This is a genomic window from Streptococcus sp. P25B114 (assembly GCF_053010325.1).
Map to the genome: position 1 here is coordinate 1 of NZ_JBRKNW010000008.1, position 56386 is coordinate 56386.

Genomic DNA, 56386 nt, shown 5'->3' on the forward strand with positions numbered 1-56386 from the left:
ATAGCGAAGATTTTGTGGTATACTAGTCATGAGAAGATTTCCTTTTTGATGAGTAGGTGGTACTCTTATCATATCAGGGAATCTTCTTTTTGACTTCTAGAAGTCTCACATCTATTGTAACGCTACACTCCCCTCTACTTATTTATTGGTCTAAATTTGACAGTTTAGGGTGCTTATGGTAATATTTTAATGATACAGTCAGTAGAAAAATCAAGTATTTGAGGATAATATGGGAATTGAAAAAACAGTCAGCGAATTGGCTGAGATTTTAGGTGTCAGCCGTCAGGCTATGAATAACCGGGTAAAATCACTTCCAGATGAGTTTGTTGAGAAGAATGATAAGGGCGTGACGGTGGTCAATCGTCAGGGTCTGGTCAAGCTGGAAGAGATTTACAAGACCACGATTTTTGAAGATGAGCCAGTCAGCGACGAGGTTCTTCACCGTGAAATGATTGAGATTGTCATCGATGGAAAAAATGAAGAAATCGAGCGCTTGTATGCCCAACTCAAGGTTAAGGACCAACAATTGGCTGAGAAAGATGAGCAGTTGCGGGTCAAGGATATCCAGATTGCGGAGAAGGATAAGCAGCTGGACCAACAGCAGCAGTTGACAGCCAAGGCTATGGCGGACAAGGAAGTTCTCAAGTTAGAATTAGACGAGGTTAAGGCCCAGGCGGAAGAGGTAAAACCGAAAGGTTTCTTTGCTAGATTATTTGGCAAATAGAGGGATCCTATTTTAGGAAATGTTCGGGAGTGACAAGTTGTCGCTCTCTTTTTTGCGACATAAAGGAGTGATTGTGGTAAGCTAGAAACAGATAATTTTCTGAAAATTTCGGAAACTATTCTAGAGGAGGTTGCTTTATGTCCTATTTTCAAAATTTTATGAAGGCCAATAAGGCCTATGTTGACTTGCATGGAACCCAGCATTTGCCCTTGCGTCCTAAGACCAAGGTGGCCATTGTGACCTGTATGGATTCGCGCCTGCACGTTGCCCAGGCCTTGGGGCTGGCTCTAGGGGATGCCCATATCTTGCGGAATGCTGGCGGACGTGTCACTGAGGACATGATTCGGTCTTTAGTCATTTCCCAGCAACAAATGGGAACGCGGGAGATTGTGGTTCTCCACCACACGGACTGCGGTGCGCAGACCTTTACCAATGAGGCTTTTGCGGAGCATATCCACAGGGATCTGGGTGTGGACGTTGCTGGACAGGATTTCTTGCCATTTACAGATGTGGAAGAGAGTGTTCGCGAGGATATGGAACTACTGCGGAAATCACCGCTCATTCCTGAGGATGTGGTCATTTCAGGTGCGGTCTATGATGTGGATACGGGTCGGATGACAGAGGTCAGCTAAGAACCTGTATTCACAGCTCGCCATCTTTAGCTAAAGCTAGTTTTCTGCTACTAAGCGTTCGTTTTTCTCGAAATACAGTCAGTATTCCAGCTCAAACGGCCTTGATTAGCAAAAAACTATCTCTTATCTACATGCACCTTACTTGTGAATATAGGTTCTAAGAGCAGAGTTGTGAAGTCGGATTATTTCCGGCTTTTTTTGTAAAAATACTTGACAGTCATTCGGAGTTGATGTAGAATTGTTTTATAAAAATAATACAAAGAAACAAAGGAGTCCTCTCATGTCTGATAATCGTATGAAATACACAATTGATAGCAATATGCAATTTCCTTTGGTGGAAATTGCCTTAGAGGCTGGAGAGTCGGCTTATATTCAACAGGGGAGCATGGTTTACCATACACCCAGTGTGACCTTAAATACTAAGCTCAATGCCCGCGGTGGTTCAGGATTCGGTAAGTTGCTGGGAGCTATCGGTCGCTCCATGGTGTCGGGTGAGTCTATGTTTATCACCCAGGCTGTATCTAATAGCTATGACGGGAAAATCGCCCTGGCGCCGTCCACACCTGGTCAAGTTATTGCCCTTGAGTTAGGTTCCAAGCAGTACCGCCTTAATGATGGAGCCTTTCTGGCTTTGGATGGTTCTGCTCAATATAAGATGGAACGCCAAAGTGTGGGCCGTGCCTTCTTTGGTGGCCAAGGCGGACTCTTTGTCATGACTACAGAAGGCGAGGGTACACTTTTGGCAAATGCCTTTGGTTCTATCAAGAAGATCGAGCTAACAGGTGGCAGCATCACCATCGATAATGCTCACGTGGTAGCCTGGAGTCGTGACCTCAACTATGATATTCACCTAGAAAACGGCTTCCTTCAGTCTATTGGTACTGGTGAAGGGATTGTCAATACATTCTCAGGTTATGGGGAAATCTATGTACAAAGCCTTAATATCGAGACCTTTGCCAATGTCATCGGTAGTCATTTGACTGTTTCGGGTGGCGACGGAGGTGGCGGTTCCACAACACTTTTAGATGCGATATTTTAACCAGTCGACCAGCTTTGGCTGGTTTTTATCTGCACATTTTTACCACTTACTTGTAAAATCTAACCACTTACTGAAAAGCCCTTGCCTTCACACCATAGCCTGATATAATAGGTATATCAAATGAAAGGGAGGTCTTATGAAAGTTCGGATTGAATTAGATGATAGCTTAGAGCAAGTCGAAGTGATTATCAGAAGTAGCCAACTAGGACCGGAGTTGGAACGCATCCAGCAGGCTTTGCAACAGGTTAGCCGTCCCTCGCTTGTCTTTTACAAAGGAACCAGTGAGTATTTCTTGAAACTAGAAGACCTACTCTTTTTTGAAACCGATGGGACCAAGCTGATGGGACATACTAGAGATGACGCCTATGAAGTCAAGATGAAACTCTATGAACTGGAAGATTGTCTCCCTGCTCATTTTTGCCGGGTTTCCAAGTCAACCATTGCCAATAGCAAGGCCATCTACTCGCTGGACAAGTCCTTTTCAGGAACTAGTCGGATTTCCTTCTATCAGACCCACAAGGAAGTACACGTGTCGCGGCATTATTATCATTTATTAAAAGAAAAGTTACGAGAAGTGAGGTAGAGAGATGAAAAAATATGGTTTAGGGATTGCCCTGCTGGTCCTAGCAGTCTTGGTCCTAGTTAGGGATTCACTGGTTTTGCATTTGGCTCTGCCATTTTGGACAACGGTCTGGTTTGTTTTAACCTTTGTGACTGGTTTTCACCGCTTGGTGAAGCTGGATTGGCTTGCCAGTATCTTTTGTTTTGGTCTAGCTTTTATAGCGGTGAACTCAGTTTATGATTGGGTGGAATTTGGGACCTGGAACATGGTTCTGTCACTTGTCCTGCTCTGCCTTGGCTTGAAACTGATTTTTAAACCCAAGAAGCGCAGACTGGCTCATGGAGTTGGTACAGGAGTGATTGGCGATAAGGGGCGGGAAATAGCTTTTGGCTCCTCTACTCGCTACATTCATGAGGAAAATTTTACCTATGATAGTGTGGAAGTGGCCTTTGGCTCCAGTATGGTTTATTTTGATCAGGCGGTTATTCTGGGAGATAAGGCTGAATTTCATATAGATGCAGCTTTCTCATCAGTTAATCTTTATCTGCCGGCAAATTGGCAGGCGGTCGTGGAGCTAGACAGTTCTATGTCTGCTGTCAATAACTATGCAACTGGTATAGGAGAAAAGATGCTACATATCACAGGAGATATGGCCTTCTCCACTTTGAATATCTATTACACCTAGAGTGAACAGAGAGCAGTCTATTCAGGCTCCTCTGCAGGACAAAGAGTCAGAATATTCCGAAAATTAACCAAAAGAAAGGGATTATCATGAAAAAGATTTTGAAAAATGCTACTTACCTATGGGTACTGACTGCGGATATGTTGTCCAATTTTGGCGATGTGGTTTATTACCTGGCCTTGATGAACTATGTTTTGCTGGTGCCCAACAGTCGTCTGGCTCTGGCAATCGTGACCTTCTCGGAAATCTTCCCTAGCTTTATGGGGCTCTTTACAGGCTATCTGGCAGACAAGACGGTCAACAAAATCGGTACTATCAAGCTGACCCTTCTCTTTCGTGTTCTTCTTTACCTCATCCTCGGATTCTGCATGGGCTTTGAGCCAGCCCTCTGGATTGTCGTGGTGGCTGCAACTTTCAATGTCTTTGCAGACTTCGCTGGCTTCTATGAAAACGGCCTCTATACACCTCTGGGATTACGCGTAGCACCCAAAGAAGAGCGGGAGCAGTACTCGGCCTTTCGCCAGACCGTGACCAGCCTCCTCAACATCGCCTTTCAGGCCCTCTCTGCCCTCTTGGTCGGCCTCCTCTCCTACCAAAACCTGGCCTTTCTCAACGCTGGCACCTTTTTAGCCGCCCTCCTCATCATGCAGCTGCTGACGCCAGTCTTTCGCAAACTCCTGACGGAGCAGCCTTTGAAAATAGTAGAGCAGCCGAGCCAGACTGAGCAAAAAACCAAGAGACCAGGCATTCTAGCTTCCTTCAAGCAAGCCATCGTGGAGCTGCGCAAGATTCCCGAGTTCCGTCTGGTCCTGATTACCAGCCCTCTTATCAATGCCTGCGGAGCTATCCTTTATCCTATTCTGGTCCTCTTGATTAGCGAAGACCCAGGCCTTGTCTTCCTCAATGTTGAAACAACCCTTGCCCTGACCATTTTGATCTTCTTTGTTGGCAATATCTTGGGATCGACCTTGGTCTTTACTCTCTTCAAAAAGACCAGCATGGTGACGCTTGAAGTGGCAGCCACCTTCTCTCTACTTGGTGTGTTTGTCGGAATGCTACTACATCAGTTACCTATCATTTTCTTCTTCCTTACTACAATGGGAATTAGCTTTGGTGCCAGCGGTCCTAAGTTTAATGCCAAGTTTGTCAACTCCATGCCAGAGGAGCAACTGGCAACTATCGGCGGTGCAGTATCGACCTACTTTATGCTGGGTCAGGCCTTTGTCCGACTACTTGTTTCAGGTTTGGTCTTGGTATTGGCTGTCGATCAGATTAGCGGTCTTTTCCTAACAGCTACTGGTTTGTTAGTCCTCTATGTCCTCTACTGGCTGGCACGCAACCAAAAAACACCTCAAAATCAGTCTGCTTAGGCTGATTTTTCTGTTATCTGCGGGGCATCTATGCTATAATGTTCTTGATTGAAATTTTACAGGAGAGAAACATGACTAAACCAATTCGCGTGCGTTACGCACCAAGTCCAACGGGACTTTTGCATATCGGAAATGCTCGTACAGCATTGTTTAACTATCTTTTTGCCCGTCATCATGGCGGTACTTTCCTTATTCGTATCGAGGACACAGACCGCAAACGCCATGTGGAAGACGGAGAGCGTTCTCAGCTGGAAAACCTGCGTTGGTTGGGTATTGACTGGGATGAGAGTCCAGAAACCCATGAGCAATACCGCCAGTCTGAGCGTTTGGATATTTACCAGAAGTATGTCGATGAGCTCTTGGCTTCAGGAAAGGCCTACAAGTCTTACGTGACCGAAGAAGAGTTGGCGGCGGAGCGTGAGCGTCAGGAAGCTGCAGGTGAAACACCTCGCTATATCAATGAATACCTGGGCATGTCTGAGGATGAAAAAACTGCCTATATCGCAGAGCGTGAGGCGGCTGGCATTGTCCCAACTGTACGCTTGGCTGTCAATGAAGCTGGTATCTACAAGTGGAATGACATGGTTAAGGGTCAAATCGAGTTCGAAGGTGGCAACATTGGTGGTGACTGGGTTATCCAGAAACGTGACGGTTACCCAACCTATAACTTTGCGGTGGTGATCGATGATCATCTGATGGAAATCTCGCACGTTATCCGCGGAGATGACCATATCGCCAACACACCTAAGCAACTCATGGTCTATGAAGCACTAGGCTGGGAAGCTCCAGAATTTGCCCACATGACCTTGATTATCAACTCTGCAACGGGTAAAAAGTTGTCCAAACGTGACACCAATACTCTTGCCTTTATCGAAGATTACCGCAAAAAAGGCTATCTGCCAGAAGCTGTTTTCAACTTTATCACGCTTTTGGGTTGGACTCCTGGTGGTGAGGAAGAAATCTTCTCCAAAGAGGAGATTATCCAACTCTTTGACGAAAAACGCCTCAGCAAGTCTCCTGCTTCCTTTGATCCGAAAAAGTTGGCTTGGATGGGCAATGAATACATCAAAAAAGCTGATTTGGAGACCATTTTCAACCTTGCTAAACCATTCTTGGAAGAGGCTGGTCGCTTGACAGACAAGGCAGAAAAATTGGTGGAACTTTACAAGCCACAAATGTCATCTGCGGATGAAATTGTTGGTTTGACAGACCTTTTCTTCTCTGATTTCCCAGAATTGACAGACGAGGAAAAAGAAGTCATGGCAGGCGAAACGGTACCGACGGTTCTCAATGCCCTCAAGGAAAAATTGGAAGCCATGACGGACGAAGATTTCCAACCAGATAATATCTTCCCGCAAATCAAGGCTGTTCAAAAAGAAACAGGTATCAAGGGCAAAAACCTCTTCATGCCAATCCGTATCGCTGTCTCAGGCGAAATGCACGGACCAGAGTTGCCAAACACCATTTACCTGCTCGGCCGTGAAAAATCTATCCAACATATCGATAATATGTTGAAGAGTTTGTAAGATAAATAATCCCCACTGTCATATGGCGGTGGGGATTTATCTGTTAGGGGAATTTAGCTTTCTAAAAACAATCTCTCCACATAGTCTTTATGCCTTGGAATGACTAGCTCTGTTTCCAGGAAATTTTTCAAATTTTCTTGTGAGACCCAGATGTAGTTGCTGGTTTCATCCGTTTGGAGTTGGATGGTCGATTTGTCCCAATTGGTTTCGGCCCAGTAGCAGTGGAAAATGCACTGGTCATCATGGGCGATAAAGTGTGTATGGTGGCGGAGTTGGTCAGCTGTCAGCTCAATGCCTGTCTCCTCGCGGACTTCGCGTAATATGGCCTGCTCTGCTATTTCCCCAAACAAGGCCGAGCCTCCTGCTGTTGCTTCATAATAGTCAGGGTAGGAGGGCTTGGTGCTGTCGCGTTTCATGAAGAGAGTGCTGCCGTCGTGGTGGCGGATGATACATTCGACGACCAGGTGGTAGAGGCCGTGGGGAATGGATTCTCCGCGAGTGAGGGTGTGGTCGGTCAAGTAACCGTCGGCTGTGTAGGCGTTCCAGATTTCCATAGCTTGCTCCTTTTCTATCCTTCTATTATAGCATAGGAAGTTTTTCTGTGAGCTTGTACGGACAAGTGTGTGGTATAATGGGCTGACGAAAGTAAAGGAGAAATTTATGCAGCCTATTATTCCTCATCTCTGGTATGACACAGAGGCAAAAGAAGCGGTGGCTTTTTATGTGGACCTCTTCGGTGGCAATGTTGACTGGACCTACACCATTACGGATACGCCTTCGGGTGATTCTGATTTGATTCAGTTTCAACTGGGCGATATGACCTTGGCGGCTATTAGTGCGGGTCCATACTTTAAGCTCAATGAGTCCATGTCCCTCATGGTCAATGTAGCCAACAAGGATGAAGTGGCACGTTTGTACCAAGCCTTGTCAGAAGGTGGTCGTATTCTCATGCCTTTGGGAGGATATCCCTTCAGCCCTTACTATGTCTGGTTGGAAGACCGCTTTGGTCTGTCTTGGCAACTGTCTTATGCACCGGACTTGGACAAGCCTTATCAGTTTGACATCTGCCTGCTCTTCTCTCAGGATCAGGTTGGTTTGGCCCAGCCTATGTTGGACTACTACAAGGACAAGCTCCCTCAGGCTAGTGTCGGTCAACTTTCCTACTACGGTGAAGGGGAGGCTGCTGTTGAGGCTGCCAAACTGAACTATGCAGAACTTCTCGTCGGTGGGCAAAAAATCATCGTCATGGACCACGGCTACGGTGGCGAAGCTTCATTCAACGAAGCCTTCTCGCTCATGGTCTATGTGGATAGTCAGGACGAACTCAATTTCTATTATGACCTCCTGTCAGCAGTGCCAGAGGCGGAAATGTGCGGTTGGGTCAAGGACCAGTTCGGTATTTCTTGGCAGATTGTACCGCGGATTTTGATGGAAGCATACGATACGGCTAGCCCAGAAACTGTCAAGGCTGTTAATGATGCAGTGTTGACCATGAAACGTCTAGATTTCGCAACTATTCAAACGATATTAAATTAGTCAAGATTGGCAGGAACTGGATAGCAGTTTCTGTTTTTTCTATTAGACAAGAATGAATGAATTGGCTCGGTTTTTGGTATAATGAAAGAAAGTAGAGGGGAGACCACATGAAAGCAATAGAAAGACGAAAGCACATTTTATCACTTTTACAGGAAACATCTCAACCACTTTCAGCGAATTACCTAGCAAAAGAATTTGGAGTGAGCCGTCAGGTGATTGTGGGAGATATAGCCTTGCTTCGAGCAGAGGGGGATCTGGTTTTGGCGACTCCGAGAGGCTACCTACTGCAGTCTTCTCTGGCGCCTCTTGAAGGTGCTTATATTCGTAAAATAGCTTGTCAACATGGACCAGAAGATGTTGAAAAAGAGTTGACTATCCTATTAGAGGGAGGAGCTCAAATCCTTGATGTCGAAATTGAACATCCTATTTACGGTCTATTATCTGGCAAACTAAATATTACCAGTTTTGAAGATCGGGACCGTTTTTTAGATGATTTGAGTCATTATAAAGGAGTACTATTGAGTAATTTAACAGAAGGAGTTCATACTCATACTGTCTCATTTCCCTCGGTTCAAGCCTACCAAGAACTTTCTTTGGTATTAAAGGCTGCAGGAATTTTGCTAGAAAATCAATAAAACATTACAGGTGTCTTGACACCTGTAATGTTTTGGTTTATAATCGAACCTATAGAAAGAGAGGTTCCTTATGTCCCAATTAACACTATCATCTAAAAGTTCCGTCAAGCAGCTTTCCATTAGTGCGATTCTTACTGCATTTGCTATTTTGATTCCATTGATAATGCCGATTAAAATTGTTATTGGACCAGCATCTTATACACTTGCTAGTCATATTCCGTTGTTTATTGCAATGTTTATTTCACCAGCAACGGCCATATTGGTAGCATTGGGCTCCAGTCTAGGCTTCTTTTTAGCAGGATTTCCTATTGTCATCGTATTTCGTGCATTAACCCACTTGATTTTTCTTACTCTGGGAGCTTTTATAATAAAACGATTTCCAAGTTTTATAGACACTAAGCGTTTCTTCCTATTAGGGATTGGTCTCAATCTACTTCATGGCTTAGGGGAGTATATTGTGGTCATGGCCCTGACTTCGGGCGGGCAGACTTCAGATACTTATTGGATGACTATGCTTGGCTTAGTTGGTCTAGGTTCTGCACTTCATGGATTACTCGATTTTAGTTTGGCATATTATTTTTGGAAAATCTTGAAAGAACGGAAAATTTATCAACCTTAATGTGAGTTGAGATAAAATATAGTCTAGAAGTCGGAGAAAAGTCTCTGGCTTTTTCTTGTTTTTTCTGTAAATGTACGAGATTTATTCAATTTTTTTAAAAAATGTGTATAAATATGTTGCAAAAAGTATAAATATACACTATAATAGTCACTAAGTTTTATTTGCTAATTTAAATAGAAATGAGAATGATTATGACGAAAGAAAAATTAATCCTAGCCTATTCAGGTGGTTTGGATACTTCGGTTGCTATTGCATGGTTGAAGAAGGATTATGATGTTGTCGCTGTCTGCATGGACGTGGGTGAGGGTAAGGATTTGGAATTTATCCATGACAAGGCCTTGTCGATCGGTGCGGTTGAGTCCCATGTTATCGATGTTAAGGAAGAGTTTGCCTATGACTACGTGCTTCCTGCCCTCCAAGCTCAAGCCTACTATGAGCAAAAATACCCATTGGTATCCGCTCTCAGCCGTCCTTTGATTTCTAAAAAACTGGTTGAAATTGCCCACCAGACTGGCGCGACGACTATTGCCCACGGTTGTACCGGTAAGGGAAATGACCAGGTTCGTTTTGAGGTGGCAATCGCTGCCCTGGATCCAAACTTGAAGGTTGTGGCTCCGGTTCGTGAATGGCACTGGTCTCGTGAGGAAGAGATTATCTTTGCCAAGGAAAATGGTGTGCCGGTTCCAGCTAATTTGGACAGCCCTTACTCAATCGACCAAAACCTTTGGGGTCGTGCCAATGAGTGTGGTGTCTTGGAAAATCCATGGAACGAGGCGCCAGAAGATGCATTCGGTATCACGACTGCTCCAGAAAAGGCACCAGATACGCCTGAATATGTCGAAATCGAATTTAAGTCTGGTGTACCTGTTGCCGTCAATGGAGAAGAGCTGAGCCTGGCTAATTTGATTCAGAAACTCAATGTGATTGCGGGTGCCCATGGTGTTGGTCGTATCGACCACGTTGAGAACCGTTTGGTGGGTATCAAGTCGCGTGAAATCTACGAGTGCCCAGGTGCCATTACCCTCTTGACAGCTCATAAGGAAATTGAAGATTTGACCCTGGTTCGTGAAGTAGCTCACTTCAAACCAATCATTTCCAATGAATTGTCAAACTTGATTTATAACGGTTTGTGGTTCAATCCAGCGACAGATGCTTTGAAGGCTTACTTGAAACAAACCCAGTCAGTGGTAAACGGTACTGCCAAGGTAAAATTGTTCAAGGGTACAGCTCAAGTCGTTGCTAGAAAATCACCAAACTCACTCTATGATGAAAATCTTGCAACCTACACAAGTGCAGATACCTTTGACCAGGCAGCAGCAGTCGGCTTTATCAAGCTCTGGGGCTTGCCAACCAAGGTAAATGCGGAAGTACATCACCAAAACCAATAGGAGATTTTGATGGAAAAGAAATTATGGGGCGGTCGTTTTGAGGCCAGCTTGGAGGCCTGGGTGGAGGAATTTGGTGCCTCTATCCGCTTCGACCAGAAACTAGCCAAGTTTGATATTCAAGGATCCATTGCCCATGTGACCATGCTGGGTCAGACAGGTATCATTGAGCAGTCTGAAGCAGACACTATCAAGGCTGGTCTGGAAGAGCTCTTGGCTGAGTATGAGACTGGTCAGCTGGAATTCGACGTGACCAACGAAGACATCCACATGAACATGGAATCGCTCTTGACGGAAAAAATCGGTCCAGTGGCTGGCAAGCTCCACACGGCTCGTTCACGGAATGACCAGGTCGCGACAGACATGCACCTCTATCTCAAGGACAAGCTCCATGAGGTGATTGAGAAATTGGCCAATCTACGTCAGGTCTTGGTCCATTTGGCTGAGGAACATGTGGAGACCATTATGCCGGGCTATACGCACTTGCAGCATGCCCAACCCATTTCTTTTGGTCACCATCTCATGGCCTACTATCAAATGTTCACCCGTGACAGCGAGCGCTTTACTTTCAATATCCAGCATGCGGACATGTCACCGCTGGGCGCAGCGGCCCTTGCAGGAACTACTTTCCCCATTGACCGTCAACTGACTTCTGATTTGATGGGCTTTGCCAAACCTTACAGCAATTCATTAGATGCGGTGTCTGACCGTGATTTCATCTTGGAATTTTTGTCTAATAGCTCTATTCTCATGATGCATGCTTCTCGTCTATGCGAGGAAATCATCAACTGGTGTTCCCACGAGTACCAATTTGTCACCCTATCGGACACCTTCTCAACAGGTTCCTCTATCATGCCGCAGAAGAAAAATCCTGATATGGCAGAGTTGATCAGAGGAAAATCGGGTCGGGTAGTGGGCAATTTGGTTGGTTTACTGACCGTCATGAAGGCTCTGCCATTGGCCTACAACAAAGACCTCCAGGAAGATAAAGAGGGCATGTTTGACACGGCGGAGACCATTACAGTTGCCATTGACATACTGGCCGGTATGCTGGAATCTATGACCGTTCACAAGGATAGAATGGCTGTTTCAACCGAGAAAGACTTCTCCAATGCGACTGAGTTGGCAGACTACTTGGCCAGCAAGGGAATGCCTTTCCGCCAGGCCCATGAAGTGGTCGGCAAGCTAGTCTTGGAATGCACCAAGGCTGGTCACTACTTGCAGGATATTCCGCTGGAACGTTACCAAGAAGTGACGGACTTGATTGAGGAGGACATCTACCAGGCCCTGCAATCTCGTACAGCGGTGGAACGCAGAACCTCACTGGGTGGGACAGGATTTGAGTCAGTTCAACACCAAATTCAGCAAGCGACAGTGGAATTAAACCCAGATAAATAATGAAAAATGCCTCTAAACGTGATGTTTATTGGCTTTTTTGAATTTTATGGTATAATAGAGGTAATTTTGAAAGATGGAGTGACAGTTTGAGAAAAAGCTACCGTGTCAAGCGCGAACGAGATTTCAATGATATTTTTTCCAAGGGACACAATGTTGCCAATCGACGCTTTGTGGTCTACCGTTTGGCCAATCAAAAAGAGCATTTCCGTGTAGGTTTATCTGTCAGCAAGAAGTTAGGAAATGCCGTCACACGCAATAAAATCAAGCGTCGCCTGCGGCATGTTCTGCTTGAATTGAAAGAGGATATACAGGCAGAGGATTTTGTCATCATTGCCCGTAAGGGTGTGGAGGAATTGACCTACCAAGAAATCAGGAAGAATCTGCTCCATGTTTTGAAACTTGCGAAACTCTACCAGGAAGGTGTTGAGATTGAAAAAGAAAATTAAATGGGCGGGCCTCTTGACCCTGTCCCTTGTCGTATTAGCGGCCTGTGGAAATCAAGCCAGCAACCAATCTTCGGGTGTCTGGGATTCACTCATTGAGTGGTTTGCCAGCATCATCCAATTCTTGTCTATCAATGGTCATATCGGTATTGGGATTATCCTTTTCACTATCTTGATTCGGACCTTATTGTTGCCACTCTTTCAGATTCAGGCAAAATCCTCTCGCAAGATGCAGGAAATTCAGCCGCAGCTGAGAGAGTTGCAGGAACGCTATCCAGGCAAAGATATGGAAAGCCGCCAATTATTGGCTGAAGCGACCCAGCGTCTTTACAAAGAAAACGGCGTCAGCATGGGGTCATCCTTTATACCGCTTTTGATCCAGATGCCCATTCTTTTGGCTCTTTTCCAAGCCCTGACTAAGGTGGATGCTCTCAAGGTTGGCCAGTTTCTCTGGATGAACTTGGGTCAGCCGGACCCGTACTTTATTTTGCCGATTCTGGCTGCGGTCTTCACCTTCCTTAGTACCTGGTTGACCAATAAGGCTGCGCCAGAGAAAAATGGTGCTCTGACCGTGATGATGTACGTCATGCCGTTTCTCATTTTCTTCTTTGCGGTGACGTCAGCTAGCGGGGTTGCCCTTTATTGGACCGTGTCCAACGCCTACCAAGTCGTTCAAACCTTGATTTTCAATAATCCTTTTAAAATCATAGCAGAGCGTCAAGCTAAGATTGATGCAGAGAAAGCGCGCCAGGCTAAAATCAGGAAAGCTCAGAAAAAAGCCCAGAAAAAGAAATAGGATAGTAGGAGAGAAAAGATGAAATTTACAGGTGCAAATGTTGAAGAAGCCATCCAAAATGGTTTGGCAGAATTAAATATCCCTCGTAAGAAGGCACATATTACTGTCGTTGCTCGTGAGAAAAAAGGTTTCCTTGGTTTTGGTAAGAAACCAGCGGTCGTCGATATTGATGTTATCAATGAAACAACGGTTGTCAAGGCTAACCAGAAGGCTGTTCGTGGCGTTCCAGATGAAATCAACGAGCAAAACGAGCCAGTGAAAAGCGTATCAGAAGCGACGATTGACCTTGGTAAGGTTGTTGCCGCTGTTAAGGAATACGAAAAGTCTGGTGAGGTCTTAGAGGATGATATCAAGGCTCAGATTCTGAAAAATGAAAAAGAAGCGACTACGATTTTAGAAGAAACAGGTCGTATCGAAATTTTGCCAGAAGAACTCCTGCAACCGGCCACTGCAGAAGAGACAATTGAAGAAGTTGTTGAAACTCCTGAGGCTACTGAGGAGACAGAGCCTGTTTCAAAATCGGAAGAGTTTTCCGACTTAGACATTAAAATCGAGTACCAGCATGACATTGAGCAGGTGGTGGCAGAAGTATCAGCTTACGTGCAGGAAATCTTGGATGACATGGACGTTGAGGCACGGATCGAGACCAGCCATAACCGCCGTACCATCAACATTCAGGTTGATACAAATGAGCCTGGTCGCGTAATCGGCTACCACGGCAAGGTCTTGAAGGCGTTGCAATTGTTGGCGCAGAACTTCCTCTACAACCGCTATGAGCGCAATTTCTACATCAATATCAACGTTAATGACTATGTGGAACATCGTGCAGAAGTCTTGCAAGGCTACGCTCAAAAATTGGCGGAGCGGGTCCTGGCAGAACAAGAGGCCTATCACACAGATCCGATGTCTAGCAGTGAGCGCAAGATTATCCACCGGATTATTTCCAAAATGGACGGCTTGACCAGCTATTCTGAAGGTAGCGAGCCTAACCGCTATGTGGTCGTGGACATTGAAGGACACAACGATTAAAAGAGGTTTAGCCTCTTTTTTTCACACTCCTTACTGAAAATAGGTCAAAATGCCTTGACAAACAGTCAGAATTCTTATAAAATAGTTTGGTATGTTTAGTAACTGATCAAAACTAGCCGGCTAAACGAATACAAGAATCTAAGAGGAGGTATTCATCGTGAAACGTACTTTTCAACCAAGTAAAATCCGTCGTGCTCGTAAACACGGATTCCGTAACCGTATGTCAACCAAAAACGGCCGTCGTGTCTTAGCAGCTCGTCGTCGTAAAGGACGCAAAGTGCTTGCAGTGGCATAAGAAGACGAATGTAAAACCAGCAGAAACTCGAGTCTGCTGGTTTTTTCTTTTTTAATAATAAACAGATAGGTGAGATGGAAGGACCGAGATACGAATAGGAAGACTATCTCCCTCGTCTCCATCAATGTTGATTTGTAGGTCCCCATCGAGAAGTTTGATTTCCCCTTCCTTGAAGGTTTCATAACCCAGGCTATTACTTTCTTCTGTGACGCCGCCCATCAGCTGAGGAATGGCAGATACCGTATTTAAGAAGTGGCTATCTTTCAGATAGAGCAGGTGTAAAAGGCCGTCATCTACCTTGGCATCTGGAAGAAGGGTTTCAAACCCACCAATGGAATTAGTTAGCCCAATCAGGATGGTTGTCGAGGCAATTTCCTTAGTCTCGCCGTCTAATTGAATCTGAAACTCATAGAGTTGGTTGTTTATCAATTCCTTGAAGCCATTGATGAAATAGGCCATCTTCCCATAGCGGGTTTTCTCATCTGGATCAACATTATTGATAGCTTGTGGAATAGCGCCGATTGCCACGACATTCATAAAGTAGCTATCGTTGACCTGGCCAATATCAAGAGGGCGCTTACGGTTTGGATCAAATTGTTTAATAGCTTGCGCTGGATCAAGGGGAATTCCCAAGGCTCGCGCTAAGTCGTTGACCGTACCTAGTGGGAAAAATCCAAAATTCGGTCGATATTCTTCCTTAGCCAGACCACTGATGCCCTCGTTAACTGTCCCATCTCCGCCCATGACAAAGACACTGTCAAAACCTTCTTGTGCAGCCTCCTTGACGAATTGGCAAGCATCTCCGCCTTTTTGAGTTTCTTTTATAAGGACTTGGTTAAAATATTCCTCCAATTTGACCTGGGCCAAGTCTCTAAACTCCAGGGCACGTTCCCCACCAGAACTAGGATTCACTACTAATAAAGCTTTTTTCATGCGAATCTCCTTTCAAAATACAACTTACCTCTATATTATAAGGTATTTAGGCTGTGATTGCAAAAGGAAGCTCCTTGTCACGTGAATTCAATATATCAAAAAACAATTAAAAGTGATATACTAGGATATTATAAGGAGGGATCGATATGGTAACAAAAGAAGAAGCAGTCCAATTGTTACAGGACATGATACAGATTAATACAGAAAATGACAATGAAGAAGAACTGGCTCGCTATATTCAAGAGTTTTTATCTGCTCATGGCATCGAGAGCGAGTTAGTGGAATTTGCGCCAAGACGTGCCAGTTTAGTAGCGGAAATTTCAAATGGGCCTGGGAAAAAATTGGGTCTAACTGGTCATTTGGATGTTGTCAGTGCTGGAAATGCCGAGGATTGGACCCATTCTCCTTTTTCAGGTTTCGTTGATGAAAACAAGATTCTTTGGGGACGGGGAGCTTCAGATATGAAGTCGGGTCTTGCTGCTCTTGTTCTGGCTATGGTTGCCCTCCATGAATCACAAGACTATTCAGGGACCATTCGATTGTTGGCGACTGTTGGTGAAGAAGTTGGAGAATATGGTTCCAAGCAGCTAACGAAGCTGGGCTATGTGGATGATTTAGATGGTATGCTAATTGGAGAACCTTGTAATATTGGGATTATTTATGCTCATAAAGGCTCGTTGAACTACAAGGTCACTTCCAAGGGTACGGCAGCCCATTCTTCCATGCCAGAACTCGGGAACAATGCCATTGAGCACCTCAATCATGCTATGCTGAAGATATCAGAAGCTATTGCACAAGAAGCAACAAAGCATACTGATCCAGAGTTGGGTCAAACCTTTCATAATATTACGGTGGTAACAGGGGGGCAACAGGTGAATTCTATTCCCGATTGGGCAAGTTTTGAAGCTAATGCCAGGACAATCCCTGCTTTTGATAACCAAGACGTAATTCGAACAGTCAAGGAAGTGATTGAAGAGCTGAATGAGCAAGAAGGATTTGATTTAAGTATAGAGGTGACTGCTGATCAAAAACCAGTTGTTAGTGATAAGAATTCTCCACTCATTCAGTCTATTTTGAAAGTACAGCAGCAGTTTCCTAGTTTACAGGTTCCTGCCCAGTTGAAGCAGATGGAAGAGGTTTTAGGAGGTGACCTGTCAGGACAAAACGATCTGCCAACCACCTTAGTCCCTCTAGCGGTATCGGGAACAACCGATGCAGCCCAATTTACTCTGTCGGAGAAAACGTTTGACGTGGCCGTCTATGGCCCAGGCATTCCCATGCTCAATCACAAGATTGATGAACGTTTACCGGTGGAGCAGTACTGGGATTTTATTGCGATTTATCAAGCCATTCTATCTGACTATCTTTCATAATTGGAATGTTTGCCGGATACTGATGAAAGATAAAACTGTTATCGGGGTCATCTGTTTATACTCTATTCAAAAATATAATATACTAGAGACAGAAAAGATCTCACAGGATTTAAGGACGGCCAGCTTGAAGAATGACCATAAAAGAAAGCATCGGACAGGGTTCGGTGCTTTTTCTCAGCCAAATACAGAGGTGGCTTATGGTATAATGGTAGAAAAGAAAGAGAAGTATGATGATAGAAATTTTTGATACACACACCCACCTCAACGTAGAGCAGTTTGACGGTCGGGTTCAAGAGGAATTAGATTTTGCCAAGGAAATGGGGGTCACCCTCCACAATTTGGTCGGTTTTGACCGAGCAACCATTGACAAGGCTATGGAGCTTGCTGACCAGCACCCTGAAATTTATCTGACATTGGGCTGGCATCCGACAGAGGCTGGCACCTATGATGAGGAAGTAGAAAGCTACTTGCTTGAGGCACTCAAACATCCCAAGGTCATTGCCCTGGGGGAGATTGGGCTGGACTACTATTGGATGACGGCGGATAAGGAAACCCAGGCTCGTGTTTTCAAGCGACAGATGGAGCTGGCCAAGCAGTTGGACTTACCCTTTGTGGTTCATACTCGCGACGCTCTGGAAGATACTTACCAGATCATCAGGGAAGTCGGTGTCGGTCCACGCGGAGGCATCATGCATTCCTTCTCTGGCACTCTGGAGGAGGCTCAAGCTTTCATGGACCTGGGTATGCACATCTCATTCTCGGGAGTGGTGACCTTCAAGAAAGCTGTCGAACTTCAGGAAGCGGCGCAAGCATTGCCCCTAGAAAAAATCCTGGTCGAGACGGATGCGCCTTACCTGGCGCCTGTTCCCAAGCGTGGTCGGGAAAATCGCACTGGCTACACCAGATATGTGGTGGATATGCTGGCCCAGCTTCGCAACCAGTCGGTCGAAGAGGTGGCGCAAGCGACCTACGAGAATGCAAGGAGCTTGTTCAGAATTGACACAGAAAATTAAGATACAAGAAGTCCTCGTTGTCGAGGGAAAGGACGATACGGCAAACTTGAAGCGGTTTTATGAGGTGGATACCTACGAAACCAGAGGCTCTGCCATATCAGACGATGATTTGGAACGCATCGAGAAACTCCATGACCTGCGTGGCGTCATTGTCTTTACTGACCCAGACTACAATGGGGAGCGGATTCGGAAGATCATTATGCAGGCCATTCCTACGGTCAAACACGCTTTTTTACAGCGGGACGAGGCTACCCCCAAGTCCAAAACAAAAGGGCGGTCCTTGGGCATTGAGCACGCTAGCTTTGAAGACTTAGAAAAGGCCCTAGCAGGCGTGCGTGGTTACTATGATGATGAAAATAACTTTGACATTACCAAGTCTGACCTCATGCGATTGGGGCTTCTCATGGGGGCGGATAGTCGTAGACGCAGAGAATATCTGGGCGAACAGCTCAGAATTGGCTATTGTAATGGCAAGCAACTCCTCAAACGATTGGAATTGTTTGGGATAAGTCTGGCGGAAGTTGAGGAGGCTATGGGAAGCTATCATGGATAGGGTCTACGCTGTTAAGTGCTTGGTTAAAAACGAGTTTGAGTCTTCCTACGAGAATTACTCGTCCTATGAAGAAGTGACCTACTTGCTGCCGGCTGATGTCCTTGTTTGGGAGGATGAGCAGGTTAACACGGAAGCGCTACTTGACTATTTGCGTGATCTGGTCGAAGATGGCTATATCAATGCGGATGGTATTTGGAAGCAGAGCCGTTTGTTTCATATTGCCGGTGTGCAAGAAATGGACGACAGGGTAGAGTTTGATGGACCAGCTGTAGAAGTTTATCGTTGGTTTTACACTTTTGAACGTCCAGTTACTGGGGAAGAATTTTTGAATCTCTATTATTTTGATGATCTGGGGAGATAGGGCAATGTCTAGACTAGAACAAGTCATCCTAACCAATATGTGCATGATTACAGACGGTCAGCGGGTGTTGGTCCAGGAACGAAAGTCAGCAAAGTGGCCGGGCGTCACGTTTCCGGGTGGCCATGTCGAACGTGGCGAGAGTATTATTTCCTCTGTCGTCCGCGAGGTCAAAGAAGAAACGGGCTTGACTGTCTCCAATCTCGAACTCTGTGGGATTCAAAACTGGACGGATCCTACTGACCAGTATCGCTATCTGGTATTTTGCTACAAAACCAACCAGTATTCAGGTGTTCTCCAATCTTCTGATGAGGGAGAAGTCTTTTGGATTGATCGTGCAGACCTGAAGAACGTTCAGCTGGCAGACGGTTTTGAAGCTATGTTGGAAATCTTTGAACAGCCACAGCTGACGGAGAATTTTTTCTGGTTTGAAGACGGTGAGTGGAAGGTGGAGAATCGATAATGAAAAATAGCTGGAAATGGCAGTTGCTGTGAGGGAGTTGAGTCTTATTTCAGAATTGAGTGAGATGTTAAATCTGGAGGATGGAAGATGGGATTATTTGATTTTTGGAAAAAGAATAAAGATGAGATGACAGAAGTGACAACAGCTGCCCAGCAGCCAGTTGCTTTTGGTGTAGAAGCAGTCTTTAACTTGCAAGATTCTGAGAGTGTCATATTAGCAGGTCAGGCTTACGGTACAATAAAGGTTGGTGATAGGCTTACTTTTGTTAAGGGCAGCCGGGAACATACTGTACTAATCAAGGGGATTGAGAAATCTCAAATTTCTATGCAAGTCTTGAACAATCAAAAAGGTAGCTTGAGAGTAGCTCTGCCTGATAAAGAGTTTGCCAAAACAGGGTTAGTCCTGTATAATGCTGTTGCTAGCGTTGACTTTAAAGAAGAAGCTTATCTCAGAGCGTTAGCTGATGGTTTTATTGGCTTTCAAGAGGCAATTTTAAAACCCGAGGATATTCAGAAAGCCAGCTTAGCTGATGTTGCTGAATTGGTAGGGCTATTTATTGATTACTGTAGAAGAAACGACAAACTTTTCTCAGCAGAGGAAATTGACGAGAATCTTCAAAAAATCAAAACATTGAAAGATATTGTCAGAGACAAACTTTTAGTAGCTGATAGGATCTATGTTCTCCAATCGACACGAACCGGAGAAGCTCACCTCCATTCTGAAACCTTCCAAAGAGAAGATGGCTCATTCCTTTGTACAGATCCGTTGATACAGATTGTAGATGAGGAACGCTACGACTATGTAATGACAAAATTAACAGAAGCTAAACGGACTGATGTGACTTTACGAAAGGTTGAAAAAGGGGAAGATGGTGAAGGAATTACCAACGCTTTAGGAACTGAATTTTACCTAAATGGAGCACTTGGAGTTTTTATTGAGTCCAAAGATACAGTAGTCTGGGCGAAAGAGTTGGTTCCAAAACCCGATTTTAGTGGAATTCCAGAAATTCAAGTACCAATTACTAACCCAGATTTGGTTCGTTGGATGTTGCTTATGGGACAAATAGGTCATCCAGAAACAGATGAAGCTAAGCAAATTTTTCAGTTGTACTATGGTTTTATGGCTAGGGAATTGATGGGTGCCAAGTTGCTAATCCCAATGAAGGGTAATCTTATCCACGATGCTGTTGATGCAGATGGGAAAACGGTATTGAAAGAGAAATCTACCATGTCCTTTCCAGTTCGTGAAGGGAAATACAAAGATGGCCGGACAACGCTTCAAGTCTTTACAGACTGGAAACGATTGCGAATGGTATTTGATGATGAATGGAATGGGATGATAACGACGGTTGATGATTTTATTGAGCAGCACGATTTTGCTATCAATGCTACACAATACCTAGATGCTGGTATGTATATTAGCAAAAGTGCCTATGATGACATGAAAAAGATATGGGGCGATAAGCCAATTGATCCCATTAAACTCAAAATGAAACAGATGAATGAGAAGAAACACACATGAGAATCGCAGACAAAAACGTTACTCGTGCCGTCCTTGAACGCCACGGGTTTACCTTTAAGAAATCCTTCGGTCAGAACTTTTTGACCGATACCAATATTTTACAGAAGATTGTAGATACGGCGGAGATTGACCGAAATGTCAATGTCATCGAAATCGGTCCTGGAATCGGGGCCTTGACCGAGTTTTTGGCGGAGAGTGCCGCCGAAGTCATGGCCTTTGAAATTGACGACCGCCTGATTCCGATTTTGGCGGATACCTTGGGCCGCTTTTATAATGTGACCGTGGTCAACCAAGACATCCTGAAGACCGACCTGCAGACCCAGATTCAGAATTTCAAAAATCCTGACCTGCCCATCAAGGTTGTGGCCAATCTGCCTTACTACATCACCACACCCATCCTCATGCACCTGATTGAGAGCAAGATTCCCTTCAGCGAGTTCGTGGTCATGATGCAGCGGGAGGTGGCCGACCGCATTTCTGCCGAGCCAAACACCAAGGCTTACGGTAGCCTGTCCATTGCGGTCCAGTACTACATGACTGCCAAGGTGGCCTTCATCGTGCCTCGCACCGTCTTTGTGCCCGCACCAAACGTGGATTCCGCCATTCTCAAAATGGTCCGCCGTGACCAACCCCTGGTGAGCGTCAAGGATGAAGAATTCTTCTTCCGGGTGTCCAAGGCCAGCTTTGTGCACCGCCGCAAGACCCTGTGGAACAACTTGACCAACCATTTCGGCAAGTCCGAAGAGGTCAAGGACAAGCTGACGCAGGCACTTGGCATGGCAGAGCTAGAAGCCAGTGTCCGTGGAGAAGCTCTTTCCATGGCTGACTTCGCGCGCCTGTCTGACAGCCTACAAGAAGTCGGTTTATAAGCAAGTATTGATTGCGGAGAAATCTGCAATCAATATTTATTTTAATGGAAAATTTTTTTCTGTTTGCCTTGTTCGTTGACAGTGGGTGGAAAGCTTGCTATACTGAAAAGTGACTAACTTTTGAAAAATATTGTCTGCAAATTGGCAGAATATTTACAAAAACAAGAGAGGATTTCCCTCTTTTTTTATGAAGGTATCGATATGTTAAAAACTATGCTGAAAAAGCATCCCCATTTAGTAGCCCTGGGCCTATTTGTGGGCTTTTCTTTATTATTATTGGTTCCCCACTTGCTCACTAAGGGCATGGTGACAGGTGCGGACTTGATTTTCCACTACAATCGTTTCTATGATGCGGCTATGCAGATGAAGGAGGGGAATTTCTCCTATATCATCAGTTTGTATGGCTACCAGCAGTCAGGACGGATTGTCAATGCTCTCTATGGACCTTATTTTGCCTATTTACAGGGGGCGCTAGTTCTTTTAAGTGGGACCTGGTTCCGCTATCAGATTTTATCCAATCTTTTCTTGGGAACTCTGAGTGCAACCTCCCTCTATTTCCTCATGCGTGAGGTCAAGGTCAAATATACTCATTCCATTCTCTTATCTATGTTCTTTGTGACGACCTACTCCATTCAGTATTGGTGGGCAACCCAAGGATTTACCAGCTGGGGAGTGGCTCTTTTTCCGCTTTGTTTAATCCCTGCAGTCCGTTTCTTGCAGACAAAAAAAGTCCCCATTTTCCTTATGGCAGGTGCAGTAGGGATTATGTTACAGGTCCATATGCTATCGACCTTATTCTTGGTCATTGCCTATGGCATTCTCTTTTTCATTGGTTGGTGGAAATCAGACCAAAAAATGAAGATTATTGGACAGGTGGCTCTGTCGGTAGGGATTTTCCTACTCCTAACCATCAATATCTGGTTGCCACTGGTTTATATCAATGCGACCAACACTTTGGTACCACCATTTGTTAACAAAAAATTTGTACTCAATACCGTAACGTGGCTCAAAACAGCCTTTCTATACTATCCATATCCATTGCCAATTTTCTTTGGGACCTATCTCTATTTCTTGGTGAAAAATTGGAAGAAACAATCGCTGGTTCTGGCTGGTCTTGCTTTGACCTACGCAGTATTTTTAATCTTGTCAACCAACCTCTTCCCTTGGCAGTTGTTTGCAGGTAAAGGAATTACACTTGTCGAATTGATTCAATTTCCATTTCGCTTTTTCCTCTACGCCAATGCTCTTTTACTGGCAGTCGTAGGGGTCCAGGTGTCTGGCTTGTCTAACAAACTGCAGCAAATCTTTTCAGGTGTGGCTCTTGCCTCCCTGCTTATTTCGGTTGGTTTCCTCTGGAATCAGAGTTATAAGGAAATCAATGGGCATTACTACAGCGATACCTTCCTACAAAAACGAATTCATACGACTCTGTACGGTACAACGGAAGAGATACGAGCTTCTTTCTATTCTAAAGACTTGGGCGAATTTATCCAGATTGCTCAGAAATCCACGCCGGACTATGTACCAGATTTATCAGAAAAGACTGGACATCTGACCAACGAAGAGTCGGATAATACCTATTTTACCTATCGTGACCAAGTGATTTTACCAAATCAAGATTTTGTCAAAGAAGTTGATGGTAATCAGCTGGTGGTGACTTGGACGGCGTCAGAAGCAGAAGAAACTGCGGTACCAGTTATTGTTTACCAAGACAGTCAGCTTATTTTGAATGATACCGCTTTAGATAGAGAAGATATGATTCTTTCCACAATCGGTGTACCAACAGTTACCAGCCAACCGGGGCAGAATACCCTAATTCTATCCTACAAACAACAATGGTGGTTACTGCCTGTTATCGCGATTAGCTTGACTGGATGGCTAGTCTGGTCGATGTACTACATCTTTATTTACCAAAAATCAAACCTTTCCTAAGAGAGAAATGTTATGAAACAAATTAATCCAAAGGCAAGCAAGCAATTTATTCTGGTTATGATTATGACCGTTTTGCTGGCGATGGGTCGGGCTCTATTGCTAAGTGGAGTATCTTTCCCGCTCTGGTTTATCCCCCTGCCCTTGCTTGCCTATCTTATTTTTACTTTTTATATCTTGGTCCTGCTGGATAAGTACGAACAGTTTATCAAGACCAAAACCTTTGCCAAGTATGTCGGCTATTTTCTAGGCTTTCTGTATCTTGTCAATCTAGTCTATCGGCTCAATGCCAAGAAATATCAACCCTGGAATATTTTCCGTAATAATCTCTTTCAATTTGAGTTTCTATTGATGTTGGCTCTTCCAGTATTGTTGGCATTTTTATGGCGGAAGAAGACGGGAATTCGAGAAAAATTAAGCCAGTGGTCAGCCAATCACTTGGTACCAGATGGCTATTTGCTCTTGACCAGTTTGCTTTCTCTCAGCCCTCTAGCTATCTCTTATTGGAAAGATAGCCATTATGAGAGTTTGGTTGAGAAAGGTTCTTACATAGAGTTTTTCAGCCAGACACCGCTGTTTGCGCCTATTCATTTTATAGGGACCTATATATTTCTCCGCTATCTTCATAAGGCATTTGTAGAGTTTAAGGCCCACAGGACCAATGTCCACAGCATGGTCTTTATCAGTCTGGTGCTGGCAAGTCTGTCCCATATCGGCTATCAGGTCTCTATGGCTGGGGCGACGGGGTCTTATTTTACCCGCCATCTCTTCCCTGGTGCCATCATTTTTCAGATAGGCTGTCTCTTTTTGCTCAACGTCATCATCAGCCTAGTGCTCAATCGTCAGGTCCTGTCGGCGGCTGTTATTGCCAGCCTCAATGTGACCTTGATTACAGCCAATTTCCTCAAATTCCGCTACCGGTCAGAGCCTCTGACTCCAAATGATTTCAAGTGGATTGGAAATATGGGGATGATTCTCAGCTTCATCAGTTTGCGCATTGTCCTTGTATCAGTCGTCTTTCTAATCATCGCCGCTTATTTCTATCGTCGTATTCACAGGCGCTATTTCCTGGGGCCAATTGTAAAGACCTTCTGGAAGCGCTTGGTGACGGTTGCCATGATTGTTTTCTTGATTGTGGGAATGGGCTTTGCTATCCGCAAGGAAAAAGACCACAAGATTGCCAGTTGGATACCGATTTTGTCCCAGGTCAATAATTGGCGGAACGTGGATTGGAAGGGCTATGCTTTCGTGGCTCGTTATCGCACGCTATCCTTCCTCTGGCTGCAACAGTTGAGTAAGACCAGCATGGAAGAACCGCAGGGATATTCGGAGAAAACCATTAAGGCTATCGTCAAGAAATATGAAAAGCTGGCAGAGGAAATCAACGCCGAACGTGCCAATCAGCTGACCGACCAGACCGTTATTTACATTCTCAGCGAGAGTCTGGCGGACCCGAGACGGATTCCGGGTGTGACCTTGAGCCAAAATGTCCTGCCAAATATTGAGCAGATTATGAGCCAGACGACCAGCGGTCTCATGAAGAGTGACCATTATGGTGGGGGTACGGCTAATATTGAGTTTCAGGTTTACAGTGGCTTGCCTTTTTACAATTACAATTCGTCCATTTCGTCTGTCTATCTGGATGTGGCACCTCGGATGAAGAAGTTGCCAAGTATCAGTGATTTGTATGCGGACACGGCGCGTGTGGCCATCCATCCTTATTTTGATACCAGTTACAACCGCAATGCCATCTACAAGCAGCTGGGGATTGAGCAATTTTACACATTGAATTCTACGACCCATCCTATTGCGGTGACGGCTGAGGATTATCAGGGGAATTTTGTCAGCGATAAGAAGACCTATGATTTGATACTGGAGCAGGTGCGGTCAGGTAATCCTCGATTTGTCTCGGCTATAACCATGCAAAACCATGTCCAGTGGCACTCAGAGGAGCCAGTTGCCATTACAGGTACAGGGGTCAATTTCACGGCTGAGGAAAATGCCAATTTGACCAGCTATGCAAGACTTTTGTCCTTTACGGACCAGTCGACCCGCGATTTCTTGGACCAGCTCAAGCAGTTGGATCAAAAGGTAACGGTTGTCTTCTATGGCGACCACCTGCCGGGGCTCTATCCTGAGTCAGCTTTTGTGACAGACCCTAGCCTCCAATACAAGACGGATTACTTCATTTGGAGCAATTTTGAGACGGAGGACCGTCATTACGAGTTGGTCAATTCCAGCGATATGAATGCCCTCATGCTAGAGACCACCAATGCCAAGGTCAGCCCTTACTATGCCCTCTTGACGGAAGTCCTCCACAAGGACCGAGTGGGTTTGACCGAGCGCGATGCCAAGGTAGCAGAAGAACTCAAGATGGTCCAGTACGACCTATCGACAGGCAAGGGCTACCTGCTCAAACAAAAGAATTTCTTTAAGGTTACGGAATAACACTAAAACCCAAGCCAGTTGTCTGACTCGGGTTTTGAGTTTTTATCATGATATGCGGAGGAAGGGATTTGAACCCTCACACCCGATGGGCACATGCGCCTGAAGCATGCGTGTCTGCCGTTCCACCACCTCCGCTTATAGATACTATTATACTACGTTTTTCTTCATTTGGCTAGAGGCAAATGCAACTTTACATCTTTCTCTATTTGGCTTATACTGGGAGTGGGCCAGAACTCAGAAAGTTGAAAGAGTTCGTTTGCCCCCACAGCTTCAAAGGTTCCTCGAGCCTTTTGAACAATCAACCCCTGCGCTAATGTGTTTCTCCTAATCAAATAGTTTGGTGTAGGAGTTTATACCAATCTAGATTTGAATTTTTCTTGGAGAAATGAGGGGGTTTATGTTATTGTCTTTGGCCTTAATTTGTATAGCAGCGGTTACTGTTTCTTGGCTATGCCAAAAGGGTGGTCTGTCTAAAATCATTGGTTTCCTGCTTGTTGGTATGCTGCTGGGACCCTATGTTGGGAATTGGATTGATAGGAGTTTATTGGATAATTCAGCAGATATTCGTAAGATTGCCCTGATTATTATTTTGATAAAGGCGGGGTTGACCATAAAACTATCGGATTTCAAGTCCATTGGTCGGTCAGCCGTGCTTATGTCCTTCCTGCCAGCCTGTGCAGAGTTGGTCGGCTATACCCTGTTGGCGCCTCTTTTCTTTGACCTGTCCTATGGGGAGGCCGCTCTGATGGGCAGTGTCATGGCAGCAGTATCTCCTGCGGTTGTTGTTCCGCGCATGGTGGACTTGATTGAAAATAAAATTGGCCGTCAGAAGAAAATTCCCCAATTGATACTGGCGGGGGCCTCCTTTGACGATGTGGTGGTGATTGTCCTGTTTACGGCCTTCCTTAGCCTGGTTCAGAAGGGGGATTACCAAGTCCTATCCCTGGTCAATATTCCACTGACTATTCTGACCAGTATGCTAGTGGGGGTCTTGGCAGGCTTAGCCTTTGCCAGGTTCTTGAAAACAATTCGCCAGTCTGACAGTCTTCCTCCTATCTACCAATACCTCTTGCTCTTTAGTTTGTCCTTCTTGTTGGCGACGATTGAGGCTCGCTATGCCAATCGGTTTCCATTCTCAGGCTTGTTGGCTATTCTGGTGGCGACCATGGTGGTTAATCGTCAGGCCTTGCCGGTTGAGGTTGCAGGGTTTGCTGGTTTCTTTAGCCGTTTGTGGGTCATTGGGGAAATTTTCCTCTTTGCCTTGGTCGGGTCCATCGTGGATATTTCCTACGTTGCAGTGGCTGGTTTGCCAGTGCTAGGCTTAATTGCTCTGACCCTGGTCATCCGCTCCCTGGCTGTCTGGCTTAGCGTCAGTGGCAATGGCTTTAGTAAGCGGGAAAAGCTGTTCTGTGTCATTGCCTATCTGCCCAAGGCAACTGTTCAGGCGGCTATCGGTGGTATTCCCCTGGTGGCCGGTCTGGCTACTGGGCAATTGATTTTATCTGTGGCTGTCTTGGGAATTCTAGTCACCGCACTTCTAGGGGCTATCCCGCTGGACCGATTTGGCAAAGAATTACTAGAAAAATAGCCGTAAGTAGAAAAACGCACTATGGATAAAAAGAGTCAGTTTTTAGATGAGGGAGTAGCAGTTAAACACCTGTTATTCCCTTTTTTCTAGGGAATTTTGGTATAATACTTATAAGAATACCCAAAGGAGTCTTGTTTGCAAGGAAGAATTATTAAGGCCTTGGCTGGTTTTTACTATGTCGAGGCGGATGGACAGATTTATCAGACCCGAGCGCGGGGAAATTTTCGCAAGAAAGGCCAGACGCCCTACGTTGGAGATTTTGTGGACTTTTCGGCTGAGGAGCAGTCGGAGGGCTACATTTTAAAAATCCATGAGCGCAAGAATAGCTTGGTGCGGCCACCCATTGTCAATATTGACCAAGCGGTCGTGATTATGTCGGCCAAGGAGCCGGATTTTAATGCCAATCTCTTAGACCGTTTTTTGGTGCTCTTGGAGCAAAAGGAGATGGAGCCGATTGTTTACATTTCCAAGGTGGATTTGCTGGAGGACCATGCGGAAATGGATGCCTTCAAGGCCATCTATGAAAAAATTGGCTATCCCTTCATTTACAGCTTGGAGGAGCTGACGCCGCTCTTGACCGACAAGGTCACGGTTTTTATGGGTCAGACAGGTGTGGGCAAGTCGACCCTGCTCAATCGCCTTGCGCCAGATTTGGCCTTAGAAACGGGGGCGATTTCAGACAGCCTTGGCCGCGGTCGCCATACGACACGTGCGGTCAGTTTTTACAATGTATTCGGCGGGAAAATTGCGGATACACCGGGCTTTTCATCCTTGGACTACGAGGTCAAGGAGGCAGAGGCTCTGACGGATTGTTTCCCAGAAATTGCGGAGGCCAGTCAGGCTTGCAAGTTCAGAACTTGTACTCATACTCACGAGCCGGACTGTGCGGTCAAGGCTGCGGTAGAAAGCTCTGCCATTTCCCAAAGTCGCTTTGACAATTACCTGCAATTTTTGAGCGAAATCCAAAATCAGCGCGAAACCTATAGCAAAGTTAGTAAGAAATTCAAATAGAAAGTTGGTTCCTATGTCACATTACAAGATTGCGCCATCTATCTTGGCGGCAGATTATGCAAATTTTCAATCAGAACTGGAGCGCCTAGAGGCGGTTGGTGTTGAATATGTCCACATCGACGTCATGGACGGTCATTTTGTGCCCAATATCAGTTTCGGTGCCGACGTGGTGGCTGCCATGCGTCCCCATAGCAAACTGGTCTTTGACTGCCATTTGATGGTGTCCAATCCAGAAAATCATATCGAAACCTTTGCCCGTGCGGGTGCGGACATTTTAACCATTCACGCCGAGGCGACCCTACATCTGCATGGAACCTTGCAGAAAATCCATGCGGCGGGTATGAAGGTTGGCGTGGTTATCAATCCGGGTACGCCTTTGGTGACCATTGAGCCTGTGCTCAATTTGGTGGACCAAGTGCTCCTGATGACAGTCAATCCGGGCTTCGGCGGTCAGGCCTACATTCCAGAGGTGGCTGAAAAGATTACAGCCTTGGTGGAAATGCGCAAGGCTAAGGGATTGGATTTTGACATCGAGGTCGACGGTGGTATTGACGATAAGACCATTCATTCTGCCAAGGACGCGGGCGCTAACGTCTTTGTGGCTGGCTCCTTCCTCTTCAAGGGTGACTTGGAGGCCAATGTTGCCAAGTTGAGAGCGGCTCTTCATGATTAGGGTCGCAGCCGTCGCTGGTGGACAGTTTGACAGCTTGCCTGCGCCTGCGGACCTCTATGTGGGCGTAGATGCGGGTTGTTTACGGCTTTTGGAAAATGACCTTCCTCTTGATATGGCAGTTGGCGATTTTGACTCGGTCAGCCCAGCGGATTTATCGCGGATTGAGGAAAGAGCAGAGCTGGTTATCAAGGCCCCAGCTGAGAAGGATGATACGGACTTGGAATTGGCGCTCAAGGAGATTTTCAAGCGGCATCAAACGGTACAGGTTCAGATTTACGCAGCCTTTGGCGGTCGAATGGACCATGCCATGACCAATTTGTTTCTGGCAGCAGAACCTGATTTGGCGCCATTTATGGAGCATATCGAGCTAGTGGACCAGCAGAATGTCATTCGTTTTCGGCCGGCTGGACAGCACAGGATTTCACCGATTGCGGGTATGACCTATATTTCCTTCATGCCGTCCGACGGCAGTCGCTTGACCATCAAACATGCCAAGTATCCCTTGGAAGACGAAAATTATTTTTACAAAAAATGCTACGCCTCTAACGAATTTATAGGTAGGGACATGGACATCAGTCTGGACACAGGCTATGTGGTCCTGATTTACAGCAAGGATAAGGATTAGATGGAAATACTACAAATCATCTTGCTGCTTTTGGTGGTGGTCGGTTTGGTCTTTCTCTATGGAAAATGGCAGAGCTTGTCTCTGATGTTACAAGACCAGGCCGAGGACACTGCTGACCAATTGTCGGACCAGTTGACCTATCAATTGGAATCAACCAGTCTCAAGCAGCAACAGGTTCTCAGCCGTGAAGTCAATGAACTCCGGCGTGAACTCTATCAACAATTAACAGACATTCGGCAGGATATTCACCACAGTCTCCTGCAAAATCGTGATGCCACTGACCAGCGCCTCCAAGCTATTCAGGAGTCCAACGAAAAACGCTTGGAAGAGATGCGCCAGACGGTGGAAGAAAAATTAGAGAAAACCCTGCAAACTCGCCTGCAAGCCTCATTTGAAACAGTGTCCAAGCAGTTGGAATCTGTCAATCGTGGATTGGGTGAGATGCAGACAGTGGCGCGTGATGTTGGTAGCCTCAATAAGGTTTTGTCCGGAACCAAGTCGCGAGGCATCATGGGTGAGCTCCAGCTGGGACAGATTATCGAGGATATTTTGACGCCCAGCCAGTACGAGAGGGAATTTGCGACGGTTAAGGGTTCCGGAGAGCGGGTCGAATATGCTGTCAAGTTGCCGGGGCAATCAGCAGAGGATTATGTCTACCTGCCCATTGACTCCAAGTTTCCCCTGGCGGATTATTACCGTTTGGAAGATGCTTATGAAACCGGCGACAGGGACCAAATTGACTTTCATCGCAAGCAACTGTTGGCGGCTATCAAGCGCTTTGCCAAGGATATTCAGAGCAAGTATCTGAACCCGCCTGAAACGACCAATTTTGGTGTGCTCTTTTTGCCAACCGAGGGGCTCTATGCGGAAGTGGTCCGCAATCCCATTTTCTTTGATGACCTGCGCCGGCAGGAAAACATTGTAGTGGCAGGTCCGACGACCCTATCTGCCTTGCTCAATTCCCTGTCCGTCGGCTTTAAGACCCTCAATATTCAGCGGTCGGCCGACGACATCAGCAAGGTCTTAGGCAATGTCAAGCTGGAATTTGGCAAGTTCAGCGATCTATTAATCAAGGCCCAGCGCCAGATTAACCAAGCTAGCTCCAATATTGACAAGCTCCTGACGACACGGACGTCAGCCATTGAGCGGACCCTGCGCACCATTGAACTCTACGAAGACGACCAGACCAAGGGTCTGCTCGGCATTTCTCCATTAGAAGAGGATTTAGATGAAAATTAACCAAATGAAAGTAGATGAGTTCTTCGAAGGATTTTATCTGATCAAGTCATCCGATGTTCGTCAGACCAGAGCTGGCAAGGATTATCTAGCCCTGACTTTCCAAGACGATACGGGCGAAATTGATGGCAAGGTTTGGGATGCCCAACCGGGAAAAATCAAGGATTTTGTGGCTGGAGTGGTCGTTCATGTCCAAGGACGCCGCGAGGTTTACAATAATACGCCTCAGGTCAATCAGTTGGTGATCCGTTTGCCGAAAGCTGGCGAGCCAAATGATCCAGCGGATTTCAAGGAAAAACCGCCTGTTGATGTCAAGGACACCAAGGACTACCTGAGTCAGATGATTTTCCAGATTGAAAATGCGACTTGGCAGCGCATCGTTCGGGCTCTCTACAGCAAGTACGAAAAGGAATTTTATTCCTATCCAGCGGCCAAGACCAATCACCATGCCTTTTACTCCGGTTTGTCTTTCCACACGGCGACCATGGTTCGTCTGGCGGACAAGATTGGCGATGTCTATCCGCAGCTCAACAAGAGCCTGCTCTTTGCCGGGATTATGTTGCACGACTTAGCCAAGGTCATTGAATTGACAGGTCCAGACAATACGGGCTATACTGTTCGGGGCAATTTGATTGGGCACATTTCCTTGATTGATGAAGAAATTACCAAGGTTCTGATGGAATTGGGCATTGATGATAGTCTGGAAGAAGTAACCGTTCTCCGCCATGTTATTCTCAGCCACCATGGTTTGCTGGAATATGGTAGCCCAGTTCGTCCGCAAATCATGGAGGCAGAAATTCTCCACATGATTGACAACATTGATGCGGAAATGATGATGATGCTGACGGCTCTGGAAAAGGTGGGACCGGGCGAGATGACCAGCCGTATCTTTGCCATGGACAATCGCGCCTTCTACAAACCGGATATTGACCAATGAAGATGAAAACCAAATTGATTGCGTGCCAGCCCATCACCAAGGGCTGGTCTGCTGACCAAAAGTTTCTGGCTGTGGATGAACATGGTCAGAAATTTTTATTACGTATTGCGCTTGTGGAAAAGTTGGCTGATAAGCAGGCTGAATTTGCCCTACTCAAAATCTTGTTTGAGAGGAATTTGCCAGTGCAAAAAACAGTCGAATTGACTTATGATGGTCAGTCAGTCTACCAGATTTTTGAGTGGATTGAGGGGGAGGATTTGAGACAAGCGGCTCCTAATTTGTCGGATGAAACTCTCTATGAGCTAGGTTGCCAAGCGGGGAAGCTATTAAAAGTCCTTCATCAAATCCCAATTGACCAGACTAGCTTGAATTGGGAGAGCTATTATCAGGCTAAAATTGACAAAAAGACTGCGGCTTACCAGACTGCTAGCCATGCTTATGAGCAGGGGCAGGCTATGTTGGAGTTCATCGAGCGCAGTCGTCACTTGGTAGCGGGTCGTCCGATTGCTTATCACCACGGGGACTTCCATGATGGGAATATGTTGGTGGGCCAGGATGGTCAGCTTTACCTGCTGGATTTTGATCGTTTTGACAAGGGCGATCCTTGGGAGGAGTTCAATCGACTGATATTTACAGTGGAAACTTCTCCAGCTTTGGCTCGAGGGATGCTGGATGCCTATTTTGAAGAGACTATTCCAGAAGAATTTTGGCAGCTGCTGGCCCTTTATCTGACGGTCAATAGCATTGGAGCCTTGGTCTGGGCGGAAGAGGTGAATCCAGACCAGATTCCTCTGATGAAAACGCAGGCTAAACAGCTTTTTGATTGGTATCAGGGCTATAAGGAGGTCATTCCCTCCTGGTATCTAGGTAAAAACAGATAAAAAACGAAAAAAGCGGACTTTCTTGATAGAAAAAGTTCGCTTTTTGTGTGTTGGTGTGGTATAATGAAAAAAAGTGAAAGAGGAAATTGTTATGAAATTAAGAAGAAGTGAACGGATGGTGGTTATTTCCAATTACCTGATTAACCACCCCTATGAATTAACCAGTTTGAATACCTTTGCGGAAAAGTACGAATCAGCCAAGTCTTCGATTTCAGAGGACATTGCCATTATCAAAAAAGCTTTTGAAGAGAGCTCTATCGGACATATCGAGACCATTACGGGTGCTAGTGGGGGTGTTGTCTTTACGCCGTCTATTTCTAAGGAAGAGTCGATCGAGATTGCCCAGAGCCTTCGCAATCAGATGGCGGAAAGTAGCCGTATCCTGCCTGGTGGCTATATTTATTCGTCGGATTTGCTGTCGACGCCCCATGTATTAAAAAATGTTGGTCGCATTATCGCGGATGCCTTTAAGGCAGAGAAGATTGATGCTGTTATGACCGTGGCGACCAAGGGGGTTCCTTTGGCCAATGCCGTTGCCAACGTACTCAATGTTCCCTTTGTTATCGTTCGTCGGGACTTGAAAATTACTGAAGGTTCGACCGTTTCGGTCAACTATGTGTCGGGTTCTAGCGACCGGATTGAGAAGATGTTCCTCTCTAAGCGCAGTCTCAAGGCCGGTAGCCGGGTGCTCATTGTCGATGACTTTTTGAAAAATGGTGGCACTATCAACGGTATGATTAGCCTCTTGACAGAGTTTGACTCGACCTTGGTCGGTGTAGCAGTTTTTGCGGAAAATCAAAAAGGCGACCGCAGTGTGGCTAACTACAAGTCTCTGCTAGCCGTGACCGATATCAATGTCAAAGAAAACCGAGTGGACGTTGAGTTGGGAAATATTTTTGATAGCAAGTAATAATCCGTCTCAAGACCGATGGAGAGATGGAAAATTTTGGGTATACTAATACCAATCCTAAATATTTTTCATAATCTCCTTAAAAAGCACTGGCCACGATGGTCAGTGCTTTTGTGCTGAATTAAGAAAGGAAATTCAAAATCTCTTCTTCCGTCATGCTAGAGTCGCAACGAACTTGGACACCGTCTGCTTTGGCGACGAGGAGGCCTGGTACAGTTGGGACACCGTAGTGGTCACGAAGGTTTTGAAGAGCTGGGCTCATCTGGCTAGAGTCCAGGAAGTTGACGGTCAGCTGATTTTCCTGAGCGACCTTGTGGAGTTTCGGTACAAAGCGATTGCAGTAGGGGCAGGTGGCGCGACCGATGAAGAGAATGTCCCCCTCTTTATCTGCCAAGAGCTTTTCAGCCTCTTGCACAGTAACAGTTGTAAAATCTTCGATGTAAGTTTGGAAATCCATAATGTTCCCCCCTTTTTTTTCTTACATTATAGAAGAATTTAGCAAGAATTTCAAAAGTCTGCTACGTTGGGAGCTGTGTCTTCTGCAGTTATAGCTCTTGTCCCGTGTTTGTAACTCCTGAACCGTCTTCTAATTCTTGACGTCACTGGCCTCCTAGAGCGTCGGACAGGGTGGGGTAAAAAATAGAGGACGCAGAATTGGAGTAAGTAGAACCATATAAGAGGGGGATAGTTTACCTTTTTGGGGCAAATGTGCTACAATGTAACATAATGGAGGGATAAGCATGAGTACAGTGACAGTTCGATTGAACCAAGAAGAGGAAACTTTTTCAAAAGTTACGCGCAGTTGACAGTCCAAAGCCTCTCGAGTTTATTTAAGAAGGCGCTGGAGCGGACTATAGAAGATGAGCTTGATTTAAAAATCTACCACCAAGCCTATAAGGAGTACCAAGACGACCCTGAAACCATTTCGCACGCTGACTTCAAGAAAGAGCTAGGTTTTTAACATGTACCGTATTGACTATTCCAAAAGAGCACAGCGTCAGATTCGTAAAATGGATAAGCAGGTACAGAGGTTACTATTTGCCTGGATTGACAAACATCTGGACGGTACAGAAAATCCTAGGCAGCATGGCAAGGTCTTGACAGGTAACCGAGCTAATGAATGGCGCTATCGTATCGGCGATTACAGACTGATTTGCGATATTCAAGAGGATAAGCTGGTTATTCTGGCCCTTGAGTTTGGACACCGTTAAGATATTTATTAGGCTAGTTTGACCAGTCTTTATTGTTTTCCTTGCTTGGTAGATATTTTGAAGAAAAACTAAAGAAATAAATGTTTTTTTCAGACATATTATATGTTCCCATTTGCTTGGAAAAGAGTTTTACTTTAAAAAATCCTCTTTTTAGGGTATAATGGTCAAAGAAAGTCAAAGAAAGAGGCGATTCCATGGCGATGAAAAATACATCAGACTATATCGAAGAGCATATCAAGGCGATCTTGGATCAGGTCAATGTGGCGGAACTCCGTCGGAGTGAATTGGCTAGTCGGTTTGAGGTCGTGCCCAGTCAGATAAACTATGTTATCAAGACACGGTTTACAGCCAGTCGGGGTTATATTGTGGAAAGTAAACGCGGTGGCGGAGGCTATATCCGAATTGGCCGCATTACCTTTTCGGACAAGCATGAATTGGTTCGTGATTTGTTAAATAATATGGGCGACCAGTTGTCTGCGACCGTTTATAATGATATTTTACAGCTCTTGTTTGATGAGAAATTGATGACAGAGCGCGAGGGCAATTTGTTTCTTGCGACGGGTACAGATGAGGTGCTCGGCAAGGAAGCGGCAGGTATCCGGGCCCGCATGATGCGTCAGATTTTACGGCGCTTAGATAGGAAAGAGGATTAGGGGAATGAATATTTCAAAGGGATTGAAACGGGTCTTTGAGGATGCCCAGCTGATTGCCCAACGTTATAGTAGTGATTTGTTGGAGACCTGGCATGTACTCTTGGCCTTTGTTATCAACCAAGATACAGTGGCTGGAGCGGTTCTGGCAGATTATCCACCTAGTGTGGCAGACTATGAGCATGCTACCTTTGTCGTGACCGAAAAAGTCTATCAGGAGGACATAGAGTCCTTCAAGATTTTGCCGTCGTCCAAGCGTTTGGATGAGAAGGCAGCCAATGCCAAAACCATTGCGCAGGCCGTCAAGGCTAAGGAAGTAGGAACAGAGCATCTTTTCCTAGCCATGCTTTTGGACAAGAAAACAGTGGCCAGTCAGATTTTGGACAAGGTTGGTTTTCACCATGAAGACTCGGATGATAAGATTCGCCTGCTAGATTTGCGGAAAAATCTTGAGACCCGTGCAGGCTTCAACAAGGAAGATCTTAAGGCCATTCGTCTGGCCTTGAAGGGGCGCAAGGCTCCTCAACAGACCATGGGGCAGATGATGGGTGGCGGTATGCCTCAGCCCCAGACAGGTGGTTTGGAAGATTACACCCGTGACTTGACTGCCTTGGCTCGTGAAGGCAAGATGGAGCCTGTTATCGGTCGTGATACTGAGATTTCGCGTATGGTACAGATTTTATCGCGCAAGACCAAGAATAATCCTGTCTTGGTCGGTGATGCGGGTGTCGGGAAAACAGCCCTGGCCCTGGGACTTGCTCAGCGTATAGCGTCGGGAGATGTTCCGCCTAGCCTGGCTAAGATGCGGGTCTTGGAGCTGGATTTGATGAGTGTGGTTTCTGGGACCCGTTTTCGTGGGGATTTTGAGGAGCGGATGAACAATATCATCAACGACATCGAAGAAGATGGTCAGGTGATTCTTTTCATCGATGAGCTTCATACTATTATGGGCTCTGGTTCTGGGATTGATTCGACCATGGATGCGGCCAACATCCTCAAGCCTGCTCTGGCGCGTGGCACTCTGCGGACGCTTGGTGCGACGACCCAGTCGGAATATCAGAAACATATCGAGAAGGATGCTGCTCTGGTTCGCCGTTTTGCCAAGGTCATCATCGAAGAGCCAACAGTGGCGGACAGCATTGCCATTTTGGCAGGTCTCAAAGGGACTTTTGAAAAATACCACAGGGTCCAAATCACAGATAGTGCTGTAGAGACAGCCGTGACCTATGCCAAGCGGTATTTGACCAGCAAACGCCTGCCGGATTCAGCAATTGACTTACTAGACGAATCAGCGGCAAGGGTGCAGAACCGTGTCAAGGGTCAGCCAGTTGCGACAGGCTTGACAGTCCTTGACCAGGCCCTCATGGCTGGCAAATACAAAACGGTCAGCAAGCTCCTCCTGGCTGAGAAAGAGGCTGTTAAAGCCGGCCAAGGTTACGACTTAGAAGTGACGGAGGCAGATATTTTGGAGACCCTCAGTCGCCTGTCGGGTATTCCAGTGCAGAAACTCAGCCAGACAGATGCCAAGAAATACCTGAACCTGGAAGCAGAACTCCACAAGCGGGTCATCGGTCAGGACCAGGCCATCTCAGCCGTCAGCAGAGCCATTCGACGCAATCAGTCTGGCATTCGGACCGGTCGCCGTCCAATCGGTTCCTTTATGTTCCTGGGGCCAACAGGTGTCGGCAAGACCGAGCTGGCTAAGGCCCTGGCAGAAGTCCTCTTTGATGATGAGTCGGCACTAATCCGCTTTGATATGTCCGAGTATATGGAGAAATTTGCGGCCAGCCGCCTCAACGGTGCGCCTCCAGGCTATGTTGGCTATGAAGAGGGTGGCGAGTTGACGGAAAAAGTCCGCAACAAGCCTTACTCTGTCCTTCTCTTTGACGAGGTTGAAAAGGCCCACCCAGATATTTTCAATGTCCTCCTCCAGGTCTTGGACGACGGTGTCTTGACAGACAACAAGGGGCGTAAGGTAGATTTCTCTAATACGATTATTATCATGACCTCCAACCTTGGGGCAACTGCCCTGAGGGACGATAAGACGGTTGGTTTTGGTGCCCTTGATTTGTCCAAGAGCCAGGAGCATGTGGAAAAACGGATTTTCGAGGAATTGAAAAAGGCCTACCGCCCAGAGTTTATCAACCGTATTGATGAAAAGGTTGTCTTCCACAGCCTATCTGAAGCGGATATGCAGGATATTGTCAAGGTCATGGTGCAGCCGCTGATGGCCATCACGGCCGAGCGTGGTCTGACCCTCAAGTTGCAACCGTCTGCACTCAAACTCCTAGCGACAGAAGGCTACGATCCAGAAATGGGTGCCCGTCCGCTCCGCCGTCTCTTGCAGACCAAGCTGGAAGATTCATTGGCAGAAATGCTCTTGCGTGGTGACCTGGTTGGCGGTCAAACCCTTAAAGTGGGCGTCAAAGCTGGCCAATTGAAATTTGACATAGTGTAAGAAGGAAAGGGAGAACGTATTCGCCATTTCCCTAAAATATAAAATGTAAATAGGTATCTTATGAAAAAAACTGTTGCTGTTATTTTTGGGACCTTTGCGCCTATGCACAAGGGTCACATTGACCTGATCCAGCGGGCCAAGCGAGCCTGTGACCGAGCGGTGGTCATCGTATCTGGTTATGAAAATGACCGTGGGGACAAGATTGGCCTGGGTCTGCAAAAGCGTTTTCGCTATATTCGTGAAACTTTTAATGACGAGTCCTTGATTTTGGTTTATAAGCTAGACGAAACAGGCATGCCTCCTTATCCAGAAGGTTGGACGCCCTGGCTAGAGGCCTTACAACAGCTGGTGCAGGCTGGCGAAGACGAGGAATTGGTCTTCTATGTTTCTGAAAAAGAATACTCTGCGGAGCTGGAAGAGCGTGGCTTCAGAGCATCTTTCACAGAGCGTAATTTCGGTATTTCGGCTACCCTGATTCGGGAAAATCCAGCCAAGCACTGGAACCTGATTGCCAAGCCCTTCAGACGGCATTTTTCAAAAAATGTCTTGGTGGTTGGTTCGGCCTCAAACGGCAAGACTACCCTGGTCAAGGATTTGGGACGCTATTATTCCTGTCCTGTCTCCCTAGAGTACGCCCGCTATTACCAAAAGCGCTACAATGTTCGTGACGATGAGTTGACAGGCAAGGATTACAATTACCTGCTGACGGGCCAGTATCGCCAGACTTCTGACTTGATTGACTCAGACACCAACCGCGGGCTGGTCATTGCGGATACCAATGCGACTGTGACCGAGGCCTATTATAACTACTATATCGGCGAAAGCTCCAGCTCCTTTCATTCCCTCTGTGCTGACACGGTCAAGAATGAAAAGTGGGACTTAATCATCTTTGTCCTGCCGACAGGTAACTATGTGGACGACGGTTTTCGGGACATGTCTATGGCCGACCAGGAAGTTCGCCATGCTTTTACGGAGTTATTGAAAAAATTAGTGGCAAAAAATCACCCAGATGCGCATTTGGCCTTTATCGGTGGGTCTTATCTGGAAAACTATCAAAAATCCATTGATCTGATTGATGCCATCTATCAGGAATTTTAGGAGAAAAGAGGAGATATGGAAAAAATAAAACAGATGCTGACTGGCTGGGTGGAGGGCATCCGAAATGTCCCTGCCACCTTTGCGAAATTAGGCCAGGCAGCCAAGGAATTAGGATTTTTCGGGCTCTTGAAGGCAGCCTTTGCGGATATGTTTTTGGGACGAACAGCTTTTCAGTGGCTCTATCTCATCGGCCTATCCAGTGTGCCGCTGATTTTAGAGTTTGCCAGCGGTAGCGACAAACACGACTGGATGGGGCTCTTTGCCTCCTGGACGGGGATTGTCTGCGTCATCATGGTAGCAGAAGGCCGGGCTAGTAACTATGTTTTTGGTTTTATCAACAGTCTGATTTACTTTGTGCTTTCCTATAATAGTGCCTTTTATGGGGAAGTGATGACAGCTGTTTTCTTCTTGGCCATGCAGCCTATCGGCCTTTATACTTGGTTGGCTGCCCGTGTCAATGAAACCGAGGATGAGACGCCTGAAATCAGCGAATTTGAAACCCGCAGTCTGTCTTTCTTTGGCTGGGTCAAATGGCTGAGCTTCACAGCTCTTGTCTGGGGGATTTTTGGTCTTCTCTACCAATCTATCGGCTCTGCCAGACCCTTCCGAGATTCTGTGACAGACGGAACCAACTGGACAGGGCAATTTCTCATGACTTATCTTTACAGGGAACAGTGGCTCTTCTGGATTGCGACCAACCTCTTTTCTATCTACCTCTGGTGGGGAAATTCCATCCACATGCAGGCCATGTACTGGGTCTACGTTCTCAATAGTGTCGTCGGCTGGTACCAATGGTCCAAGGCTATGAAAAAGGGATAGGAAATTAAAAACTTAAATACAAAAACAACCTCCGAGTCAGCATTCGGAGGTTTTGCTATTGCTACCAGCCATAATTTGGCTCTTCACAGGTCATCAGGGCTTGGAATAGTTCTTCGGGCGTAGTGACTTTCAGCCCACCGTATCTATGGTCCTGGACATTGGGAGAGGGGTCGAGGTAGTAGAGCTGCTCAATATCCTTCCCGTCTTCTGTGGTCAGATAGCCAATACCAATGACGTTGTGCTCCCCTTTTTTACTAGGATACATCACAGCGGAGTCAAAAGTGTAGTACATAGGGTAGCCAGCATCAATATTTTCCCTGACCCTCTGCTTAAACAAGGCCATCTCTTGTCCAGCTGGATTAGGGTCCGTCACCGTCACCAGCCGATAGCCAGCCTGACCATCTGTAGGATATTCATAGCCGAAAAGATGTTTATTGAGGATGCGAATGGCGTCACGATTATGGGTGCCAAAAGGCTCGTAGGTTCCCATTTCAAACGCCAACTGCTTCTGCCCAACATGGATGCCCTGACTAGATAGCATCATACTGACAGTCGTCGGAGCGCAGTAGTTCCAGACAGTTTGGATTTGCGGTTGGACATTCAGTTGTTTTTTGATTCGCTTGGATGCCGGCTTTTCCTGCTCTGGTTCGGAACTCGGTGTGGTCTCATTTGGTTCATTTTCTTGGGTAATGGCAGAGCTACTGGAGCTTGAAGAGCTAGGGTTTTTAGTCTGTTCTCCACTTGTTTTGACAACAGAGCTACTTGTCGCCTTTACTTCAGGGGAGGTCTGCTCCTGCCGAGGGACAAGCAGAAAAAAGCTGGCAGAGGCAAGAATGAGAGTTAAAGAAGACAGACAGAGACTGATAAGAATAGCTTTTGATTTCATACCCACCTCCTGGAGGATTTTGTAAAGCATTTCACAATATTAGTATATTATAATTATATGTATTTAGCAAGAACTATCCATAAAAAATGGCTGAGGCATGCCCAACCATTTCCTTATATTTTATTTAGTAACACGTCTTTTGCGGAGATGACAAAGGAGACCAGCTGGAACTGATCTCCTTTTGTTTATTTAACTTGTTTTGCCTGATAGGCAGCGCGTGCTTGGTCGAAGAGTTCTTGGACTTCTTCGATGGTTTCGGCACGGGATACGGCGCCACGGATCTTGGCAGCACCTGCTGAACCACGGAGGTAGTGGGGCGCTAGACCACGAAATTCGCGGACGGCAATGCTTTCGCCCTTGAGATTTGTCAAGCGGGTTAGGTGGTCAAAGGCGACATTGAGCTTGTCCTCAAAGGATAGGTCGGGCAGGATTTCACCCGTTTCCAGATAGTGGTTAATCTGGTTGAAGATGTAGGGATTTCCCATAGCGGTCCGGCCGACCATGACAGCGTCAGCCCCAACTTCCTCGATACGCTGGCGGGCATCTTCGACATTGCGGATGTCGCCGTTTGCGATGAAGGGAATCTTGGTCAGGTTGCCGGCAACCCTGGTCAGGGTTTCGAGGTCAACAGTTCCAGTGTACATCTGCTCGCGGGTCCGTCCGTGCATGGCCAGGGCAGCCACACCAGCACTTTCTGCGGCTAGGGCATTTTCGACCGCCAGGTCGGTATTATTCCAACCGGTCCGCATCTTAACGGTCAGGGGAATGTCGAGGACGGAAGTCACTTCCTTGATGATGTGGTAAATCTTGTCAGGGTCCTTGAGCCACTTGGCACCAGCCTCGTTCTTGATGACCTTGTTGACAGGGCAACCCATGTTAATATCTACGATATTGGCCTTGGTGTTTTTCTGAATGAAGTCAGCTGCACGTTTGAGGCCCTCAGCCTCGCCACCGAAGAGCTGGATAGACATAGGGTATTCGTTATCGTCTATATGGAGCATGTGGAGGGTCTTCTCGTTGTTGTAGAGAAGGCCTTTTTCAGAAATCATTTCCATAACCACCAGTCCTGCCCCCATTTCCTTGGCAATGGTACGGAAGGCCGAGTTGGTCACGCCGGCCATTGGGGCCAGCACGCAGCGATTGGGGATTTCCACATCACCAATCATGAAAGGGGTATTGAGATTAGCCATTGATGAGTTCCTCCAAATCGTTTTCGTCAAAGTGGTAATGGGTCTGGCAGAATTGACAGGTGATGTCCACGCCATTGTCTTCTTCCTTCATCTCTTGTAGGTCCGTTTTTGGCAAGCTGGCTAAAGCATCGAGGAAGCGGTCTTTAGAGCAGTCGCAGACAAAACCGATTTCTTCTTCTGACAGGCGCTTGAAGTCGTCGTCGCCATAAATGGCGGATAGCAGAGCTTCTATGTGGTTTTCAGACGCCAGCAAGCTAGAGATGGCTGGCATTTCTTGGATGCGTTTTTCGAAACGGGCAATTTCAGCCTCGGTCGCACCTGGTAAAACTTGCAGCAAGAAGCCACCAGCTACCTTGACAGTTTCATCTTCATTCAGGAGGACATTGAGTCCCACTGCAGACGGTGTTTGCTGGCTATCCGTCAGGAAGTAGGCAAAGTCTTCACCGATTTCACCAGAGATCAAGGGGGTCATGGAGTTGTAAGGGCGACCTGTTCCGTAGTCTGTGATAACTAGGAATTGGCCTGTTCCTACAAGTGGTCCAACAATAACTTCTCCAGTTGAGCCACGCTTATAGTCGAGATTCGGGTTTTGGATGTAGCCCTTGACCTGACCTTTGGTATTGGCAACGGCGATGATGGCCTTAGATGATCCGTTTGCCAAAATTTTCAAGGTGATTTTTGTGTCTCCCTTTTCATTAGCAGCTAATATTTGGCTTGCAATTAAGGTTCTTCCAAGTGCAACTGTTGAGGATGGCCAAGTGCCATGTTTTTCCTGAGCGGTCCGAACTGTTTCAGTACTGTCCAATACATAGGCACGGAAATGCCCGCTCTTTGATAGTGTCTTAATAATTTTATCCATAAGGATTATTATAGCACAAGTGGGGAAAATGGGGAAAGGGAGAGGCCTAAAGAAAAAACTGACTATGACTAGCCAGTTTATAGTTCAGGAAACAACTTCCGCAAGATCTTCGGCGTAATACTCTGTCCTGGTCCTGCGTAGGTATAGGTATGCAGGTACATGGCAGGGTTAAAGTTAAGCTCGATACAGGTGCAGTTTGGTTCTTCCTTGTTGGCTGGCTTGGTGCGGTCGGGGATAATCAAGTCCACACCGCAGGCCCAGGCCCCCATAGCGGTGGCCATATCTGCAGCCAGTTGTTTGTAAGTTTCGTCCATCTGGTCGGTCATATCAATAGAGTCACCACCGGTGGAGATATTGGAATTGCCACGCAGAAAGGCTTGAACGCCCTCAGGCAAGACAGTGTCAGGTGTGTAGCCCTGTTGCTCCAACATGAGCAGTTCGATATCACCCAGATTGATGATTTCAAGCGGTGATCGGTGATCGCGACCCCGCAGAGGGTCTTGATTTTTTTGCTCCACTAATTCTCGGATGGTTGATTGTCCATCCCCGACGACATTGGCTGCGACACGGAGCAGAACAGCCTCGCACTTGCCGTCCAAGATGAAGAAACGGTACTCGGTTCCCGCCACGAACTCCTCCACTAGTACATGGCTATCTTCTGAAAAGGCGATGTCCAGGGCTTTTTCATAGTCCGCAAGACTGGCTGGCTCCTGGAAGATAGAGATGCCTAGGCCGAAGTTGGTGGATTTTGGTTTGATAACAATAGCAGAGCTGGCTACCTGTCCGTAATACCGCAGGGCCTCTTCCTTGTGAGAGAATTCCGCTCCCGCAGGCACTGGGAAACCAGCCTGGTCCAGTATCTTCTTGGTTACGACCTTGTTGGCCATGGCCAGAGGAATGACGTAGTTGTCCTTGGAGGTCATGTTGCCATTTTTGATGTACTCGACATGGTCACCATGCCAGAGCTTGAGAAACTGGTCTTCTTCATCCAAAATCTCGACATGCAAGCCCATTTGAATGGCGTCAAAGAGAATCATCTGGGTGGAGAGTTCCATGTTTTCATAGCCCTTGAGGGCGTATGGGGCTGTCCAAGCATAGTCATGGAAGAGTCGTCCTTGCTGCTGGCCAAATCGTTCCAAAGATCCATCTTCAACCTGCTCTGCTATTTTTCCAGAGAGGGTCAAACGTGGGTCTTGAAGGGCAGCCTTCACTTGAGCGATGAGCTGGCTGTAGTAGTCGTCCAGTCCAAAGTGGGCGACAATCGCTGTCATGGCGGTCAGGATAGGGCTGGCGTCTGCCTCTGCTGGTAGGGGAGTGTGGGGATGGCTGAGGGCAATGCGGTTGTTAAGCTGATGGGCCTGCGCCAATTGTGCGTCGACATCGGTTAAATCATCTAGCCACAAGAGGGCGAGAATGAAGAGATGAACTGTGTCCAAGGTCCCTTGGCTGATGGCCAGTTGGTCGAAGGGATTGAGGTCAAAGGTCCGAAACTCCAAATAAGAAATGCCCTTGGTCAGATAGTCGCGACTGACCTTGGCACCGCGGAGGCGAACTGCAGAGTAAAATTCCTTTTCGGCAGACAACTGACCGCTAGCAACCGCCTGCTCGATGTCGGTCACATATTGCTTCAAGGAAGAGAAGGAGATGTGGACATCGGGGGCGTTGACATAGCCGTAGTTGGAATTGCGAATAGACCGCACGCAGCCAATTTCCTCTGTCAAAAATCCTTTTTCAGCCAGACTGCTAGCTCCGTAGAGGTAGGTCAAGAGCCAACGGTAGCGTAGGAAATTCTGAGCCAGCTTGAGATAGAGGGCATTTTTGAAGGTGATGAGGTCGTCGTAATCGCTGGCTTCAAAGAGTTGCTGGGTCAGGTCTTTGCCCAATTCAAAGTTATAATGGATGCCCGACATGGACTGCAAGAGCTTGCCGTAGCGTTGCCCCAAACCGACCCGATACTGGTACTCAAATTCGCTTTCTAGCTGGGCGATTTGAATTTCGTCCTCGGTGATGTGAGGAGGCATGGACAGGGGCCAAAGGTATTCGTCCTTGTTCATGGATCGACAGGCAACGTCTGTGATGGCGCCCAAAAAGCGACGCGCTTCTTTGGTCGACTGGGTAACAGGCGTAATCAGCTCTAGCTGTGGCTCGCTGTAGTCGGTCTGGATATAGGGATGGAAGGATCGTGAACCTAGTTTTTCAGGGTGGGGCGTCTGAGCCACACGATTTTCAGTGTTAATCCGCAGAGATTCTCTTTCTAAGCCAAAAGTTGCTTGAAGAATGGGTGCGGTAGAGGGTAAGTGTTTCAGCATAGTGTCTATTCCTGTTATTTTCTTATTCCAATTTTATCTAGTTTGCTGAAGAAATACAAATTTTCGCTACGTTTTGGCTTGAAAATCCAGAGAAAACGACCAAAAGCAAGGTTCAGACTTCGGAATTTTCCATCAAAGGATATAATATTTTTGTAAAAACAGCGCCAACAATCGTATTTTGCTTGTTTTAGAAACAGTCAAAAAATAAAAGTTCGTCATTTTTGAAATACGGGCTATTTCTTGATGAAACGTTCGTTTTTTGATAGAATAGATTGTAAACGAAACTTGCAGGTGAAATTCCTGCCAGAAGTGTTTGAAAGGAATTGGACACCAAGGAAAAGTTGGAGCTGTCAAAGGTTTAAAGGCAGACTTTCTAGTCGATTTGGCGGTGTTCTAGGTATCTTAAATTATGACATCAGTAGTTGTTGTTGGAACTCAGTGGGGCGATGAAGGAAAAGGCAAAATCACGGATTTCCTCTCTGCCAATGCGGAAGTCATCGCACGTTATCAAGGTGGTGACAATGCAGGTCACACCATCGTCATCGATGGCACCAAGTACAAATTGCATCTGATTCCATCAGGAATTTTCTTTCCAGAAAAAATCTCTGTCATCGGTAACGGTGTCGTGGTCAATCCAAAATCCTTGGTTAAGGAAATCAACTACCTCCATGATTCAGGTGTGACGACAGATAATTTGCGGATTTCAGACCGCGCACACGTCATCTTGCCTTATCACATCAAATTGGACCAGTTGCAGGAAGAATCCAAAGGTGAGAACAAGATTGGTACAACCAACAAGGGTATCGGTCCAGCTTACATGGACAAGGCTGCGCGTGTTGGTATCCGTATCGCAGACCTCTTGGACAAGGAGATTTTTGCGGAGCGTTTGAAAACAAACTTGGCTGAGAAAAACCGTTTGTTTGAGAAAATGTATGAGTCAACTCCGATTGAGTTTGACGAAATCTTTGAAGAATACTATGCTTACGGTCAAGAAATCAAAAAGTATGTAACAGATACCTCTGTTATCTTGAACGATGCCCTCGACCAAGGCAAACGTGTCTTGTTTGAAGGTGCCCAAGGGGTTATGTTGGATATTGACCAAGGTACCTATCCATTCGTTACTTCTTCAAACCCAGTTGCTGGTGGTGTGACCATCGGTAGCGGTGTCGGCCCAAGCAAGATTGACAAGGTTGTTGGTGTATGTAAGGCCTACACTAGCCGTGTTGGTGACGGACCATTCCCAACTGAATTGCACGATGAAATCGGAGACCGTATCCGCGAAATCGGTAAGGAATACGGTACGACAACAGGTCGTCCACGCCGTGTCGGTTGGTTTGACTCAGTGGTGATGCGCCATAGCCGCCGTGTGTCAGGTATTACCAATTTGTCCCTCAACTCGATTGACGTCTTGTCAGGTCTTGACACCTTGAAAATCTGCGTGGCTTACGATTTGGATGGTGAGCGTATTGACCACTACCCAGCAAGCTTGGAACAGCTCAAACGCTGCAAACCAATCTACGAAGAAATGCCAGGTTGGTCAGAAGATATCACAGGTGTGCGTAGTTTGGATGAATTGCCAGAAGCGGCTCGCAACTATGTTCGTCGCATCAGCGAATTGGTCGGTGTTCGTATCTCAACCTTCTCAGTTGGACCAGGTCGCGAACAAACCAACATCCTTGAAAGTGTCTGGAGTTCTAAATAGGATATTGAGCGGGAAATCAGTAGAGTTAGGAGGAGAAAAATAGTATGTTCCTCATATTGGGTGTTACTGGAGTCCTGTTCTTATTCAGCATATTGGTGGGCTACCTGGTTTTCGTGGTTGCTTGGAGTTTGCCACGTATGGAGGATAAACAGCAACATCGTTACTATTTGATAGGCTCCTTGCTAAGTCTGCTCCTATTTCCCTTTATTGGACCCTTGGTTTTTCCTATATTTGGCTTTAGCCTTGGTTATGGAATTTCTGCTCCACTGTCAAAAGGATGGAGAACCTTTTTGATAATAGTAGGGGTGGTATTGCTGCTTTGTTCAGGTCTAGCTCTTTTTTGGATTGCCGAAACCGTGTTGGATCTATATTCAAATTAAAGATTGAAGGGCAAGTTCTATCTGAACTTGTTCTTTTTTGATATTCTGCTATAATAGATTTTACTAGATTCTATAAAATAAAGAGGTTTACAAATGGAAAGTTTATTTTTACCCCTAATCATGGTGGCTATGGTTGGTTTCATGTTTTATTCACAGCGTAAGCAACAGAAACAGCGCCAAGACGCCCTTAGTCAAATCAAAAAAGGTGACGAGATCGTGACCATAGGTGGCTTGTTTGGTATCGTTGATGAAATCGACGACAAGAAGGTCGTTCTGGATGTGGACGGTGTCTATTTGACTTTTGAACGCGGAGCCATTCGCAATCGTGTGACGCCGGCTACCACGACAACAGTAGCAGCAGAAGAACCAGCTCTAGAAACGGTTGAGCCAGTTCAAGAATCAGTTATTGAGGAATAAAGACGAAAAACCAGGGAATCCTTGGTTTTTATCTTATCCTCATGATGTGCTTTTTGCTTAAAAACTAGAGACTGTGGTATAATAGACTGATTATAGCTTGAGGAAAAAGTCATGTTTAAGTGGAATTTTAAGAAAAAAGAGAAGTTTGAGACGCCTGTGGAGGTGCCCAAACATATTGCCATCATCATGGATGGGAATGGGCGCTGGGCTAAAAAACGGATGCAGCCTCGGATTATGGGTCATAAGGCCGGTATGGATGCCCTGCAAAAGGTAACAAAAACAGCGTCTAAACTAGGGGTCAAGGTCCTGACAGTCTATGCCTTCTCAACGGAAAATTGGTCCCGTCCTGAGAAGGAAGTCAAATTTATTATGAATTTGCCGGTTGAATTTTACGATAAATACGTGCCGGAGCTTCATGCCAACAATGTGAAAATCCAGATGATTGGTGACCATTCTCGCCTGCCAGAGGCGACCTTGAAGGCACTGCGGATGGCAGAAGAAAAGACCAGGAGAAATACCGGTCTCATCCTCAATTTTGCCTTGAATTATGGCGGTCGTGATGAGCTGTCTCGTGCGATTAAGGCGATTTCGCAGGATATTTTGGATGCTAAGTTCAATCCAGGGGATATTGATGACAAGCTGATTGCTGATTATCTGTATACAGGTAGTTTGCCGGTTTCCCTGCGAGACCCTGATTTGGTCATTCGGACCAGTGGTGAACTCCGTCTCAGTAATTTTTTGCCCTGGCAGATAGCCTACAGTGAGCTCTACTTCACTGACGTGGCCTGGCCGGACTTTGATGGAGAAGCTCTGCTATTAGCCATAAAAGAATACAATCGTCGCCACAGAAGATTTGGTGGTGTGTAAGGAGAAATGATGACAAAGGAACTAAGAACACGGGTGATATCGGCGGTCGTTGCACTGACCCTCTTTATCCCTGTTATATATATTGGTGGGGTGACCTTCCAATTGGTGCTGGGGCTCTTGGCCATGCTGGCTACTGCGGAATTGATGCGGATGTACAAGCTGGCGCCTAATTCCATTGAGGGTATCCTGGCCATGCTGGGAAGTTTTGTCTTGACCCTTCCGCTTGAGAACTATCTGCCATTTTTGCCGACGGATGGGAACTATGTGGCCTTTACGGTCATTGTCTTTATTCTGATGGGTTCCATCGTCTTCCATACAGGCACCTATACTTACTCAGAAGTGGTCTATCCTATTGCCAGCAGTTTTTATATCGGGGTTGGTTTCCACAATCTGGCCCTGGCGCGTATGGATAGTCTCAACAAGCTATTCTTTGCCCTGCTGCTTGTCTGGGCGACGGATATCGGTGCCTATATGCTTGGTCGTCAGTTTGGCAAACGCAAGCTGGCTCCTATGGTATCACCTAATAAATCTATTGAAGGTTTTCTCGGTGGGATTGCTTCGGCAGTTGTAGTGGCAGCCATCTATCTCATCTTCTCCAAGGAAATTCGTGACGTCTATTCAATTCCCTTGATGCTGGTCTTGGCGGCTGTATTTTCTGTCGTGGCCCAGTTTGGAGATCTGGTTGAGAGTGCTATCAAGCGCCGTTTTGGTGTCAAGGATTCTGGTAATCTGATTCCAGGGCATGGCGGTATCTTGGATCGTTTTGACAGTGTCATTTTTGTCTTTCCAATCATGCACTTCTTCGGCTTATTTTAAGGAGGTTCCATGAAGGGAATTTTAGCATTTATTTTTATCTTTGGCGTGATTGTGGTTATCCATGAATTTGGTCACTTCTATTTCGCCAAAAAAGCAGGCATCCTGGTTCGGGAATTTGCCATTGGTATGGGTCCGAAAATTTTCGCTCATACGGGCAAGGACGGGACGGCCTATACGATTCGTATTCTTCCGCTTGGCGGCTATGTTCGTATGGCTGGCTGGGGCGAGGACAAGACGGAGATTAAGACCGGGACACCGGCCAGTTTGACCCTCAATTCAGACGGCATTGTGATTCGAATCAACCTATCGGGTAAGGGCTTTGATGTCAACAGTCTGCCCATGAATGTGACCGGCTTTGACTTTGAAGATAGGCTGGAAATCACTGGTCTGGTCCTGGATGAGACCAAGACCTATAAGGTGGACCACGACGCGACCATTGTCGAGGAAGATGGGACGGAAGTCCGCATTGCACCGCTGGATGTCCAGTATCAAAATGCGACGATCTGGGGTCGGCTCATGACTAACTTTGCGGGTCCCATGAACAACTTTATCCTCGGTGTTTTGGCCTTCATCCTGCTTATGTTCATGCAGGGCGGTGTGGCCGATACGTCTAGCAATCAGGTGACAGTTGTAGAGGGTAGTGCCCTTGCAGCTGCTGGATTAGAGACTGGAGATAAGATTCTCTCGGTCAATGGTCAGGTAACAGATTCTTACGCCGATATTTCTAAGATGATTGGGCAGGCAGTGCAGGATGCTAGCAGTGCTCCTAAGTTTGACTTGCTTGTGGAGCAGGACGGGACTGAGAAGAATGTGTCTGTGACTGCCAAGCAGGAAGATGGCACCTACAGACTAGGTGTTTCCCCTATTTTGAAGACGGGTGTCTTGGACAAGATTATTGGTGGTGTCCAGCAGGCCGGAGTGACAGCTCTCATGATTGTCACAGCTTTGAAAAATCTGATTGCCAGCTTTGATGTCAAGCAACTAGGTGGTCCTGTGGCTATCTACTCTGTCAGCAATCAAGCGGCTCAAGATGGTTGGATGTCCATTATTGGACTGATGGCTATGTTGTCGATAAACGTAGGAATTTTCAATCTCATTCCGATTCCGGCTCTTGATGGTGGTAAAATTGTTATGAATATCCTGGAAGGAATTCGTCGCAAACCGCTCAAGCCAGAAACGGAATCCTACATCACGCTGGCAGGCGTTGCAATCATGGTCGTCCTCATGCTGGTCGTGACCTGGAATGACATTATGCGGGTATTTTTCTAAAATAAAATTTGCAAGGAACTGAATGCCTGCTCTAGGCAAGATGTTCCAGGAACTAAAGAAGAAAGGAAGACAGAGAGTTACTGATTTGAACTCGAGCGTCAGCTTGGAATTTTCAGTCGTCGCCAGTCATTCGTCTCTGTTTTTTCAAAATAAAGAAAGGAACTGAATGCGTGATAAACGCAGGAAGTTCTGAAAACTAAGAAAAAGAAAGGAACAGAGAGTTTTTAGATTTGAACTCGAGCGTCAGCGAGGGTTTTGAAAAGTGAATTCTCTGCCTTCTAAATCAAGTAAGCTACGAAAGGAATTGAATGCGTGCTATACGTAGGATGTTCTGAAAACTATGAAAGGAACTGAACACGGGCTGAAACCTGTGTCTTCCTAACAATAAAGATTAAGAAAGGAATTGAATGCGTGCTAAAAACTTTACGAAAAAGATAAACCTGCCTAGTGCCAAAGGCACTGCGTTAGGTTTCCTATTTTCGTTTCGTTTTCTTAACGCACTTATATCTTAACTATGAAACAGTCTAAAATGATTATCCCGACTTTGCGGGAGATGCCTTCTGATGCGCAGGTCATCAGTCATGCGCTTATGGTGCGTGCTGGTTATGTGCGTCAGATTTCCGCTGGGATTTACAGCTACTTGCCGTTGGCCAACCGTGTGATTGAAAAAGCCAAAAATATCATGCGGGAGGAATTTGACAAGATTGACGCCATCGAATTTTTGGCGCCTGCTCTCTTGTCAGCCGACATTTGGCGCGAGTCTGGTCGTTACGATACCTACGGCGACGACCTTTACAAGCTCAAAAACCGCGAGGGTTCCGACTTTATCTTGGGTCCAACCCATGAAGAAACCGTGACCCTTTTGGCGCGTGATGCGGTCCAGTCTTACAAACAGTTGCCGCTCAACATCTACCAAATCCAGCCGAAATACCGTGATGAAAAACGCCCACGTAACGGTCTTCTCCGTGGTCGCGAGTTCATCATGAAAGATGGCTACAGCTTCCATGCTAGCTATGAGAGCTTGGACCAGACCTACGATGATTACAAGCGTGCCTATGAGGCTATTTTCACTCGTGCAGGCTTGGAGTTCAAGGCCATTATCGGTGACGGTGGTGCCATGGGTGGTAAGGATAGCCAGGAATTTATGGCTATTACACCAGACCGTACTGACCTGGACCGTTGGGTTGTCTTGGACAAGTCGGTAGCTTCTTTTGACGAAATTCCAGAGGACGTATTGGCAGCCATCAAGGCGGAACTTTTGGCTTGGAATGTTTCTGGTGAAGATACCATTGCCTACTCTAGTGAATCTGGCTATGCAGCCAACCTGGAAATGGCGACTAGCGCCTACAAACCAAGTACAGCAGTTGTCGTCGAAGAAGACTTGGTTAAAGTTGCTACACCTGATGCTAAAACCATCGATGAGGTTGCAGCCTTCTTGAACGTTGCTGAAGAGCAAACGATCAAAACCATGCTCTTTATGGCAGATGGCGAGCCAGTTGTTGCCCTCCTTGTCGGCAATGACCAGGTCAACGATGTCAAATTGAAAAACTACCTCGGCGCAGATTTCTTTGATGCGGCTAGTCCAGCAGATGCAGAAAAAGTCTTCGGTGCAGGCTTTGGTTCTCTTGGCCCAGTTGGTTTACCAGAAAATATCAAGATTATCGCCGACCGCAAAGTGCAAGATGTGAAGAACGCTGTAGTTGGTGCTAACGAAGATGGTTTCCACTATACAGGTGCCAATGCAGGGCGTGATTTCCAAGTGACTGAGTATGTGGATATTCGTGAAGTCAAGGAAGGGGAGCCTTCTCCAGATGGACACGGAGTTCTCAACTTTGCTCGCGGTATTGAGATCGGTCATATCTTCAAACTGGGTACCCGTTATTCAGATAGCATGAATGCCAACATCTTGGATGAGAATGGTCGTTCTATGCCGATTATCATGGGATGCTACGGAATCGGTGTTAGTCGTCTCTTGTCAGCAGTTCTTGAGCAACACGCTCGTCTCTTTGTTAACAAGACACCAAAAGGTGAATACCGTTATGCTTGGGGCATCAACTTCCCTAAAGAATTGGCACCGTTTGATGTACATTTGATTCCAGTCAATGTTAAGGACGAAGAAGCTATGGCATTAACTCAGTCAATCGAAGCTAGCTTAATCGGTGCTGGTTATGAAGTCTTGACCGATGACCGCAATGAACGCGTCGGAGTGAAATTCTCAGACAGCGACCTGATCGGTTTGCCAATCCGTGTGACCGTCGGTAAGAAAGCTGCCGACGGCGTGGTCGAAGTCAAAATCAAGGGCACTGGTGACACTGTCGAAGTCCATGTCGACCAGCTCTTGGAAACTTTGAAAATTTTGAATAAGTAACAAATAAAGGAGAGGTTGGGCATAAAGTCCAGCCTCTAACTATTTTATTATGTGATTTTTAGTTCGGGAGCGAGAAAGAACTCGATAGATGAAAAGAGAGTTCATTTTCCCCGCACAGCTTCAACTGTTTGGGAGACAGTTGAAGGTTGGAAATTGAGCGAACTCAGTTCGCATCATACGTAAAGGTCTGGTTCGGAGCGTAAAACGCGAAGTGCTGAGGATTGTTTCACAATCCCAATTTCCCACCTTTTACAGTTCCGCAAACTGTGAAACCCCAATCAACCCCTGAGCTGAGATGTTGACACAAACTAAAGAAAGCGAGCCTAGGCTTTTTGCCCAGGCTCTTTTAATAATGAATCTATTTTTTGATTTCAAGCTCCTGTAATTGGTGCAAAATGGTCTCTAAATCAGCTCCTGCCTGCAGGAGAGCGGCAGCTGTATAGCAACCTTCAACGACGGGAACAGTCTGAATCAGGACTTCTTTTTCTGAAAAATCAGCAACCATTTCGATATTCATCCGAGCGCTTCCTAGGTCGAAAAAGGCTAAGATGGTGTCTGCATCATTTTCTTCTAACTTTGCCTGGACGGTCTCAAAGCTAGTGCCGATTGAACCATCCTCCAAGCCACCGCAGTAGGTCAAAGAAACGTCCTGAGTTACTTCCGAGACTAAATCGATAATCCCCTGGGCAAGATTTTTGGAATGGGAGACTAGTAAAATGCCAGTTTTTGTCATGAACCTGTCACCTCCAGGAGGGATTCAAAGAGTAGGCCAGATGAGTAAGAACCAGGATCGATGTGGCCGACAGAACGTTCTCCAACATAGGAAGCACGTCCCTTAGTCGCAAGTGTATCAGCAGTAGCTTGGACAATTTCCTGAATCAGATTAGGAGTGAGTTTGTCTTCCCTAATGGCAGAGATGACAGGGGTCCAGACGTCGACCATGGTTTTTTCGCCCAGCTCCGCCTTGCCGCGTTTTTGAATCATATCCAGGCCTTCTTGTAACATAGAAGCCAGTTCAGCACCAGCTTGGCTAGCCTTGGACAAACCCATAAAGGCCGAACCGTAGAGGGGACCAGAGGCACCACCTACCTTACTGAGCAGTTGCATGGCTACAATTTTGAAAATCTGGTCCGCACTGGCAAATTCCTTGCCATCCAGTTCAGTCATAACAGCAGCCATCCCACGGGCCATATTGCCTCCATGGTCACCATCACCAATAGGGGTGTCCAGCTCGCTTAGGTAATCCTTGTTTGCTTGAATTTTTTCGTTGAATCGTGTCATCCAAGCCAATGCTGTTCTTACATCCATAGTTTTTCTCCTACCAGCCGGCTACTTGTACAGGGGCGTTTAGAGCCTCTAGCCAGCTTGGTTCTTCTAATTTTATAAGGGTCAATGATAGGCCAGCCATATCAATTGATGTCATGTAATCGCCGATTTTCTTGTAGTCTACCTCAATGCCTTTTTCCAGCAATAGTTTAGCTACGTCGTTGGCAAAGACATACTGCTCCATGAGTGGGGTTGCGCCTAGACCATTGATGAGAAGACCGTAATGTTCGCCTTCTTTGAGCTCAAAGCCTTTGGCTAATTTTTCAACCAATTCGGCTGCCAATGTTGCGGACGGTTGCAATTTTTCCTTCTTATAGCCAGGTTCGCCGTGGATGCCGACCCCATATTCAAACTCATCTTCTTCTAAAACGAAGCCAGGTTTTCCTACTTCAGGAACGGTTGCACCAGATAGGGCCAGACCAATTGTCTTAATCTGTGGAACTAATTTGTCGGCCAACTCTTTGATGGCAGCGAGAGACTGGCCTTGTTCAGCAGCATGTCCGAGAATTTTATGAACTAGGATGGTTCCAGCAACCCCGCGTCGACCTTGGGTATAGAGGCTATTTTCCACGGCAATATCATCGTCGACAACTACACTTGCGACCTCGATACCCTCCATTTCCGCCAATTCTTGCGCCATCTCAAAGTTCATGATGTCGCCAGAGTAGTTTTTGATGACCATAAAGACGCCAGCTCCCTCGTCAGCAGCCTTAATGGCTTCCAAGATTTGGTCTGGTGTTGGTGAGGTAAATACTGCGCCACATACAGCGGCGGACAACATGCCCTTGCCGACAAAGCCTGCATGAGAAGGTTCATGACCAGAGCCCCCTCCTGAGATGATGCCGACTTTACCAGTTTTTTCAGCCTTGCGGACAATGACTTCAAAGCCCTCTATACGTTCTACCAGGTCATTGTGCATAAAGACCAGGCCATTGAGCATTTCGTCAACAACATTTTCAGGTTGATTGATAATTTTTTTCATGAGAAAACCTCCGTGATATAATACTAAGATTATTATATTGTATTGTGTAGGCAAATTAAAGGGACAATTGGTCAATTTTGTCCCTTTTTTTACATAAGTGTATCTGATAATGTATAATAAGATAGGAGAGACCAGAAGGGAGGCAGCATGGGCACTTCATTGCTGACCAAAAAGCGCATCGCAAAGGCATTTAAAAAGCAGTTGATTGAAAAGGGATTTGAGAAGGTGTCTGTGGTAGAGGTTATGCAGGAGGCTGCTATCCGTCGCCAGACCTTCTACAATCATTTCCTAGACAAGTATGAGCTCTTAGATTGGATTTTTAAGACGGAGCTGGAAGAGCAGATTACGGATAATTTGAATTATATTAGTGGATGGAAGTTGTTGGATGAGTTACTTTACTATTTCGACAGCAACCAGTCTTTTTATGCACGGATTTTTTCAGTCAATGAGCAGAATGACTTCAGGAGCTATTTATCTGACTATGTTAGGCTTTTGTTGGAAAAAATCATAGATGAGTGGTCTGTTAAGCAAGAGGTAGAAGTAGTAGGGTCGTTAAGGCTCTTCCTATTAGCCTACCATACCAAGGGTTTGGTGGGCTTTATTGAGGCGGGGGTGGTTGACCCCAATCACCAGCTACATACTTCCTATCGGAACCTAGTTTCCGTCTTGTTGCAATCACTTGAAGGAGGGAGAGGACAATGAGTCAATTGCCATTATTTTATCAGGAGGAAGACTTGCTACAATCCTATATAGATGGGCTCTTGCTGGCTCATCCTCATTTGGAGCA

At 46.2% G+C, this 56386-nt stretch carries 58 protein-coding genes, 1 tRNA gene and 1 pseudogene (1 of these 60 cut by a window edge); 49 read left to right on the top strand and 11 right to left on the bottom strand.

What is annotated here, in order from left to right; all coding sequences use genetic code 11:
* The first annotated feature begins 229 nt into the window (after positions 1-229).
* The 7 genes from ACVC7T_RS05135 (at position 230) to gltX (ending at position 6535) form a co-directional block, all read left to right on the top strand.
* Positions 230-724: a DUF536 domain-containing protein gene (locus ACVC7T_RS05135; RefSeq protein WP_105111069.1), complete on the top strand. Its 495-nt coding sequence runs from the start codon at positions 230-232 to the stop codon at positions 722-724.
* Positions 725-861: 137 nt separating this feature from the next.
* Positions 862-1356, top strand: a complete 495-nt coding sequence (locus tag ACVC7T_RS05140; protein WP_105111068.1) for a beta-class carbonic anhydrase — start codon at positions 862-864, stop codon at positions 1354-1356.
* A gap of 280 nt (positions 1357-1636) precedes the next feature.
* Positions 1637-2395: a TIGR00266 family protein gene (locus tag ACVC7T_RS05145; RefSeq protein ID WP_105111067.1), complete on the top strand. Its 759-nt coding sequence runs from the start codon at positions 1637-1639 to the stop codon at positions 2393-2395.
* Positions 2396-2531: 136 nt separating this feature from the next.
* The gene (locus ACVC7T_RS05150) at positions 2532-2978 is read left to right on the top strand and encodes a LytTR family DNA-binding domain-containing protein (protein WP_447262570.1); all 447 of its coding nucleotides are present in this window, start codon (positions 2532-2534) and stop codon (positions 2976-2978) included.
* 4 nt (positions 2979-2982) lie between these two features.
* Positions 2983-3642 (top strand): LiaF transmembrane domain-containing protein, encoded by a 660-nt coding sequence (locus ACVC7T_RS05155; protein WP_447262571.1) that lies wholly within the window; start codon positions 2983-2985, stop codon positions 3640-3642.
* A gap of 86 nt (positions 3643-3728) precedes the next feature.
* On the top strand, positions 3729-5009 hold the full coding sequence (locus tag ACVC7T_RS05160; RefSeq protein WP_394735371.1) for an MFS transporter: 1281 nt from the start codon (positions 3729-3731) through the stop codon (positions 5007-5009).
* A 71-nt stretch (positions 5010-5080) separates the two neighbouring features.
* Entirely contained in the window at positions 5081-6535 is a 1455-nt protein-coding gene (gene gltX, locus ACVC7T_RS05165; RefSeq protein WP_125265879.1) for a glutamate--tRNA ligase, read from the top strand.
* Between the two features lie 53 nt (positions 6536-6588).
* Here gltX and ACVC7T_RS05170 read toward each other — a convergent pair whose 3' ends face one another.
* On the bottom strand, positions 6589-7089 hold the full coding sequence (locus ACVC7T_RS05170; RefSeq protein WP_447262572.1) for an NUDIX hydrolase: 501 nt from the start codon (positions 7087-7089) through the stop codon (positions 6589-6591).
* Positions 7090-7195: 106 nt separating this feature from the next.
* Between ACVC7T_RS05170 and ACVC7T_RS05175 the strand changes: the two genes are divergently transcribed.
* From ACVC7T_RS05175 to rpmH, 9 genes are all read left to right on the top strand, one after another.
* Positions 7196-8071 carry a VOC family protein gene (locus ACVC7T_RS05175; protein WP_447262573.1) on the top strand — a complete coding sequence of 292 codons (876 nt, stop codon included), beginning with the start codon at positions 7196-7198 and terminating at the stop codon, positions 8069-8071.
* Between the two features lie 107 nt (positions 8072-8178).
* Positions 8179-8706: a transcription repressor NadR gene (locus ACVC7T_RS05180; RefSeq protein ID WP_024397302.1), complete on the top strand. Its 528-nt coding sequence runs from the start codon at positions 8179-8181 to the stop codon at positions 8704-8706.
* Between the two features lie 70 nt (positions 8707-8776).
* The gene (locus ACVC7T_RS05185) at positions 8777-9325 is read left to right on the top strand and encodes a hypothetical protein (RefSeq protein ID WP_105160358.1); all 549 of its coding nucleotides are present in this window, start codon (positions 8777-8779) and stop codon (positions 9323-9325) included.
* 191 nt (positions 9326-9516) lie between these two features.
* Positions 9517-10713, top strand: a complete 1197-nt coding sequence (locus tag ACVC7T_RS05190) for an argininosuccinate synthase (protein WP_105111059.1) — start codon at positions 9517-9519, stop codon at positions 10711-10713.
* 6 nt (positions 10714-10719) lie between these two features.
* Positions 10720-12108: an argininosuccinate lyase gene (gene argH / locus ACVC7T_RS05195; protein WP_394731580.1), complete on the top strand. Its 1389-nt coding sequence runs from the start codon at positions 10720-10722 to the stop codon at positions 12106-12108.
* 86 nt (positions 12109-12194) lie between these two features.
* The gene (gene rnpA, locus ACVC7T_RS05200; RefSeq protein WP_105111057.1) at positions 12195-12554 is read left to right on the top strand and encodes a ribonuclease P protein component; all 360 of its coding nucleotides are present in this window, start codon (positions 12195-12197) and stop codon (positions 12552-12554) included.
* A complete protein-coding gene (locus ACVC7T_RS05205) occupies positions 12538-13347 on the top strand; it encodes a YidC/Oxa1 family membrane protein insertase (RefSeq protein WP_105160356.1) in 810 nt (269 codons plus the stop codon). The genes rnpA and ACVC7T_RS05205 overlap by 17 nt, the downstream gene beginning before the upstream one ends.
* Positions 13348-13365: 18 nt before the next feature.
* Positions 13366-14376 carry an RNA-binding cell elongation regulator Jag/EloR gene (gene jag / locus ACVC7T_RS05210; RefSeq protein ID WP_105111055.1) on the top strand — a complete coding sequence of 337 codons (1011 nt, stop codon included), beginning with the start codon at positions 13366-13368 and terminating at the stop codon, positions 14374-14376.
* Positions 14377-14533: 157 nt separating this feature from the next.
* On the top strand, positions 14534-14671 hold the full coding sequence (gene rpmH, locus ACVC7T_RS05215) for a 50S ribosomal protein L34 (RefSeq protein ID WP_018368178.1): 138 nt from the start codon (positions 14534-14536) through the stop codon (positions 14669-14671).
* A gap of 51 nt (positions 14672-14722) precedes the next feature.
* Here the strand turns inward: rpmH and ACVC7T_RS05220 are convergent, their stop codons facing one another.
* The gene (locus ACVC7T_RS05220; protein ID WP_447262574.1) at positions 14723-15604 is read right to left on the bottom strand and encodes a diacylglycerol/lipid kinase family protein; all 882 of its coding nucleotides are present in this window, start codon (positions 15602-15604) and stop codon (positions 14723-14725) included.
* Between the two features lie 146 nt (positions 15605-15750).
* On the opposite strand from ACVC7T_RS05220, the gene ACVC7T_RS05225 reads away from it, so the two are divergent.
* The 10 genes from ACVC7T_RS05225 to ACVC7T_RS05270 all read left to right on the top strand — a co-directional run bounded on the left by ACVC7T_RS05225 (position 15751) and on the right by ACVC7T_RS05270 (position 26131).
* Positions 15751-16977, top strand: a complete 1227-nt coding sequence (locus tag ACVC7T_RS05225) for an ArgE/DapE family deacylase (protein WP_172079658.1) — start codon at positions 15751-15753, stop codon at positions 16975-16977.
* Between the two features lie 22 nt (positions 16978-16999).
* Positions 17000-17224, top strand: a complete 225-nt coding sequence (locus ACVC7T_RS05230) for a hypothetical protein (RefSeq protein WP_447262575.1) — start codon at positions 17000-17002, stop codon at positions 17222-17224.
* Complete coding sequence (locus ACVC7T_RS05235) at positions 17208-17990, top strand: TatD family hydrolase (protein WP_447262603.1); 783 nt, start codon at positions 17208-17210, stop codon at positions 17988-17990. Before ACVC7T_RS05230 ends, ACVC7T_RS05235 begins: the two co-directional genes overlap by 17 nt.
* Complete coding sequence (gene rnmV, locus ACVC7T_RS05240; protein WP_447262576.1) at positions 17953-18543, top strand: ribonuclease M5; 591 nt, start codon at positions 17953-17955, stop codon at positions 18541-18543. Before ACVC7T_RS05235 ends, rnmV begins: the two co-directional genes overlap by 38 nt.
* Positions 18536-18904, top strand: coding sequence for a hypothetical protein (locus ACVC7T_RS05245; protein ID WP_447262577.1), 369 nt, complete (start codon positions 18536-18538; stop codon positions 18902-18904). Before rnmV ends, ACVC7T_RS05245 begins: the two co-directional genes overlap by 8 nt.
* A 4-nt stretch (positions 18905-18908) precedes the next feature.
* On the top strand, positions 18909-19364 hold the full coding sequence (locus ACVC7T_RS05250) for an NUDIX domain-containing protein (RefSeq protein ID WP_447262578.1): 456 nt from the start codon (positions 18909-18911) through the stop codon (positions 19362-19364).
* An 87-nt stretch (positions 19365-19451) separates the two neighbouring features.
* Positions 19452-20885 (top strand): SseB family protein, encoded by a 1434-nt coding sequence (locus ACVC7T_RS05255; protein ID WP_447262579.1) that lies wholly within the window; start codon positions 19452-19454, stop codon positions 20883-20885.
* A complete protein-coding gene (gene rsmA / locus ACVC7T_RS05260; protein WP_447262580.1) occupies positions 20882-21754 on the top strand; it encodes a 16S rRNA (adenine(1518)-N(6)/adenine(1519)-N(6))-dimethyltransferase RsmA in 873 nt (290 codons plus the stop codon). The genes ACVC7T_RS05255 and rsmA overlap by 4 nt, the downstream gene beginning before the upstream one ends.
* 201 nt (positions 21755-21955) lie before the next feature.
* Positions 21956-23686 (top strand): hypothetical protein, encoded by a 1731-nt coding sequence (locus ACVC7T_RS05265; RefSeq protein WP_447262581.1) that lies wholly within the window; start codon positions 21956-21958, stop codon positions 23684-23686.
* Between the two features lie 12 nt (positions 23687-23698).
* Positions 23699-26131 (top strand): LTA synthase family protein, encoded by a 2433-nt coding sequence (locus ACVC7T_RS05270; RefSeq protein ID WP_105111953.1) that lies wholly within the window; start codon positions 23699-23701, stop codon positions 26129-26131.
* A 53-nt stretch (positions 26132-26184) separates the two neighbouring features.
* On the opposite strand, the gene ACVC7T_RS05275 is transcribed toward ACVC7T_RS05270, so the two are convergent.
* A tRNA-Leu gene (locus tag ACVC7T_RS05275) sits at positions 26185-26266 on the bottom strand.
* Between the two features lie 262 nt (positions 26267-26528).
* Here ACVC7T_RS05275 and ACVC7T_RS05280 point away from each other — a divergent pair.
* The 8 genes from ACVC7T_RS05280 to purR all read left to right on the top strand — a co-directional run bounded on the left by ACVC7T_RS05280 (position 26529) and on the right by purR (position 33992).
* Positions 26529-27719 carry a cation:proton antiporter domain-containing protein gene (locus tag ACVC7T_RS05280; protein ID WP_447262582.1) on the top strand — a complete coding sequence of 397 codons (1191 nt, stop codon included), beginning with the start codon at positions 26529-26531 and terminating at the stop codon, positions 27717-27719.
* A 135-nt stretch (positions 27720-27854) separates the two neighbouring features.
* Positions 27855-28730 (top strand): ribosome small subunit-dependent GTPase A, encoded by an 876-nt coding sequence (gene rsgA, locus ACVC7T_RS05285; protein ID WP_447262583.1) that lies wholly within the window; start codon positions 27855-27857, stop codon positions 28728-28730.
* Positions 28731-28743: 13 nt separating this feature from the next.
* On the top strand, positions 28744-29403 hold the full coding sequence (rpe, locus tag ACVC7T_RS05290) for a ribulose-phosphate 3-epimerase (RefSeq protein ID WP_447262584.1): 660 nt from the start codon (positions 28744-28746) through the stop codon (positions 29401-29403).
* Entirely contained in the window at positions 29396-30028 is a 633-nt protein-coding gene (locus tag ACVC7T_RS05295) for a thiamine diphosphokinase (RefSeq protein WP_447262585.1), read from the top strand. Before rpe ends, ACVC7T_RS05295 begins: the two co-directional genes overlap by 8 nt.
* Positions 30029-31267: a DNA recombination protein RmuC gene (locus ACVC7T_RS05300; RefSeq protein WP_105136986.1), complete on the top strand. Its 1239-nt coding sequence runs from the start codon at positions 30029-30031 to the stop codon at positions 31265-31267.
* Positions 31257-32201 carry a 3'-5' exoribonuclease YhaM family protein gene (locus ACVC7T_RS05305; protein ID WP_105122241.1) on the top strand — a complete coding sequence of 315 codons (945 nt, stop codon included), beginning with the start codon at positions 31257-31259 and terminating at the stop codon, positions 32199-32201. The genes ACVC7T_RS05300 and ACVC7T_RS05305 overlap by 11 nt, the downstream gene beginning before the upstream one ends.
* Positions 32198-33082: an aminoglycoside phosphotransferase family protein gene (locus tag ACVC7T_RS05310; protein ID WP_447262586.1), complete on the top strand. Its 885-nt coding sequence runs from the start codon at positions 32198-32200 to the stop codon at positions 33080-33082. The genes ACVC7T_RS05305 and ACVC7T_RS05310 overlap by 4 nt, the downstream gene beginning before the upstream one ends.
* Before the next feature lie 91 nt (positions 33083-33173).
* On the top strand, positions 33174-33992 hold the full coding sequence (gene purR, locus ACVC7T_RS05315; protein ID WP_105111720.1) for a pur operon repressor: 819 nt from the start codon (positions 33174-33176) through the stop codon (positions 33990-33992).
* Between the two features lie 121 nt (positions 33993-34113).
* Here purR and ACVC7T_RS05320 read toward each other — a convergent pair whose 3' ends face one another.
* On the bottom strand, positions 34114-34449 hold the full coding sequence (locus ACVC7T_RS05320) for a thioredoxin family protein (RefSeq protein WP_105111719.1): 336 nt from the start codon (positions 34447-34449) through the stop codon (positions 34114-34116).
* 283 nt (positions 34450-34732) lie between these two features.
* Between ACVC7T_RS05320 and relB the strand changes: the two are divergent.
* The 6 genes and pseudogenes from relB (at position 34733) to pnuC (ending at position 40228) form a co-directional block, all read left to right on the top strand.
* Positions 34733-34953: pseudogene (gene relB, locus ACVC7T_RS05325) on the top strand (type II toxin-antitoxin system RelB family antitoxin).
* 1 nt (position 34954) lies between these two features.
* Entirely contained in the window at positions 34955-35203 is a 249-nt protein-coding gene (locus tag ACVC7T_RS05330) for a type II toxin-antitoxin system RelE family toxin (protein ID WP_394718654.1), read from the top strand.
* A 194-nt stretch (positions 35204-35397) separates the two neighbouring features.
* On the top strand, positions 35398-35856 hold the full coding sequence (locus ACVC7T_RS05335; RefSeq protein ID WP_172094753.1) for a CtsR family transcriptional regulator: 459 nt from the start codon (positions 35398-35400) through the stop codon (positions 35854-35856).
* A gap of 4 nt (positions 35857-35860) precedes the next feature.
* Positions 35861-38311 (top strand): ATP-dependent Clp protease ATP-binding subunit, encoded by a 2451-nt coding sequence (locus tag ACVC7T_RS05340; RefSeq protein WP_447262587.1) that lies wholly within the window; start codon positions 35861-35863, stop codon positions 38309-38311.
* A 60-nt stretch (positions 38312-38371) separates the two neighbouring features.
* Positions 38372-39409, top strand: coding sequence for an AAA family ATPase (locus ACVC7T_RS05345; protein ID WP_447262588.1), 1038 nt, complete (start codon positions 38372-38374; stop codon positions 39407-39409).
* A gap of 15 nt (positions 39410-39424) precedes the next feature.
* Positions 39425-40228, top strand: coding sequence for a nicotinamide riboside transporter PnuC (gene pnuC, locus ACVC7T_RS05350; RefSeq protein ID WP_447262589.1), 804 nt, complete (start codon positions 39425-39427; stop codon positions 40226-40228).
* A gap of 61 nt (positions 40229-40289) precedes the next feature.
* Here the strand turns inward: pnuC and ACVC7T_RS05355 are convergent, their stop codons facing one another.
* The 4 genes from ACVC7T_RS05355 to gshAB form a co-directional block, all read right to left on the bottom strand.
* Positions 40290-41114, bottom strand: coding sequence for a C39 family peptidase (locus ACVC7T_RS05355; protein WP_447262590.1), 825 nt, complete (start codon positions 41112-41114; stop codon positions 40290-40292).
* A gap of 185 nt (positions 41115-41299) precedes the next feature.
* Positions 41300-42304: a tRNA dihydrouridine synthase DusB gene (gene dusB, locus ACVC7T_RS05360; RefSeq protein ID WP_105122238.1), complete on the bottom strand. Its 1005-nt coding sequence runs from the start codon at positions 42302-42304 to the stop codon at positions 41300-41302.
* Complete coding sequence (hslO, locus tag ACVC7T_RS05365) at positions 42297-43163, bottom strand: Hsp33 family molecular chaperone HslO (RefSeq protein ID WP_105122237.1); 867 nt, start codon at positions 43161-43163, stop codon at positions 42297-42299. The genes dusB and hslO overlap by 8 nt, the downstream gene beginning before the upstream one ends.
* 77 nt (positions 43164-43240) lie before the next feature.
* Positions 43241-45472, bottom strand: a complete 2232-nt coding sequence (gene gshAB / locus ACVC7T_RS05370) for a bifunctional glutamate--cysteine ligase GshA/glutathione synthetase GshB (RefSeq protein ID WP_447262591.1) — start codon at positions 45470-45472, stop codon at positions 43241-43243.
* 409 nt (positions 45473-45881) lie between these two features.
* Here gshAB and ACVC7T_RS05375 point away from each other — a divergent pair, with 409 nt between their 5' ends.
* The 7 genes from ACVC7T_RS05375 to ACVC7T_RS05405 all read left to right on the top strand — a co-directional run bounded on the left by ACVC7T_RS05375 (position 45882) and on the right by ACVC7T_RS05405 (position 53291).
* Positions 45882-47174 carry an adenylosuccinate synthase gene (locus tag ACVC7T_RS05375; RefSeq protein WP_105160270.1) on the top strand — a complete coding sequence of 431 codons (1293 nt, stop codon included), beginning with the start codon at positions 45882-45884 and terminating at the stop codon, positions 47172-47174.
* Between the two features lie 44 nt (positions 47175-47218).
* Positions 47219-47554 carry a hypothetical protein gene (locus ACVC7T_RS05380; protein ID WP_105122234.1) on the top strand — a complete coding sequence of 112 codons (336 nt, stop codon included), beginning with the start codon at positions 47219-47221 and terminating at the stop codon, positions 47552-47554.
* 93 nt (positions 47555-47647) lie between these two features.
* The gene (yajC, locus tag ACVC7T_RS05385; RefSeq protein ID WP_105160271.1) at positions 47648-47971 is read left to right on the top strand and encodes a preprotein translocase subunit YajC; all 324 of its coding nucleotides are present in this window, start codon (positions 47648-47650) and stop codon (positions 47969-47971) included.
* A 111-nt stretch (positions 47972-48082) separates the two neighbouring features.
* Positions 48083-48838, top strand: coding sequence for an isoprenyl transferase (locus tag ACVC7T_RS05390; protein WP_105111706.1), 756 nt, complete (start codon positions 48083-48085; stop codon positions 48836-48838).
* Between the two features lie 9 nt (positions 48839-48847).
* Entirely contained in the window at positions 48848-49654 is an 807-nt protein-coding gene (locus tag ACVC7T_RS05395) for a phosphatidate cytidylyltransferase (RefSeq protein ID WP_447262592.1), read from the top strand.
* 9 nt (positions 49655-49663) lie between these two features.
* Positions 49664-50923 (top strand): RIP metalloprotease RseP, encoded by a 1260-nt coding sequence (rseP, locus tag ACVC7T_RS05400; RefSeq protein ID WP_447262593.1) that lies wholly within the window; start codon positions 49664-49666, stop codon positions 50921-50923.
* 514 nt (positions 50924-51437) lie between these two features.
* Positions 51438-53291 (top strand): proline--tRNA ligase, encoded by a 1854-nt coding sequence (locus ACVC7T_RS05405; protein WP_447262594.1) that lies wholly within the window; start codon positions 51438-51440, stop codon positions 53289-53291.
* A gap of 358 nt (positions 53292-53649) precedes the next feature.
* Here ACVC7T_RS05405 and dhaM read toward each other — a convergent pair whose 3' ends face one another.
* From dhaM to dhaK, 3 genes are read right to left on the bottom strand one after another with little or no spacing between them, the layout of a single operon-like run.
* A complete protein-coding gene (gene dhaM / locus ACVC7T_RS05410) occupies positions 53650-54024 on the bottom strand; it encodes a dihydroxyacetone kinase phosphoryl donor subunit DhaM (RefSeq protein WP_105111702.1) in 375 nt (124 codons plus the stop codon).
* On the bottom strand, positions 54021-54599 hold the full coding sequence (gene dhaL / locus ACVC7T_RS05415) for a dihydroxyacetone kinase subunit DhaL (RefSeq protein WP_105160275.1): 579 nt from the start codon (positions 54597-54599) through the stop codon (positions 54021-54023). Before dhaL ends, dhaM begins: the two co-directional genes overlap by 4 nt.
* 10 nt (positions 54600-54609) lie before the next feature.
* Positions 54610-55599: a dihydroxyacetone kinase subunit DhaK gene (dhaK, locus tag ACVC7T_RS05420; protein ID WP_105160276.1), complete on the bottom strand. Its 990-nt coding sequence runs from the start codon at positions 55597-55599 to the stop codon at positions 54610-54612.
* A gap of 147 nt (positions 55600-55746) precedes the next feature.
* Between dhaK and dhaS the strand changes: the two genes are divergently transcribed.
* Entirely contained in the window at positions 55747-56301 is a 555-nt protein-coding gene (dhaS, locus tag ACVC7T_RS05425; protein ID WP_105122619.1) for a dihydroxyacetone kinase transcriptional activator DhaS, read from the top strand.
* A protein-coding gene (dhaQ, locus tag ACVC7T_RS05430) for a DhaKLM operon coactivator DhaQ (protein ID WP_172062002.1) crosses the window boundary here: on the top strand, positions 56298-56386 show its 5' end (the start). The gene runs 907 nt beyond the window's last position; 89 of the gene's 996 nt are visible here — the first part of the coding sequence; the start codon lies at positions 56298-56300; the stop codon falls past the right edge of the window. The genes dhaS and dhaQ overlap by 4 nt, the downstream gene beginning before the upstream one ends.

What these genes read in the sequence shown, in the direction of transcription:
- ACVC7T_RS05135 (WP_105111069.1), top strand. Translation starts at nt 230, where the DNA reads ATGGGAATTGAAAAAACAGTCAGCGAATTGGCTGAGATTTTAGGTGTC.
- ACVC7T_RS05140 (WP_105111068.1), top strand. Translation starts at nt 862, where the DNA reads ATGTCCTATTTTCAAAATTTTATGAAGGCCAATAAGGCCTATGTTGAC.
- ACVC7T_RS05145 (WP_105111067.1), top strand. Translation starts at nt 1,637, where the DNA reads ATGTCTGATAATCGTATGAAATACACAATTGATAGCAATATGCAATTT.
- ACVC7T_RS05150 (WP_447262570.1), top strand. Translation starts at nt 2,532, where the DNA reads ATGAAAGTTCGGATTGAATTAGATGATAGCTTAGAGCAAGTCGAAGTG.
- ACVC7T_RS05155 (WP_447262571.1), top strand. Translation starts at nt 2,983, where the DNA reads ATGAAAAAATATGGTTTAGGGATTGCCCTGCTGGTCCTAGCAGTCTTG.
- ACVC7T_RS05160 (WP_394735371.1), top strand. Translation starts at nt 3,729, where the DNA reads ATGAAAAAGATTTTGAAAAATGCTACTTACCTATGGGTACTGACTGCG.
- gltX (WP_125265879.1), top strand. Translation starts at nt 5,081, where the DNA reads ATGACTAAACCAATTCGCGTGCGTTACGCACCAAGTCCAACGGGACTT.
- ACVC7T_RS05170 (WP_447262572.1), bottom strand. Translation starts at nt 7,089, where the DNA reads ATGGAAATCTGGAACGCCTACACAGCCGACGGTTACTTGACCGACCAC.
- ACVC7T_RS05175 (WP_447262573.1), top strand. Translation starts at nt 7,196, where the DNA reads ATGCAGCCTATTATTCCTCATCTCTGGTATGACACAGAGGCAAAAGAA.
- ACVC7T_RS05180 (WP_024397302.1), top strand. Translation starts at nt 8,179, where the DNA reads ATGAAAGCAATAGAAAGACGAAAGCACATTTTATCACTTTTACAGGAA.
- ACVC7T_RS05185 (WP_105160358.1), top strand. Translation starts at nt 8,777, where the DNA reads ATGTCCCAATTAACACTATCATCTAAAAGTTCCGTCAAGCAGCTTTCC.
- ACVC7T_RS05190 (WP_105111059.1), top strand. Translation starts at nt 9,517, where the DNA reads ATGACGAAAGAAAAATTAATCCTAGCCTATTCAGGTGGTTTGGATACT.
- jag (WP_105111055.1), top strand. Translation starts at nt 13,366, where the DNA reads ATGAAATTTACAGGTGCAAATGTTGAAGAAGCCATCCAAAATGGTTTG.
- ACVC7T_RS05220 (WP_447262574.1), bottom strand. Translation starts at nt 15,604, where the DNA reads ATGAAAAAAGCTTTATTAGTAGTGAATCCTAGTTCTGGTGGGGAACGT.
- ACVC7T_RS05225 (WP_172079658.1), top strand. Translation starts at nt 15,751, where the DNA reads ATGGTAACAAAAGAAGAAGCAGTCCAATTGTTACAGGACATGATACAG.
- ACVC7T_RS05230 (WP_447262575.1), top strand. Translation starts at nt 17,000, where the DNA reads ATGAAAGATAAAACTGTTATCGGGGTCATCTGTTTATACTCTATTCAA.
- ACVC7T_RS05235 (WP_447262603.1), top strand. Translation starts at nt 17,208, where the DNA reads ATGATAGAAATTTTTGATACACACACCCACCTCAACGTAGAGCAGTTT.
- rnmV (WP_447262576.1), top strand. Translation starts at nt 17,953, where the DNA reads ATGCAAGGAGCTTGTTCAGAATTGACACAGAAAATTAAGATACAAGAA.
- ACVC7T_RS05245 (WP_447262577.1), top strand. Translation starts at nt 18,536, where the DNA reads ATGGATAGGGTCTACGCTGTTAAGTGCTTGGTTAAAAACGAGTTTGAG.
- ACVC7T_RS05250 (WP_447262578.1), top strand. Translation starts at nt 18,909, where the DNA reads ATGTCTAGACTAGAACAAGTCATCCTAACCAATATGTGCATGATTACA.
- ACVC7T_RS05255 (WP_447262579.1), top strand. Translation starts at nt 19,452, where the DNA reads ATGGGATTATTTGATTTTTGGAAAAAGAATAAAGATGAGATGACAGAA.
- rsmA (WP_447262580.1), top strand. Translation starts at nt 20,882, where the DNA reads ATGAGAATCGCAGACAAAAACGTTACTCGTGCCGTCCTTGAACGCCAC.
- ACVC7T_RS05265 (WP_447262581.1), top strand. Translation starts at nt 21,956, where the DNA reads ATGTTAAAAACTATGCTGAAAAAGCATCCCCATTTAGTAGCCCTGGGC.
- ACVC7T_RS05270 (WP_105111953.1), top strand. Translation starts at nt 23,699, where the DNA reads ATGAAACAAATTAATCCAAAGGCAAGCAAGCAATTTATTCTGGTTATG.
- ACVC7T_RS05280 (WP_447262582.1), top strand. Translation starts at nt 26,529, where the DNA reads ATGTTATTGTCTTTGGCCTTAATTTGTATAGCAGCGGTTACTGTTTCT.
- rpe (WP_447262584.1), top strand. Translation starts at nt 28,744, where the DNA reads ATGTCACATTACAAGATTGCGCCATCTATCTTGGCGGCAGATTATGCA.
- ACVC7T_RS05295 (WP_447262585.1), top strand. Translation starts at nt 29,396, where the DNA reads ATGATTAGGGTCGCAGCCGTCGCTGGTGGACAGTTTGACAGCTTGCCT.
- ACVC7T_RS05300 (WP_105136986.1), top strand. Translation starts at nt 30,029, where the DNA reads ATGGAAATACTACAAATCATCTTGCTGCTTTTGGTGGTGGTCGGTTTG.
- ACVC7T_RS05305 (WP_105122241.1), top strand. Translation starts at nt 31,257, where the DNA reads ATGAAAATTAACCAAATGAAAGTAGATGAGTTCTTCGAAGGATTTTAT.
- ACVC7T_RS05310 (WP_447262586.1), top strand. Translation starts at nt 32,198, where the DNA reads ATGAAGATGAAAACCAAATTGATTGCGTGCCAGCCCATCACCAAGGGC.
- purR (WP_105111720.1), top strand. Translation starts at nt 33,174, where the DNA reads ATGAAATTAAGAAGAAGTGAACGGATGGTGGTTATTTCCAATTACCTG.
- ACVC7T_RS05320 (WP_105111719.1), bottom strand. Translation starts at nt 34,449, where the DNA reads ATGGATTTCCAAACTTACATCGAAGATTTTACAACTGTTACTGTGCAA.
- ACVC7T_RS05330 (WP_394718654.1), top strand. Translation starts at nt 34,955, where the DNA reads ATGTACCGTATTGACTATTCCAAAAGAGCACAGCGTCAGATTCGTAAA.
- ACVC7T_RS05335 (WP_172094753.1), top strand. Translation starts at nt 35,398, where the DNA reads ATGGCGATGAAAAATACATCAGACTATATCGAAGAGCATATCAAGGCG.
- ACVC7T_RS05340 (WP_447262587.1), top strand. Translation starts at nt 35,861, where the DNA reads ATGAATATTTCAAAGGGATTGAAACGGGTCTTTGAGGATGCCCAGCTG.
- ACVC7T_RS05345 (WP_447262588.1), top strand. Translation starts at nt 38,372, where the DNA reads ATGAAAAAAACTGTTGCTGTTATTTTTGGGACCTTTGCGCCTATGCAC.
- pnuC (WP_447262589.1), top strand. Translation starts at nt 39,425, where the DNA reads ATGGAAAAAATAAAACAGATGCTGACTGGCTGGGTGGAGGGCATCCGA.
- ACVC7T_RS05355 (WP_447262590.1), bottom strand. Translation starts at nt 41,114, where the DNA reads ATGAAATCAAAAGCTATTCTTATCAGTCTCTGTCTGTCTTCTTTAACT.
- dusB (WP_105122238.1), bottom strand. Translation starts at nt 42,304, where the DNA reads ATGGCTAATCTCAATACCCCTTTCATGATTGGTGATGTGGAAATCCCC.
- hslO (WP_105122237.1), bottom strand. Translation starts at nt 43,163, where the DNA reads ATGGATAAAATTATTAAGACACTATCAAAGAGCGGGCATTTCCGTGCC.
- gshAB (WP_447262591.1), bottom strand. Translation starts at nt 45,472, where the DNA reads ATGCTGAAACACTTACCCTCTACCGCACCCATTCTTCAAGCAACTTTT.
- ACVC7T_RS05375 (WP_105160270.1), top strand. Translation starts at nt 45,882, where the DNA reads ATGACATCAGTAGTTGTTGTTGGAACTCAGTGGGGCGATGAAGGAAAA.
- ACVC7T_RS05380 (WP_105122234.1), top strand. Translation starts at nt 47,219, where the DNA reads ATGTTCCTCATATTGGGTGTTACTGGAGTCCTGTTCTTATTCAGCATA.
- yajC (WP_105160271.1), top strand. Translation starts at nt 47,648, where the DNA reads ATGGAAAGTTTATTTTTACCCCTAATCATGGTGGCTATGGTTGGTTTC.
- ACVC7T_RS05390 (WP_105111706.1), top strand. Translation starts at nt 48,083, where the DNA reads ATGTTTAAGTGGAATTTTAAGAAAAAAGAGAAGTTTGAGACGCCTGTG.
- ACVC7T_RS05395 (WP_447262592.1), top strand. Translation starts at nt 48,848, where the DNA reads ATGACAAAGGAACTAAGAACACGGGTGATATCGGCGGTCGTTGCACTG.
- rseP (WP_447262593.1), top strand. Translation starts at nt 49,664, where the DNA reads ATGAAGGGAATTTTAGCATTTATTTTTATCTTTGGCGTGATTGTGGTT.
- ACVC7T_RS05405 (WP_447262594.1), top strand. Translation starts at nt 51,438, where the DNA reads ATGAAACAGTCTAAAATGATTATCCCGACTTTGCGGGAGATGCCTTCT.
- dhaM (WP_105111702.1), bottom strand. Translation starts at nt 54,024, where the DNA reads ATGACAAAAACTGGCATTTTACTAGTCTCCCATTCCAAAAATCTTGCC.
- dhaL (WP_105160275.1), bottom strand. Translation starts at nt 54,599, where the DNA reads ATGGATGTAAGAACAGCATTGGCTTGGATGACACGATTCAACGAAAAA.
- dhaK (WP_105160276.1), bottom strand. Translation starts at nt 55,599, where the DNA reads ATGAAAAAAATTATCAATCAACCTGAAAATGTTGTTGACGAAATGCTC.
- dhaS (WP_105122619.1), top strand. Translation starts at nt 55,747, where the DNA reads ATGGGCACTTCATTGCTGACCAAAAAGCGCATCGCAAAGGCATTTAAA.